34 protein-coding genes and 1 riboswitch are annotated in these 41,324 nt (G+C 46.8%); of the genes, 18 read left to right on the forward strand and 16 right to left on the reverse strand.

The genetic code is table 11. The features are described from left to right. Positions 1–60 precede the first annotated feature (60 nt). From pseB to ACYVGO_RS09550, 4 genes are all read right to left on the reverse strand, one after another. Complete coding sequence (gene pseB, locus ACYVGO_RS09535) at positions 61–1,077, reverse strand: UDP-N-acetylglucosamine 4,6-dehydratase (inverting) (RefSeq protein WP_460969055.1); 1,017 nt, start codon at positions 1,075–1,077, stop codon at positions 61–63. Positions 1,078–1,122: 45 nt separating this feature from the next. Beyond that, positions 1,123–2,643, reverse strand: a complete 1,521-nt coding sequence (locus tag ACYVGO_RS09540; protein ID WP_460969056.1) for a sulfatase family protein — start codon at positions 2,641–2,643, stop codon at positions 1,123–1,125. Between the two features lie 17 nt (positions 2,644–2,660). Beyond that, a complete protein-coding gene (locus ACYVGO_RS09545; protein ID WP_460969057.1) occupies positions 2,661–3,563 on the reverse strand; it encodes a hypothetical protein in 903 nt (300 codons plus the stop codon). Positions 3,564–3,716: 153 nt separating this feature from the next. Then, a complete protein-coding gene (locus ACYVGO_RS09550) occupies positions 3,717–4,667 on the reverse strand; it encodes a GNAT family N-acetyltransferase (RefSeq protein WP_460969058.1) in 951 nt (316 codons plus the stop codon). 145 nt (positions 4,668–4,812) lie between these two features. Between ACYVGO_RS09550 and ACYVGO_RS09555 the strand changes: the two genes are divergently transcribed. Further along, a complete protein-coding gene (locus ACYVGO_RS09555; RefSeq protein WP_460969059.1) occupies positions 4,813–5,664 on the forward strand; it encodes a hypothetical protein in 852 nt (283 codons plus the stop codon). A 128-nt stretch (positions 5,665–5,792) separates the two neighbouring features. Here the strand turns inward: ACYVGO_RS09555 and ACYVGO_RS09560 are convergent, their stop codons facing one another. Beyond that, positions 5,793–7,160, reverse strand: a complete 1,368-nt coding sequence (locus tag ACYVGO_RS09560) for a sensor histidine kinase (RefSeq protein WP_460969060.1) — start codon at positions 7,158–7,160, stop codon at positions 5,793–5,795. Positions 7,161–7,360: 200 nt separating this feature from the next. Next, positions 7,361–8,248 carry a Ppx/GppA phosphatase family protein gene (locus ACYVGO_RS09565; RefSeq protein ID WP_460969061.1) on the reverse strand — a complete coding sequence of 296 codons (888 nt, stop codon included), beginning with the start codon at positions 8,246–8,248 and terminating at the stop codon, positions 7,361–7,363. Between the two features lie 233 nt (positions 8,249–8,481). Here ACYVGO_RS09565 and ACYVGO_RS09570 point away from each other — a divergent pair, with 233 nt between their 5' ends. The 5 genes from ACYVGO_RS09570 (at position 8,482) to metH (ending at position 16,174) form a co-directional block, all read left to right on the forward strand. Continuing rightward, positions 8,482–10,344: a carbamoyltransferase family protein gene (locus ACYVGO_RS09570; protein WP_460969062.1), complete on the forward strand. Its 1,863-nt coding sequence runs from the start codon at positions 8,482–8,484 to the stop codon at positions 10,342–10,344. Positions 10,345–10,374: 30 nt separating this feature from the next. Next, positions 10,375–11,538 (forward strand): SGNH/GDSL hydrolase family protein, encoded by a 1,164-nt coding sequence (locus tag ACYVGO_RS09575; RefSeq protein WP_460969063.1) that lies wholly within the window; start codon positions 10,375–10,377, stop codon positions 11,536–11,538. Positions 11,539–11,546: 8 nt separating this feature from the next. Next, positions 11,547–11,696, forward strand: coding sequence for a DUF5989 family protein (locus tag ACYVGO_RS09580; protein ID WP_012928744.1), 150 nt, complete (start codon positions 11,547–11,549; stop codon positions 11,694–11,696). Positions 11,697–11,699: 3 nt separating this feature from the next. Then, a complete protein-coding gene (locus ACYVGO_RS09585; protein ID WP_142774846.1) occupies positions 11,700–12,062 on the forward strand; it encodes an SxtJ family membrane protein in 363 nt (120 codons plus the stop codon). A gap of 108 nt (positions 12,063–12,170) precedes the next feature. After that, positions 12,171–12,278: riboswitch (SAM riboswitch) on the forward strand. Between the two features lie 104 nt (positions 12,279–12,382). Then, a complete protein-coding gene (gene metH / locus ACYVGO_RS09590; RefSeq protein ID WP_460969064.1) occupies positions 12,383–16,174 on the forward strand; it encodes a methionine synthase in 3,792 nt (1,263 codons plus the stop codon). A gap of 80 nt (positions 16,175–16,254) precedes the next feature. Here metH and ACYVGO_RS09595 read toward each other — a convergent pair whose 3' ends face one another. Next, positions 16,255–16,806, reverse strand: coding sequence for a fasciclin domain-containing protein (locus ACYVGO_RS09595; RefSeq protein ID WP_460969065.1), 552 nt, complete (start codon positions 16,804–16,806; stop codon positions 16,255–16,257). A 515-nt stretch (positions 16,807–17,321) separates the two neighbouring features. Here ACYVGO_RS09595 and ACYVGO_RS09600 point away from each other — a divergent pair. The 9 genes from ACYVGO_RS09600 to ACYVGO_RS09640 all read left to right on the forward strand — a co-directional run bounded on the left by ACYVGO_RS09600 (position 17,322) and on the right by ACYVGO_RS09640 (position 25,221). Further along, positions 17,322–17,642 carry a hypothetical protein gene (locus tag ACYVGO_RS09600; RefSeq protein ID WP_460969066.1) on the forward strand — a complete coding sequence of 107 codons (321 nt, stop codon included), beginning with the start codon at positions 17,322–17,324 and terminating at the stop codon, positions 17,640–17,642. Between the two features lie 680 nt (positions 17,643–18,322). Then, positions 18,323–19,132 carry a sensor histidine kinase gene (locus ACYVGO_RS09605; protein ID WP_460969067.1) on the forward strand — a complete coding sequence of 270 codons (810 nt, stop codon included), beginning with the start codon at positions 18,323–18,325 and terminating at the stop codon, positions 19,130–19,132. Between the two features lie 106 nt (positions 19,133–19,238). Beyond that, a complete protein-coding gene (locus ACYVGO_RS09610) occupies positions 19,239–19,889 on the forward strand; it encodes a response regulator (RefSeq protein ID WP_460969068.1) in 651 nt (216 codons plus the stop codon). 349 nt (positions 19,890–20,238) lie between these two features. Continuing rightward, positions 20,239–20,805, forward strand: a complete 567-nt coding sequence (locus ACYVGO_RS09615; protein ID WP_460969069.1) for a hypothetical protein — start codon at positions 20,239–20,241, stop codon at positions 20,803–20,805. Positions 20,806–20,931: 126 nt separating this feature from the next. Then, the gene (locus tag ACYVGO_RS09620) at positions 20,932–21,462 is read left to right on the forward strand and encodes a hypothetical protein (RefSeq protein WP_460969070.1); all 531 of its coding nucleotides are present in this window, start codon (positions 20,932–20,934) and stop codon (positions 21,460–21,462) included. Between the two features lie 12 nt (positions 21,463–21,474). After that, the gene (locus ACYVGO_RS09625) at positions 21,475–22,284 is read left to right on the forward strand and encodes a sensor histidine kinase (RefSeq protein ID WP_460969071.1); all 810 of its coding nucleotides are present in this window, start codon (positions 21,475–21,477) and stop codon (positions 22,282–22,284) included. A gap of 82 nt (positions 22,285–22,366) precedes the next feature. Next, positions 22,367–23,014 carry a response regulator gene (locus tag ACYVGO_RS09630; RefSeq protein ID WP_460969072.1) on the forward strand — a complete coding sequence of 216 codons (648 nt, stop codon included), beginning with the start codon at positions 22,367–22,369 and terminating at the stop codon, positions 23,012–23,014. Between the two features lie 117 nt (positions 23,015–23,131). Next, on the forward strand, positions 23,132–24,154 hold the full coding sequence (locus tag ACYVGO_RS09635; protein ID WP_460969073.1) for a dipeptide epimerase: 1,023 nt from the start codon (positions 23,132–23,134) through the stop codon (positions 24,152–24,154). Next, positions 24,151–25,221 (forward strand): aminotransferase class I/II-fold pyridoxal phosphate-dependent enzyme, encoded by a 1,071-nt coding sequence (locus ACYVGO_RS09640; RefSeq protein ID WP_460969074.1) that lies wholly within the window; start codon positions 24,151–24,153, stop codon positions 25,219–25,221. Before ACYVGO_RS09635 ends, ACYVGO_RS09640 begins: the two co-directional genes overlap by 4 nt. Before the next feature lie 78 nt (positions 25,222–25,299). On the opposite strand, the gene ACYVGO_RS09645 is transcribed toward ACYVGO_RS09640, so the two are convergent. The 3 genes from ACYVGO_RS09645 to ACYVGO_RS09655 all read right to left on the reverse strand — a co-directional run bounded on the left by ACYVGO_RS09645 (position 25,300) and on the right by ACYVGO_RS09655 (position 27,957). Beyond that, complete coding sequence (locus ACYVGO_RS09645) at positions 25,300–26,139, reverse strand: sugar phosphate isomerase/epimerase family protein (RefSeq protein ID WP_460969075.1); 840 nt, start codon at positions 26,137–26,139, stop codon at positions 25,300–25,302. 47 nt (positions 26,140–26,186) lie between these two features. After that, positions 26,187–27,092 (reverse strand): 2-oxoadipate dioxygenase/decarboxylase family protein, encoded by a 906-nt coding sequence (locus tag ACYVGO_RS09650; RefSeq protein ID WP_460969076.1) that lies wholly within the window; start codon positions 27,090–27,092, stop codon positions 26,187–26,189. Positions 27,093–27,198: 106 nt separating this feature from the next. Beyond that, entirely contained in the window at positions 27,199–27,957 is a 759-nt protein-coding gene (locus tag ACYVGO_RS09655; RefSeq protein WP_460969077.1) for an acyl-[acyl-carrier-protein] thioesterase, read from the reverse strand. Between the two features lie 205 nt (positions 27,958–28,162). Between ACYVGO_RS09655 and ACYVGO_RS09660 the strand changes: the two genes are divergently transcribed. Continuing rightward, positions 28,163–28,609 carry a hypothetical protein gene (locus ACYVGO_RS09660; protein ID WP_460969078.1) on the forward strand — a complete coding sequence of 149 codons (447 nt, stop codon included), beginning with the start codon at positions 28,163–28,165 and terminating at the stop codon, positions 28,607–28,609. Positions 28,610–28,769: 160 nt separating this feature from the next. On the opposite strand, the gene ACYVGO_RS09665 is transcribed toward ACYVGO_RS09660, so the two are convergent. The 6 genes from ACYVGO_RS09665 to ACYVGO_RS09690 all read right to left on the reverse strand — a co-directional run bounded on the left by ACYVGO_RS09665 (position 28,770) and on the right by ACYVGO_RS09690 (position 37,229). Beyond that, the gene (locus tag ACYVGO_RS09665; RefSeq protein WP_460969079.1) at positions 28,770–31,901 is read right to left on the reverse strand and encodes an efflux RND transporter permease subunit; all 3,132 of its coding nucleotides are present in this window, start codon (positions 31,899–31,901) and stop codon (positions 28,770–28,772) included. Between the two features lie 129 nt (positions 31,902–32,030). Beyond that, the gene (locus ACYVGO_RS09670) at positions 32,031–33,110 is read right to left on the reverse strand and encodes an efflux RND transporter periplasmic adaptor subunit (protein WP_460969080.1); all 1,080 of its coding nucleotides are present in this window, start codon (positions 33,108–33,110) and stop codon (positions 32,031–32,033) included. Positions 33,111–33,193: 83 nt separating this feature from the next. Then, positions 33,194–34,456: a TolC family protein gene (locus ACYVGO_RS09675; RefSeq protein WP_460969081.1), complete on the reverse strand. Its 1,263-nt coding sequence runs from the start codon at positions 34,454–34,456 to the stop codon at positions 33,194–33,196. A 187-nt stretch (positions 34,457–34,643) separates the two neighbouring features. Continuing rightward, positions 34,644–36,011: a sensor histidine kinase gene (locus ACYVGO_RS09680; RefSeq protein WP_460969082.1), complete on the reverse strand. Its 1,368-nt coding sequence runs from the start codon at positions 36,009–36,011 to the stop codon at positions 34,644–34,646. 108 nt (positions 36,012–36,119) lie between these two features. After that, positions 36,120–36,806 carry a response regulator gene (locus ACYVGO_RS09685; protein WP_142774828.1) on the reverse strand — a complete coding sequence of 229 codons (687 nt, stop codon included), beginning with the start codon at positions 36,804–36,806 and terminating at the stop codon, positions 36,120–36,122. A 153-nt stretch (positions 36,807–36,959) separates the two neighbouring features. Beyond that, the gene (locus tag ACYVGO_RS09690; RefSeq protein ID WP_111348381.1) at positions 36,960–37,229 is read right to left on the reverse strand and encodes a type B 50S ribosomal protein L31; all 270 of its coding nucleotides are present in this window, start codon (positions 37,227–37,229) and stop codon (positions 36,960–36,962) included. A 610-nt stretch (positions 37,230–37,839) separates the two neighbouring features. Between ACYVGO_RS09690 and ACYVGO_RS09695 the strand changes: the two genes are divergently transcribed. Next, positions 37,840–40,320, forward strand: coding sequence for a ribonucleoside-diphosphate reductase subunit alpha (locus ACYVGO_RS09695; protein WP_460969083.1), 2,481 nt, complete (start codon positions 37,840–37,842; stop codon positions 40,318–40,320). 263 nt (positions 40,321–40,583) lie between these two features. Then, a complete protein-coding gene (locus ACYVGO_RS09700) occupies positions 40,584–41,234 on the forward strand; it encodes a hypothetical protein (protein ID WP_460969084.1) in 651 nt (216 codons plus the stop codon). Positions 41,235–41,324 lie beyond the last annotated feature (90 nt).

Consider the following 41,324-nt stretch of genomic DNA (forward strand, 5'->3'; position numbering starts at 1 on the left):
TAATTTTTGTTAAATTTAATCAGTAGGCTGTCAATCTAAGGATGGCCTGCGTAACATCAGTTATTCATTAAAATTAGGATCCACGTGTTCCCGAATCTGCTCGCGTAGCTGCTCGACGTTGAGCCAATCGGTGTTGGTGCCGGAGTTGTATTTAAAGCCCATCTCAACCTGCCGCCCGTTGAAGGCCTGCATATAGTCATCAATGCTCCAGGTAGGCGTTGAGGGGGTAATGACGTAGTATTTATCCGTCTCGACCGTGTTGAGCGAATCGGTTTCGGTAATCATTTCCTCGTGCAGTTTCTCCCCCGGACGGATACCAACCAATTTCTGTTCGCAGTTGGGACCTATGGCCGTGGCTACGTCTGTGATGCGGTAGGATGGAATTTTGGGCACAAAAATCTCACCGCCCCAGGCATGTTCCAGAGCGTGAAACACCATTTCTACACCTTCTTCGAGGGAGATATTGAAACGGGTCATATCGGGGTGAGTAATGGGCAAAACACCATCTTTCCGCTTTTCCAGGAAGAACGGCACGACCGAACCCCGCGAGCCAATTACATTACCATAACGCACAACCGAGAACCGAAGGTCGCGGCTGCCTTTCATGTTGTTGGCGGCTACGAATAGCTTATCGGAGCAAAGTTTGGTAGCTCCGTAGAGATTGATAGGGGCGGCAGCTTTGTCGGTCGAAAGAGCAACCACACGTTTTACGCCGTTATCTAAAGCCGCGTTGATCACATTTTCGGCCCCAAATACATTTGTTTTGATGCATTCCATCGGGTTGTACTCAGCCGCTGGTACCTGTTTCAGCGCGGCTGCGTGCACAATGATGTCGATGCCTTCACAGGCCCGTTTGAGCCGTTCGCCATCCCTCACATCGCCAATGAAAAACCGGATGGACTTGTACTTGGGCTGGGGATAATACTGCGCCATCTCGAACTGTTTCAGTTCGTCGCGGGAGTAAATGACCACACGTTTAACATCCGGGTGACGTTGATATACCATCTCGACAAATTTCTTGCCGAAGGAGCCGGTGCCGCCCGTAATCAAAATGGATTTATTCGATAAATCAAGCATTGGTTGTAGGTACTGAGTGGACCGTTGGTCCGTGTAAAAAGCTGTCTATTTCGTATCTTGTTTGTCTCGGACGGCCTGTAACAACGTGGCTAGTTCGGCGACAATCTGAGGGTATTTCTCGGCCAGATTCTTCGTTTCGCCCAGATCGGCTTTTAAATCAAATAGTTGCGGCTTTGGCAAGTAACCTGTTTCAATATTGGTATCAGTATTAAGTGTCGGTCCGTTGGATGGTTCAATGTATTTCCAGTTACCTCTTATCAATGAAAGCGTACCATTTATGGCATGTTCTATAACGTACTCCCGGCCTTTTTTAGCTTGTCCCAGAAATGTATCCAGTGTATTGAAGCTATCGGCGGCTTCTCCCTTCGCCAATGGCTGACCAACTAGTGTCGCAAATGACGCGGCCAAATCTACCTGACTGACCAAGGCGTCTGATTTCCCCGGCTTTATTTTTCCAGGCCAGCGCACGATAAAAGGAACCCGGGTTCCAGCATCGAACGCACTGTATTTCCCTCCGCGAAGGGGACCCGCGGGTTTATGCCCATTCAATTTTTCAACGGCCTGGTCCTGGTAGCCGTCATCAACAACAGGGCCATTATCACTGCTGACGATAACCATTGTGTTCTCTTTTAATCCAAGTCGATCCAGCGTTTTCATGACTTCGCCTACGCACCAGTCTAACTGGAGAATGGCATCGCCACGCGGTCCCATACCGCTTTTACCCAAAAAACGGGAATTGGGTAAACGAGGAACGTGTATGTCGTGCGTAGAGAAATAAACAAAAAAAGGCCCGCCTTTACTGGTTTCGATAAACTGATTTACCTTTCCAGTCAGTACATCGGCCATGTCTTCATCAACCCACCGCGCCGACTTGCCACCACTCATGTAGCCAATCCGACTAACGCCATTAATAATGGTCTGATCATGCCCGTGCGAGTACTTCATCTTGAGTAATTCAGGATGATCTTTTCCAGTTGGCTCATTGCCAATCGGACCTTTATAGCTCACCTGAATGGGATCGGCGGGATCTAAGCCAACGATACGCTGATTTTCTACATATACACAGGGTACGCGGTCGCCGGTGGCCGGGAGAAGAAATGAATAGGTGAAGCCAATTTCCCGTGGACCCGGTTTGATTTCACCGTTCCAGTCGGGGCCACCTTTAGGGCCTAGTCCTAAATGCCACTTACCTATAACGCCCGTTTTATAACCGGCCCGTTGAAGAATACCGGGTAGCGTAACCCGATCGGTTGGAATAAGCAAAGCCGCATCGCCGGGAGCAATGCCCGTTCCTGTTTTCCGCCAGGCATACGAACCGGTCAGCAGCGAATAGCGCGAGGGCGTGCAGGTTGAGGAGGAGGCATGGGCATTGGTAAACTGTAATCCTTCCTTAGCAATCTGGTCAATATTCGGTGTACGGACTTTTGTGGCACCATTGCAACTTATGTCGCCATACCCTAAATCATCGGCATAAATCAGTACAATATTGGGCTTTTGTTGCGCAACAGCAACCGGTTTGCCAAGCAGACAACTACCAAGAAGCAGGAAAAGGAACTTCGTTTGCATAGGTGTTTAGGACGTATTTATTGGCTTATCGACTGACTAACTGGTTCCCGTTCAAACGCGTCGATATAACTTTTAGCACTGGCATTTATGATCCGAACGCCCCGATGGTCGGCGTAATCACGCACTACTTCGTACCCTCGAAATACTTTGTGAAAGGACAGAAACTGCGACGCCATCGAAAAGGTGCGTTGCCGGTGTGCATCTGAATACACGGGCTGGTGCGATACGTCTTTAGGTTTGTCGTAAAAATGTATCTGCTTGATTAATAGTTGATTTTTGTCGTTCAGTCGGATTTCCTCGTGCCAGGATGTATCGGCTCCGAAGAGGTAAATGGCATCGAACTTCCGGTTGATCATCAGCGCCAGAGCAGCAATAATAACCGTTTGAGCCTGTGGCATGCCCAGTCCTTTCGCGTAGAGCCAATAAACCAGCCATTGGAAACCACGAACAACCGTATAGTTAAAATAGACGACCTTAATGAGTGGATTGCCCTGCTCAATCTTGCCCAGCAGGTAAGAGCCTTTGGCAAAGTGTGGGACATACAAAAGCATGGGCCACTCTACTTTCTCCAGGAAAACAGATAACGTCCGGCGAATGTCGTCGCGGTCGGTGGTTTGTTCTGTGAAAACGAAGTAGTTGGGGTCTGAAATGACGTAGTCCTGCGGCCGTAGGCGGGTGAAAATATCGGCGTGCGCGAAGTTGTTTACGCAAACAATTTCGGTTTGACTAATAAAGGCGAACTGATCAACCAGGGATTCCTTTAAAGATGGACCATTACCTAGCACCGAGCAAATGGGCCGTTGCCGATCCGGTAACCGGGTAGTATGACGGCCACGAATCGCCACCTTCAGTAGCGATACCAGCGATGCAAACAACTCACTCAGGAATTGATTAACCGAATTAAACCCAGCTTCAATCATGCAGTAGGCTCCTACTAAGGCAGCCTTTTTTTTACAAAATAACGAAGAAAATAGCAGACCGGAGTTAGATACGACTGGGCAGGATTACAGGATTAAGCAGGTTCGATTCCTGAAAATCCCGTTAATCCTGTGATCCTGTTGAAAATAATCCTGTCAAAACAGCTTCTCGAAAACCAGTTTGGGGGATTCCTGGGCACCCAGGTTCCGTTTGAAACGTATCAGACTGGGTTTAGGCTGGTGGTTATCATCGAGTGACACCCCTAAGTCAAGTAGTTTGATTTTTTGTTTTTGACAATAGGCGAACAGCTCACTTATGAGCATAACCATAGGGCTAAATGTGTGATAAGCGGGATGCGAGGCTGGCAGGAAGTTGTACACTATATCCTCCCGAACGCGCACCGCTACTGTTAAGGCAATGGGTTTAACGCCATCATTTACCGTAAAAACAGAAACGTGATTTGGGAAACCTCGTAGTAGGTTGGTTAGCTTTTCTGGCGCTATAGTGAGTGGGTAACCTTTCTGATAGCGAGTTCCCTGTAAAAATTCAACCACCTCACTGATGTCTGGAGTTTTCCAATGCATAAACTGGAAGTCAGCTTCCCTGCATTTATGCAATCGTCGGCGTTCAGCGGGGGTAATCGTCTGTTCAAACGGATTGGCGGTAATGGGTAAAAAGAACGTTTGACTTGTTTCTCGTATGCGAAAACCATGATTGATCAAATGGGTAGTCAAAAGACTGGCTTGTTCAGGTGCATAACAGTTCGGGTAATTAACGATCCGCAAACTAGCAACGCCGACTGTGCGAGCAGTTTCGACAAGCAAATCCAGGAAATTAACTAAAACTGGCTCTGGGAGTGTTTTAGAAAATTCGATAGAGCCAAATGGTGCTGCCTGAGGGCTAACAGCCTCATTGGAACGAATAAAAAAAGCACATCGGGCATCGGCTCGTCGAGTGGTTTTGTTCAGGGCTGTCAGTAAATAAAGGTAGCCTTCGTCTTGTTGCCGAAGATGATTGTAGTCATTAAATAGAAAACCACATTGGTGAAATTCAGGAACATCAGCTGGTTTTGGGTTTTGTTGGAGTAGGATAGTATATTCGTTCATGTTAATATGTTGTATCACTTGTTGCGACGATACTAGCATGCAAGAAGTAACGGCAAGTCCTTGATTGTGACGGCCGGTTTAACAGTTAATAACGGTCTTTGTGGTTTAACCCATAACGCAGAGTAACCGTAATGAAGCGAAATGTATGAAGCAGCTAACCGCAGTAGCGCTTAATTTCAGGCGATATACAGGGAGTAATCAGTCCTCATCTGAAGTAGGAAAATCAACTCCCTTTACTAAATCACTAATCAGCACCATAGGTATAGGTATCTGGCTGGTGCTGTTTTCGTTCTTAACTCCTCTCACTACGCTAGCGCAGGCGGCTGATTGTCCAACAATTGCCAACACGGATCAGACTTCGGTAACAGCTTGTACCGGCTACATCATTGATAGCTTACAGGTTAAGACCAGCGTTTTCTGGCCGGATAAGATCGAGTTAGTACGATTTGATAGCCCGCAAACGAATCCCTATGATCGCACGGATGGAACGTCTCTTGGCGAACTGATTTCATCAAATGGCATCGCTACTATGCGAACCATTGCTTTCCCCCCAACTACATTAACTACAGACAGAGTATATTATGTCTATGGTCTGGTAAAGCCCCTACCTACCGATGCCAATTGCCGACCATTTGCCTTAGTTACAGTTACAATTAAAGCAAACGCAACGGCTACTATTAAGGCGCAGGAAGCAACCTGTACTGGATCGGAGTCGGCGGCTGATGGGTGGGTGGGCATTGTTGGCTTTGAGCCAACGGATCGGTATGAAGTCGCAAACAATGGATTATTTTCTGGCGAAAGCCACCCAATACCCAGTGATGGGATTATTGTTCGTAATCTTACGCGTACGGGTAAACCGGAGACGTATGGAGTGAGAATATACAGCGCCTTCGGCTGCTTTGTCGAACGGTCGGTAACGCTGGCAAACATATCCTGCGCCTGCCCGCCTGTTCGGTGCGTACCCATCGTTATTCAGAAACTAACGAGAGTACGTTGATTCTTTAGTTTCTATTGATTCTATGGATGCTTCTGTTCTGGAAGCTGTTTAACCGTTTGTCATTTCAGCGAAAACGAGTGCGCTTTTACCTGTAGTACCGACCGGGACGGTCTATTACTTGAGTACAGTTAGTTTAGGACGTCCTGTGTTGGTAAGTAGACACTGAATGTGGCTCCTTTACCGGGTTGGCTCATTGCCATGATGTATCCCCGGTGATTTTCTGCAATCTTTTTGGCAATAGCCAGGCCAATGCCAGTACCGGGATATTTGCCCTGTCCATGCAGTCGCTGGAATGTACCAAATATACGTTCTGCCTGATGGGCATCGAATCCGATTCCATTATCACAGATGTCTATCTGGCAGTATTCGGTCTGGGTAGCTATCGGCAAAAATGCTGCCGGGAGTTCTGTGCTACTGACCCGCCGACTCTTAATCTGAATATGGGGCACAGTACCAGGTTTCATAAATTTGATTGCGTTGGAAAGCAGGTTCTGAAATAACTGGATAAGTTGACTGGCATCGCCAGGTATTGTATCCAGTTTGCCTACCTGGATCAGCGCCCCCGTATCCTGAATGCTAATTTCCAATTCGCTTACTACAACACCCATTAGTGCCGCTAAGGGCTGAGGTCCCCAGCTATCGGAGCGAAGCGTGAGCCGGGAGTAATCGAGTAAGTCTTTGATAAGCATCGACATGCGCTTGGCTGCCAGAACCATTCGGTCAACAATATCTGTCCCTTCTTCGTCTAATTTGGGGGCATAGCTTGTCTTCAGCCGATCGCCAAAGGCCTGAATTTTACGCAATGGCTCCTGCAAATCGTGCGAAGCGACATAACTGAATGAGGCCAATTCGGCATTTCGGTGTATGAGTTCCTGATTTTTTTCTAACAGGGTCTGATTGATTTCTTTCAGTTCTGTTTCGTAGCGAATGCGTTCAAGTTCAAATTCGGCTCGTTTGGCTACAATTTTTAAAAGCGAGGCAATGTACTCTGGTTCGTTAATAGGCGATTGGTGCATGACGGTCAGTATCCCGAACGCATGGCCTTTCGTGTCGTATAATGGATAGCCAATATAGCCTTCCACATTGAACTGAACCAGGGTTTGGTTTTTAGGAAAGAGTCGCCGGCATTGGCTGGGGTAGGTAGATAGCTTACCCTGAATAACCTGCTCACAGGGACCATCGGGAAGGTCGTACTGGATGTTGCCAACTGTCTGGCCATTAGCGGTAAGGGCATACGTACGAATGGCAAATGCACCCGGCGACGGTTCAACCAACTCGCCCAGAAATACATAGTCAAGCTTTGTTTGCTCGGTAATGTAGCTAACGAGTGAGTGAAAGAACTCATCACCAACCTTGTACGTGGCAAATCGGTCTGAGAACTCCAGGAGAAAGCGCTGATTGATTCCCTGCTGGTCAATCTGAGACTTCAATAAGGTATTTTCAAGCGCCAGGGCATCAAGTCGCTGCTGTAAATGAGCAGTTGGCAGTACATCCATGTTACGGTAGTTAATAATTACTTCTTTTGTCGGGCTAATCCGCAATATATAGCCGGAAATAAAAGATTAACCAAATTTAATGCGCTCGTGAAAAAGTCAGCCTACCAGTTACTTTATTTTTTGAATTAAGTTAGTGGTAGGCTGACTTTTTTTACAGCACGAATGTATCATTTCCATCGTATTCCAACTGGAATAACCTTTCAGGGCATAGACTTCCGTTTACCCCGTTGCGCGTACACTTGTTGAATAATTCCATCTTTTAAACCCAAATCTGGCACAATAATTCTGTTGGCACCAGCCCACTTCATCACTGAAATATAAATGTCGGCGGCTGGTACAATCACATCGGCCCGGTCGGCATTCAGGCGAAGCTTGTTGATACGATCTTCCTGACTGAAGCTCGCAATGTAATCCCGAATGCGTTCAATCTCGGTTCGGGTTGTTTCCAGTTCTGAGGTTTTGGAGGCCAGATTAAACAATTTGCTGATATTACCTCCTGTACCAACTGCCGTAATTTCGCGGGTTGCGTCAACATTATCCTCGACCCAATCCTCAATTTTACGCCAAGCTCCTTTATGTTCTTTTCCTTCCAGTAATCGAACGGAGCCTATTTTAAACGACTTGGAATTTATTTTTTTTCGGTTTTCGTAAACGTTTAGCTCTGTACTTCCTCCGCCAACATCAATGTGCAGATATTGTTGATCGTCAAGGGCCTGAACCACTACATTGTTGATGAGTTCTGCCTCTTTACTGCCGTCTATAATGTGGATTTTAATGCCTGTAGCGGCTTCAATACGGTCGGCTATTTCGTGGCCGTTCGATGATTCACGCATGGCCGATGTAGCACAGGCCATGTAGCCCTCTACCTCATGCAACTCCATGAGCAGTTTATAGGCTTGCAGAAGTTTAGTGGTACGCGCTTCACTTTCCGGCGTCAGTGCGCCAAAATTGAACACATCATGTCCCAACCGGAGCGGAAAGCGTACATACTCGACACGCTTAAAGCTGACCAGACTATCGTTGTGCAAGACTGTTGAGATTTGCAGACGAGCTGCGTTGGAACCGATATCAATGGCTGCCAGTTTCATTATTAATCAATTAGTGAATTAGTGAATGAGCGAATTAGTGAATGGTTGGTAGCTTCTATTCGCTCATTCACTAATTCGCTCATTCACTCATTAATTTGGGCCAAAGATACTCTTTTTTGCCTCCCTAAAGTCTAATTCCTCGTTAGTGGCTGGTTTACCGTAGAGTAAGTCATATGGTATGTTTGCCAAAAAAATCAGTTACTTTTGGCGCTGTTTGTCCAGTATCATAGTACATGACTATATTAGGTATTTCTGCTTTTTATCACGATTCGGCAGCTGCATTGATTGAAGATGGTCGTATCGTTGCCGCTGCTCAGGAAGAGCGATTTACCCGTAAAAAGCACGATCCGGGTTTTCCTGCTCAGGCTATTAAATACTGTCTTCAGTATGGCGGGGCCGATCTCAATAAACTAGACGCCATTGTTTTTTACGATAAGCCACTGCTCAAATTTGAGCGGCTGCTTGAAACCTATTACGCCTTTGCTCCCCAGGGAATTCGGTCTTTTTTGCTATCGATTCCGGTTTGGTTGAAAGAAAAATTATTTCTTAAGCGGCTCATTCGGGAGGAGTTAGAGAAGCTAGGATACGACTCATCTAAAAAAGTAAAACTGCTTTTTCCTGAGCATCACCTCTCGCATGGAGCCAGCGCTTTTTATCCATCTCCATTCGAGCGGGCGGCTATTCTGACCGTCGATGGCGTTGGCGAATGGGCAACGGCTTCCATAGGTTTAGGGGAGGGTAAAAACATTTCTATCCTGAAAGAAATGCGGTTCCCACACTCGCTGGGGCTGTTATATTCGGCATTCACCTATTTTCTGGGCTTTCGGGTAAATTCCGGCGAGTATAAATTGATGGGTCTGGCACCTTATGGTGATCCAAATTCACCTGATGTAGCCCGGTATATGGCCATCATCAAAGAAAAATTAGTTGACCTTCGCCCCGATGGGTCCATTTGGCTCAATCAGGAGTATTTCGATTATGCTACTGGCCTAACCATGGTGAAAGAGGCCAAATGGGCAGAGCTGTTTGGGTTTCCGCAACGCCAGCCTGAAGATGAGCTGAAAGATTATCACTGTAATCTGGGGTTGGCTATTCAGTATCTGACCGAAGAAGTGGTGCTAAATATGGCTCGTGAAGCCAAACGCCTGACTAATGCCGATGCACTGGTTATGGCAGGTGGTGTAGCGCTCAACTGTGTATCAAACGGGAAACTGCAAGCTGCTGGCCTGTTCAAAGACATCTTTATTCAGCCAGCCGCCGGTGATGCGGGTGGCGCGTTAGGAGCAGCCCTGGCAGCTTACCACATCTATTTTGGTAAAGAACGTATAGTTACCACCGAGCGCGATGCCATGCGGGGCTCTTATCTGGGACCAACGTTTTCGGATCTGGATGTTGAGTTGATGGCTGTTAAGTATAAAGCTGTTTCAACTCATTTTACGGATTTTGCTGAGTTAAGTACCGAAGCGGCCCGTTTATTAGCTGAAGGCAATGTAGTTGGCTGGGTACAGGGGCGGATGGAGTTTGGTCCAAGAGCCTTGGGGGGACGCAGTATTCTGGGTGATCCACGGAACGCCGAAATGCAGAAAAAACTGAATCTGAAGATCAAATACCGCGAGTCCTTCCGGCCGTTTGCTCCCTCGGTTCTGGCCGAAGATTGTGCCGAGTATTTTGATTATGACGGCATTTCTCCCTATATGCTGCTGGTGCACCCGGTAGCCGAAAGTCGCCGGACACCCGTTCCTGCCGACTATGCCAGTTTCCCACTGCGCGAAAAGCTGTACTATCAGCGCTCCGATTTACCTTCCATTACGCACATCGACTACTCTGCCCGGATTCAAACGGTTCATAAAGATACTAACCCGCGCTACTATCAGTTGATCGACTCGTTTAAGAAACTTACGGGCTATGGCGTCATTGTTAACACCAGTTTCAACGTACGGGGCGAGCCTATTGTTTCTACGCCGGATGATGCCTACCGTTGCTTCATGCGTACCGAAATGGATTATTTGGTGGTCGGTAATTTCCTGTTCGATAAGCGCCAGCAACCTGAGTGGCAGGAGAAAGATAACTGGAAAGAAGAATTTGTTTTAGACTAGCCAAACACACTCGCCGAACGATCTGTCCTGATGGGATCAAAACTTGTATCCAGTGCCGTCCGTCTGCTTTTGCTCGGATTCCTGGCCTTTATTTTGTATTACGGTGATCGACTGCATGTTACGTTCGATTACCCACACAAAGGTTTGTTTGATAACGTATATGTTCGACTGGCAAAAGGGTGTATCCTGGTGCTGATCGTTATTGAACTGCTTCGCTGCTACTATTATGGCGTTGTCAAAAATCCGAAGCCACCGAAGTTTCTTGGTAATTTAGCCACCCTGTTTGTTCCACTTGTTGGGCTGTTGGTTTTTGTTGAGATCATCTTTATGTGCATTTCCCAAAGCCAGGAAGGAGGTCTTACACTGGCATCGCATATCTGGTTTGAACGCTACTGGCCTCCTATGGTCGGCGATTATCGGGATACGCCAAAAGTTGATACAGTAGGTAAAAAGAACGTTTTGGTGGTGGGCGACTCGTTTACGTCGGGTCACGGTCTCAAATCAGCTGACGAACGGTACGGGAATGTTCTTAGCGAAAAATTAGGTACCAAAGAGTATGTAACATACAACCTCGGTATATCAGGCTCCGATACGCGTGATGAATACGCTCGGCTGGTAAAGTTTGGCAAAACGCCTGACGTGTTGGTTTTGCAGTATTTTCCGAACGACATTGAAAAGGTAGCCCGCGATCATGGGTTAGTTCCTGCTGGATTTGAGCCGTATTCGGATATGCCCCGCGCTGTACAGTCGCTGTTTATTAAGTCGTATTTGCTCAATTATTTATACTGGCAGTTTCCACACGGTAATTTTGCGCCTTTTGATACATACGCCCGCACTGCCTACGGCACACCGGCCATTATTAACGACCACTTAAGCGACCTTAACAAATTCATAACCTACGCACAGGAGCATAATTCCCGCTTTTACGTTGTTATGTTTCCGTTCTCGCACAATATTGAAAAAACAGCTGTGTACGTTAAACCTGTAGTTGACTTCTTTCAACGCAGTAACGTACCCATTCTGGATGTTGGTAAACTCATGGGCGATATTGCCCCGAATGATCGGGTTGTAGGCCGTAATGATGGCCATGCCAGTGCTCTGGTGAATCAGCGTGTGGGCGATGCTTTGTTTCGACTTATGCAGTCGAATCCGGGTACTGTTCAGGCGCCATCTGTTAACAAGCAAATAAACTAAAAGTAGACATGGAATTTTTGCAGGACATTTTCAAATTCATGAAGCAGCGCAAAAAATGGTGGCTGGCTCCGATGATTATTTTACTGTTACTCATCGGTGTTCTAATTGTTATTGGTGGCGGTTCTGCCGTTGCTCCATTTATCTATACGTTGTTTTAAGGCATGGATGTTACCGAAAAAGTAAAGGCCCAGCTGGTCATCGTGACTGGTCTGGTTGTGTTATATTTTGTGTTTAAATCACCCTGGTGGCTTTATGCAGCAGCAGCCGTTGGCTTGTTGAGCCTGGCTATTCCGGTAGTTGGTGATTTGATTGTGAAGGCCTGGTTCAAAGTGGCTGAAATACTGGGAAATATCAATGGCAAGATCATTTTGTCGATCCTGTTTTTTGTGTTTTTATGGCCAATTGCGTTGCTGTATCGCCTGACGTCGAAAAATCCGCTGGATATTAAACGGACGAACGAAAAGTCGTTTTACAACGAGCGGAATCACCAGTACACGAAAGAGGATTTGGAACAGACCTGGTAGCTATTGTTGATGCGACTAGATTGGCTGTAACTATCATAGAATCAATAGAATCTTAAAAATAGGGTATGCTGCGTGTCGGCGTACCCTATTTTTGTCTATTTTTGTTGTAGCTTATCCAGAAAGACGGAGGGAACGGACCCGATGATGTCTTGGCAACCAACCAACTCCAGGAACTGGTGCCAATTTCCTCCCGCTTAGTAGCGGGATAGATAAGTAGCCTTCTGCTATCTGTCTTTCTGTAAGTCATTTTATCTTTTTGGACTTTTTTAAGTGTGCTGGTTGTTAGTAGCCCTAATAACCAAGCCTTCTATAACTCGCTTTTGAAAACGATATACGAACTCCTCCACGAACGCATCCTCGTCCTTGATGGTGCGATGGGTACGATGATCCAACGGTATAACCTGACTGATGCGGATTACCGGGGTGAACGATTTAAGGATTGGCCACATGATCTGAAGGGTAACAACGATTTGTTATCGTTGACGAAACCGGATATAATCAAGGCGATCCATAAGCAATATCTGGAAGCAGGTGCCGACATTATTGAAACCAATACTTTCAGTGGTACAACCATTGCCATGGCCGATTACCACATGGAGGAACTGGCTTATGAACTCAACTATGAATCGGCCCGGATTGCCAAAGAGGTAGCTGAAGAAATTACACGTCAGAATCCGGATAAACCGCGCTTTGTCGCCGGTGCTATGGGACCAACGAACCGTACAGCTTCCCTGTCGCCGGATGTGAACAATCCCGCCTATAGAGCTGTCACGTTCGATGATTTGGTTAATGCGTATTATGAGCAGGTGAGTGGTTTAGTGGATGGTGGCTCAGATGTGCTGCTAGTCGAAACAATCTTTGATACCCTCAATGCGAAGGCAGCTATGTTTGCCATCGACAAATATTTCAATTTAAATCCGCAAAAGACAGTTCTGCCCATTATGATCTCAGGCACCATAACCGATGCCAGTGGTCGTACATTATCGGGGCAGACGACCGAAGCGTTTTTGTACTCGGTTTCCCATTTGCCCCTGCTCAGTGTAGGCTTAAATTGTGCACTTGGTGCTGCCTTAATGCGGCCTTACATTCAGACACTCGCAAAAGAAGCACCATTTTTTACGTCAGCCTACCCGAATGCGGGCTTGCCTAATGAATTTGGTGAGTATGATGAAACGCCGGATATGATGGCGGCTCAAATCGAAGATTTTATTAAAAGTAGTTTCGTCAATATTGTTGGCGGCTGCTGTGGCTCAACACCTGATCACATACGTGCTATTGCGGATGTGGCGGCTAAATATCCGCCCCGGCAATTGCCGGAAGCTGAGCCTTATCAAAAGCTGAGCGGCCTGGAACCCCTGAAAATTACGGAGCAAACCAACTTCCTGAATGTTGGTGAACGGACGAACGTAACGGGGTCAAAGAAATTTGCCCGGCTCATTAAAGAAGGGAATTTCGATGAAGCCCTAAGTATTGCCCGTGGTCAGGTTGAAGGGGGCGCGCAGGTGATCGACATCAACATGGATGAAGGCATGCTGGATTCGGTGGAGGCCATGAAAACCTTCCTGAACCTGATTGCTGCCGAGCCCGATATTGCCCGTGTCCCTATCATGGTCGATTCCTCAAAGTGGGAAGTGATCGAGGCTGGCCTGAAATGCGTCCAGGGAAAAGCTATTGTGAACTCCATCTCCCTAAAAGAAGGCGAAGAGGCATTCATTGAACGGGCACAACTCGTTAAACGCTATGGTGCGGCTGCGGTGGTAATGGCGTTCGACGAAACCGGTCAGGCTGACTCCTACGAACGGCGCATTCAAATCTGCGAACGGGCGTACCGGATTCTGGTCGATAAAGTCAAATTTGCTCCACAGGATATCATTTTCGATCCCAATATCCTGACTGTAGCAACGGGTATTGAAGAGCACAACAACTACGCCGTTGACTTCATCAACGCAACGCGCTGGATCAAGCAAAACCTGCCGCTAGCCAAAGTGAGTGGGGGCGTATCGAATATCTCGTTTAGTTTCCGGGGTAACGATGTTGTACGGGAAGCGATGCACTCGGCCTTTCTGTATCACGCCATTCGGGCCGGTATGGACATGGGTATCGTAAATGCCGGGCAACTGGAAGTGTATGATAGCATTCCAAAAGAGTTGCTGGAACGTTGCGAAGACGTTCTGCTTAATCGTCGGGACGACGCCACCGAACGCCTGGTTGATTTTGCCGAAACGGTGAAAGCGAAAGGGAAAGTCATTGTTCAGGATGAAAGCTGGCGGCTCGAACCTGTTCGTGAACGTCTCAAGCACGCCCTTATCAAAGGCATTACCGATTATATTGACCAGGACGTTGAAGAAATCCGGCAGCAGGTAGAACGACCGTTGCACGTCATTGAAGGTCCATTGATGGACGGTATGAATGTGGTGGGTGATCTGTTTGGCGCGGGTAAAATGTTTCTGCCTCAGGTAGTTAAATCAGCGCGGGTAATGAAAAAAGCGGTGGCCTATTTAACCCCGTTTATTGAAGCCGAGAAACTTATTGGGGGAGATACATCCCAGAATGCCGGAAAAATCCTGCTGGCAACGGTTAAAGGCGACGTTCACGATATTGGCAAAAACATTGTTGGTGTGGTGCTGGGTTGCAATAACTACGAGATTATTGACCTTGGAGTGATGGTGCCGACCCAAAAAATTCTGGACGCTGCCCGCGAACATAACGTAGACATTATCGGATTGAGTGGGTTGATTACGCCTTCGCTTGATGAAATGGTAGGCGTAGCAAAAGAAATGGAGCGGCAGGGCTTTACCATGCCGTTGCTGATTGGGGGCGCAACCACCTCACGGATGCATACGGCGGTTAAGATCGATCCACACTATTCAGGGCCGGTAGTTCACGTGCTGGATGCCAGTCGGAGCGTTCCGGTTGCCGGAAAACTGGTTAGTGATACAGACGGTACGCGGGATAAAATCTTCACAGAGATTAAAGCTGAGTACGTTAAACTTCGGGATGATCACGCTAGGCGGCAAAAAGAAAAAGCCAGCCTGAGTATTGCCAAGGCGCGCGATAACCGGACAAAAATAGACTGGAGTTCGTTTGAGCCTACCAAGCCAATGTTTCTGGGCAACCGGTACTTCGAGGATTATGATATTGCCGAACTCGCAAAGTACATCGACTGGACACCATTCTTCCAGACCTGGCAATTGCACGGCAAGTACCCGGCCATTTTCGAAGATGCGGTTGTTGGACAGGAAGCTAAAAAGTTGTTCGATGATGCGAACCAGCTTTTGCAGGAAATTATTGATAACAAACTCCTGAAAGCAAAGGCCGTTGTTGGATTCTTCCCTGCTAATTCGGCTGATGATGACGTGTTGCTCCACGATTTTGAAGAACACACTCGGGAGATTCCCTGTGAGCGTCACGGCTCCCATCAGCACATTGAATACAAAATCAGCAAAGCGCAGTCGCAAACGGCGGTGAGTTCAGCAGGTGAGTTGATCTACGATACCAGGACCGTATTGCATTTCCTGCGTCAGCAGAATCAGAAGGCACCCGGCTTACCAAACTTCTGTTTATCGGACTTCATTGCGCCATTGGAAAGCGGCCGGGAAGATTACATTGGTGGATTTGCTGTAACGGCCGGTATTGGCATTGAAGCGTTGATCGAAAAATATGATCGCGACCACGACGATTACAACAGCATTATGGTGAAAGCGCTTGCCGATCGCCTGGCCGAAGCGTTTGCAGAACGGATGCACGAGCGTGTTCGGAAGGAATTCTGGCCGTATGCCGTCGACGAAAATCTACCAAATGAGCAATTGATTAAAGAGGCTTACCAGGGAATTCGGCCCGCACCGGGTTATCCGGCCTGCCCCGACCATACCGAGAAGGCAACCTTGTTTAATCTGCTGGATGCCACTAAGATCGATATTGAATTAACCGAAAGTTATGCCATGTATCCGGCGTCATCGGTGAGTGGTTTTTACTTTTCGCACCCGGAATCCAAGTATTTCCCCGTCGGGAAAATCAATAAAGATCAGGTTCTGGATTACGCTCTCCGGAAGGATATGCCCGTTGACGAGGTTGAAAAATGGCTGAGCCCGGTGTTGAGTTATGATGTGTAGATCGTAACCTCAAGTATATTTTAATAAAAAATCCCCAGAGCTATCTCCGGGGATTTTTTATGATCTAGTAACCCAATTCCTTATGGCATCAAGACCGTATCAATTACGTGAATCACGCCATTGGACTGATTTACGTCGGCAATCGTAACTGTTGAAACACCACCTTTAGCATCCGTCAATTCAATCTTTTTGCCTTTTTGCATAGCCGTTAGCGTACCACCTGATACCGTTGTCAGCGTAGCTTTACCACCGCCATCCGCAATTGCTTTCATCAGATCGGCAGCACTCATTTTACCTGATACTACGTGGTAGGTCAGAATTTTCGTAAGCGTTTCCTTACTTTCTGGTTTTACCAGCGTTTCAACCGTGCCTTTAGGTAGTTTGTCGAAGGCTTTATTGGTAGGCGCAAATACTGTGAATGGGCCTGGGCCAGATAACGTTTCAACAAGACCAGCGGCTTTAACTGCGGCTACAAGCGTAGTGTGGTCTTTCGAATTTACAGCATTCTCAATGATATTTTTGGACGGATACATGGGCGCACCGCCAACAGTTACCGTTTTTTCCTGGGCAAACGAAACCTGGCTAATAGCCAGTAAACTAAGTATGGCAAAGGTGAATTTGAGCGTCTTCATTGTCGTTGTTTTTGAAATTAGTTGAAATGTGTACTGAATGTGTTACTGTGTGTCGATCAACGGGAAGACTTACGGGAGTACTGTACGGTTTGGATTTAAACTAGGGTAAACTATTTTTTAAGTATCTGATTAGTAGTGATTTTGCTTGCCAAGGTAGAGGGGGCAGGCAGGGTTGTAAAAGCAAACCGCCGAACATAGGTCCGGCGGAAATGCGAAATAGGGAAGATAGTAGGAGTGGAGAGGAGTGGAGAGCTAGCGTTATAAATTCTGGATAGAAGATATAATCAAAATAGGTGGTATTTGCTCAAAATGAAAAGGGGAAATAGACGGTTTTTGTAGGGGTGATTTCCCGTATTTTGACTGGAATCCCCTTGTTAACTTACTATTTCTACTGTTAAGTATTTGATTTTCAGTGGTTTGTACTTGTGGTGTTTATTAGGTTATCTATAAGATGGTATTGTTTATAAGTAAATGGGGGCTTAGGTTTGGCTAAACCAAAAAACTACTGATACATAATGGATGAATTTCCTACTGACCCCGTTAAGCTCAAGGAGGCTTGTGAGCGCTATGAAAAATTACTGACTGACTTGAAGTTGACTAACTTCTTTAGAAGAGACTTCTTTGATGTGGCTGACCTTAAAAAGATACTTGAGGCTAATCAATCAGAGCATGTTAAAGTATATTATGGCATTGACGAGCAGAACAGGCATTTTTTGTTTCTTGCGCCAACCCAGGAAGATGGCCGTGCCCGGGATGATATAAATACAACCGCAGCCCTATGTTGCTGTCAACGTCCCCCATGTCCTTTGGAGAAAAGTGATCGTTACGCAGATTAATCTGTTATTTTAATCCGTATTATGTGGGATACGTTTCTGTACATTACCTTAATGGGCGTAAGTACTTATTTGTATACAATAAATTACCGGGTACTTACGCCCCCTCTTCGATTACTAACTATCAATATAACAGCAACATTTGCTGCCACGATCTATGCAATCTATCTATTGCGGATCGCGCAAAAAGATAATATATATATATACCACATTTTACCAATCATACAGTACACATTATATGGCTTACTATTTAGTCAATTAGTGGAGTCAGTTTCTGGTAAACGACTCATCTGGCTGTCCATAGGCTTATTTGCTAGTATCTCCTTAATTTTATCATTGACGGTTCAATCCTGGAACCAGTATAATTCCTATGAAAGTACATTATTTAATGTGTTAATAGTCTGCTTGTCAGGAAATTATCTCTGGAGGGTTTTTGTTGATGTTAAGGTTTCAGCTTTAGAGCAAGAGGCTTTATTTTGGGTTGCGGCAGGTTTGTTTTTTACGTCGTTGGGTAATTTTTTTGTGCAGGGATTAATGGATTACTTAATCACAAATTCGGTATCCAATACCTTAACTGTTTATTGGATTCATGAATTGATGGATTTTGTATTGTTTGGTATTTTTTTATTGGCGTTATACGTATACCTACGATATTCGCTAAACAGTAATAGGCATTAAGTACTATGTCAACCCAGACACCTGATGTTATCTTAATTATATCAATAGGTACATTGCTTTTTCTTTCGTTAGCAGGTTTTATTACGTTATTACTCGTCCTTTATAAACAGCGATACAAAGCGCATCAGCAACAATTAATTACGCTTGAGGAAGTCTATCAGCGTGAACTTCTCCAGTCTCAGCTCGAAATTCAAAATCAGACCCTCCAGCAAATTGCGCACGACCTGCATGACAATATAGGTCAATTGCTTACTGTGGTCGTGATGCGACTAAATACCCTCGACAATGAAACAACTGAACCCGATACCCAACAGTCGGTTCGGCAAACCCGCGATTTAGTGAGGACGGTCATTGCTGATGTTAGGATGCTTTCCAAAACCCTGGATTATGATACGTTAGGCCGCTTTGGCCTACTGTCCAGCTTAAGCCTTGAACTGGAGCGTATTCAGCGAGCAGGTAGTATACAGGCGGAACTAGTCACACTTGGCGACCCTTATTTACTGGGAGAGAAAATTGAAATGGTACTCCTGCGTATGACGCAGGAGTCGCTCAATAATGCACTTAAACACGCAGAGGCCCAGAAGCTTACAGTTACAACTGATTACAAGGCCGACGCCTTTTGTCTAACTATTTCCGACGATGGCCGGGGTTTTTCGGTCCCGGATGCTGCGGCTCGTACGCTCGATAAAGCCGGGGCTGGCTTGGGCAACCTACACCGCCGGGCTGGCCTTTTGGGTGGTACTTGTAGCGTTGTGAGTCAACCGGGTGCTGGAACACGTATAGAAATTCAGATTCCCCGTAACCAATCTATCTAAACCATAAATGTGTAGGAGATAAAAATAACTGGATTCAGGTATTGGATTCATTGGTTTAAGGCTCTACTTTTCAGGGAGTAACAAGGAACCCATCCTTACGTAAGCCATGCCTGTCTCCATTGCTATTGTTGATGACCATTACCTGGTGGCCGAAGCGCTGTCTAACTTGATCCAGAAATTTGATAATTATGAAATCTTGCTGATAGCCGCTAATGGCCGCAATTTTCTCGATCAATTGCAACGAGGTAATCAACTTCCTGACATTACGTTGCTCGATCTGAACATGCCCATTATGGATGGCTTTGAGACAGCGCTGCAACTTCGACAGCGGTATCCATCGGTACGTGTGCTAGCTTTATCAATGACTGACCGGGAAGATCATATCGTTCGTATGGTCCGTAATGGGGCCAGGGGTTATCTGCTTAAAGATTGTCGCCCGGAGGAGCTTCACCAGGCTTTGGATGATGTAATGGCGAAAGGATTCTACTATTCCGATTTTCTGACTTCCCAACTTGTTCGTAATCTGAATGCACCCCTAGGAAACGGCTCGATTTCCTCCTTTAACCTAAATGAGCGCGAGTACGAGTTTCTGAAAGTTGCCTGTAGCGAACTGACCTATAATGATATCGCCGATAAAATGTGCGTAAGCCCACGCACTATAGATGGTTACCGGGAAGCCGTATTCCAGAAAATGAATGTTCGAACCCGCGTAGGTATGGTGATCGAGGCCGTACGACACGGATTGATCGAATTGTAAGAAGTGTGTGCCGTACTGAATATAAAAACAGACCGCCGGACTTAGGCCCGGCGGAACTGACATCAGGAAGTTGTGGCGGATAAAAATGACGCTATAAAATTGGGAAGTATATAGAGCATAGAGTAGGAGAGATTAGCCGTAAATAAGGTGCTGAAATAGACGGTGTCGGATACGGGAAATTTCCCGTATTTGCAGAAGAATATTAAATTTAATGTTACGTTAATTGTCTGATTTTTAGGTGATTAATAGGGGTGTTTTTTCTGTGGGATTGTTTATAGTTTTGCGATATGGTGTATTGACTATAAGTTGCCTACGAATACATATTCATCCATTTTAAATCATTATTCTTATGCGCTTAACTATATTATTATTACTGTTGACTGCAATAGTCACAGTGGGATGTAAAAATTCTCAGAACTTTTCGGAGCTTTCGAAAGACGATAAGAATGCCATTGTGGAGCAACTTATACATATGCCTACGGGAGTTTTATCCGCAACGTTGACTGCCCCTGCAGCTAGAACAATGACAACTGCCTATCGTGATGCTTTAAATAGGATGGTGACCATTGAAGGTTTGACATTGCCAGATGGTAGTACTGGAAACATTAGAATGCCACTTATTGAGTTTCTACATCATGGAACTCCAAAAGACGGATATCCAAGCTATCGGATTGAAGCAGATTCTATACGCAATATACTTGGACAGTCTAAAAAGGTTGATTACCTACTTATATATCCAGCTATGAAGCCTGTAAAAGATCCAGCTACTTCAAAAGATGTACCTACTTTTACGCTGGTACTTCTAGGGGCAGATTCTGCTAAAAACCCTGTGCTTGGGGGAGGACCTGGAGGTAAAGATATTTTATATGAGTATATAGATCCGTGCCCACCACCTATAGGATGCCGGAATTTTTAATAAATAACCAGATAGAATATGCCGATATATTTGATCTCGTACTACATAATTATTCTTCTTGGATTACTTATTGGTTTATTTCGATTCAATAAATTAGCCAACAGCAACAAACTAATTGTGTTGCTGTTGGCTGCAACGCTTATTGATGAAATTATAGCTTTATGGCTAAGAAAGATAGCTGGAAATGATGCAATTATATATGTTTTTTTTCAACCAGTTGAATATGCATTAATTACAGGATCGTATTTTCTTGAATTGAAGAAAAAATGGTTATTATGGACTGTTTTAGGTTATATTATAATCGCCATTGTAAATACATTATTCTTGCAAAATATACATTTTGATTTTGGGTCTAATATGGTTTTATTAACTATGTTTCTGACCAGTACATGGGCATTATTATACTTGAAAACTTTATTGCAATATCCTACACAGAATAGGCTGATAGATTTTACTTTGTTCTGGACTAGCTTTGGATTATTACTATTCAATACTTCATGTATATTGGTATATGGAACGTATAATTTTATTGGCGATAATATGTACGATTTAGTAGCTAACCCGTTTCGTGTTATACGAGTAACGGCTAATCATTTGCTCTATATTATGATTTTATTATCTTTTTTAAATAAGCAGAAAAACCTGCGCCCTGATTAAAGTTATTGATACATGGGCCGACATTATGAGGAGTTTATTTTTAGCTTTATAGTAGCGACACTGCTATTAGTGTTACTCGTTATATTCATCATCGGCTTCGCCTTTCTCTTCCAGCGTCGTCAGGCTCAATTTCGCCAAGAGCGTGAAGTCATGCGCGAAACCTATCAGCGCGAACTTCTTCAATCGCAACTCGAAACTCAGAACCAAACCCTCGAATACATCGGTCAGGAATTACATGATAACATTGGGCAAATGCTCTCGGTAGCCATGTTACACCTGAATGGGCTGGAGGAAGAACTTATGCAATCGTCGCATCAGTCAGCAGTGAGCCGGATGGTGCAAACTATTGAAGGCACGATTCTGGCGGTCCGACAATTAGCTAAAACGCTGGATAGTGGTACTGTTCAACGATTCGGGTTGCGGGAAAGCTTAGGTTTGGAACTGGAGCGTATTAATCAGACAGGACGCTACCAGACTCATTTGCAGATAACGGGTGAGCCTTACGAACTCGGTAATGAAGCCGAGATTATTTTGTTTCGTATGGCTCAGGAATCCCTTAACAATGCCATTAAACACGCCGGTGCTAAAACGCTTACAATTACCGTTGATTACCAGTCCACTACCCTTATTCTTACCATTGCTGACGACGGGCGGGGCTTTGAGTTGAGCGAGACGACAAACCGACAGGTAGGTGCATCGGGGTCAGGCATGCGCAACCTGCATCAGCGTGCCCAACTGTTAGGAGGCACTTGCCTGGTTGATACACAACCAGGGTTAGGAACTCGTATTGAAATTAAACTACCAACAAATTTATCAACTTAGAAAATACTTAATTCAACATAGTGTAGAAAACGGGCTAACGGGTTAACTTTCAGGCATAAAGCTAATCTCCCTCTTACGCCAAATGTCCACAACCGTTGCTATTGCTGACGATCATAATCTGCTCGCTCAGGCACTCTCTGAGCTAATCCAAAAATATGATGGGTATGACATGCTGTTTGTCGCCGAAAACGGCCGCGAACTAATTAGTTATCTCAAGCGCAAGCAGATTCCTGATATTCTTCTGCTGGATCTGAAAATGCCTGAAATGGATGGTTTTGAGACGGCAAAGTACCTTCAACAGAACCATCCTGACGTGAAAGTGATTGCGCTCTCTATGTTCGATAAGGAGGAACAGGTGGCGAAAATGGTCAGATTGGGCGTTCGGGCGTACTTATTGAAAGGGTGCCGTCCGTCGGAATTACGGCTGGCGCTGGATGAGGTTAGTAAGAAAGGATACTACTATTCAGAATTCCTGACGAATAAACTCATCCGAAACTTAAAGCCAGGTGAGTCAGGCAATAGTCCAGCTATACCTCAGCTAAATGAGCGCGAACTTAAATTCCTCAAACTAGCATCCAGTGATTTAACCTATGTTGAAATTGCCGATATAATGTGCCTGGCTCCCCGAACAATAGATGGTTATCGGGAAGTGTTGTTCCAGAAATTGAACGTTAAAAGTCGGGTGGGTATGGTGCTTGAGGCATTACGAATGGCATTGATTGAATTGTAGTTGAGTGTAGTACGTGAAATAGTGGAGTAAGTTAACACGATGTTACACGCTATACCTATTCCACTCATTTCACGTACTACACCGACTATCCCTATCTTTGCGGAAAGTCTCAGACCTATGCAGTTGTTTTTTCATCCGGTTCATCTACGCCTGAACCATACGTTTACCATTGCTCATGATAGTCGCGATGTGCAGCCAACGCTGATTGTTGAACTGCGCGATGGTGCGTATAGAGGGTTTGGTGAGGCTACCGCTACGCGCTATTATGGAATCACCATCGAGGGTATGATAGCCGCACTCGAAGCCATTCGGGATCGTATCGAAACCCATACGCTAGCAGATCCCGAACAGTTTTGGGCCGATATGCATCCCTATCTGGAGCAAAACCCATTTGCCCTCTGTGCGCTTGACCAGGCTGCCTGGGACGTATGGGCTAAACGACAGGGCAAACCACTTTACCAAATCTGGAATCTTGATCCCACCAATTCGCCCCTGACCGATTACACAATCGGGCTTGATACACCAGCCCGAATGGTTGAAAAAATGCAGGAACGCCCCTGGCCGCTGTATAAAATTAAATTGGGTCGGCCTGAGGAAGACATAAGTCTGGTTCAGGCATTACGCCAGCATACCGATGCCGTGTTTCGGGTTGACGCGAATTGTGGCTGGTCGGCGGCAGATGCGATTACAAAGTCGAAGTTACTGCGCGATCTGGGGGTTGAGTTTGTTGAACAACCGCTTCCTGCCGCTGACTGGGCAGGAGCCAAACTGGTTTACGAACAGAGTGCCCTGCCCATCATTGCCGACGAAAGCTGTATTGTTGAGGCCGATGTTGACCGCTGTGCGGGTTATTTCCACGGAGTAAATATTAAGCTGACCAAGTGTGGCGGCATAACACCCGCCCGACGAATGATTGCCCGTGCCCGCGAATTAGGTCTACAGGTAATGGTAGGTTGCATGACCGAGTCGAGCGTGGGTATTTCGGCCATTGCCCAATTGCTTCCCTTGCTCGATTATGCCGATTTAGATGGAGCCATGCTGATTGCCAACGACCCAGCTACCGGTGTTACCTTCGATTACGGCAAAGTCGTTTATGCCGATGAGAATGGCACAGGAACGAAGTTATTATTACCTGAATGAGTGACTTTTTTGACATAAATCAGCTTCCGAACCGAACGATCAGCCATAATGGACAAACGTATCGGTTTTTTAGTGGTACCGCTTACTTAGGGTTGCCTCAACACCCGTCTTTTCAGTACTTAATGACGGAGGCCATTGGTCGGTACGGTACCGTTTTTGGTAGTTCGCGTAATGGGAATGTACGCCTGGGTATTTATGAACAAGCCGAAGCTAAGATGGCTTCGGTCGTTGGGGCCGAGGCTGCACTAACGGTCTCATCGGGAATGATGGCTGGGCAGGTCGTTATTAACTGGCTACGTGGTCAGGCTGGCACGTTTGTGTATGCACCAACAGCGCACCCGGCGCTTTGGCACGAGCCAATGGTTACGTTGCCTTCGACGTCGTTTGCCGATTGGACTGTGCAACTACCCAATCAACTTCAAACCGTTGCGCCAGGACCGATTGCGATTTTGACCAATGCGCTCGATGCCGTTCGTTCAGACTACTATGACTTTGATTGGGTCCAGAATCTGCCTGACGATCGACCTATTACGCTTGTTGTCGATGATTCGCATGGATTGGCTGTACTTAATCAGGGGCGGGGTATCTGGCCTCAGATCAGCCATAAACCCAATGTGCAACTGATTGTTACGGCTTCATTGGCAAAGGCGATGGGCATGCCGGGAGGGGTAATTTTTAGTAATGCCGATACACTAACCAGCATCCGCCGAACGGCATTTTTTGGGGCTTGTTCACCAATGCCTCCTGCGAATTTGGCTGCCTATCTTAAGGCTGACGCGTTGTATGCCGAAGGATATGAGCAACTTCAGCGAAACATCCTGCTGGCTGAGAAACTGTTACTGCCAACGGGCTTATTTCGGCATGCGACGGGCTATCCGGTTTTCTTCACCGAACACGATGAGTTGTACGCTTACCTGCTCGAACACGAAATTCTGGTTTACTCATTCGCTTACCCCACAGCCGCGGATCGGGCGAATACCCGAATTGTGATCAGCGCATTTCATACGTTAGAAGACATTCAGGAAATAGCAGAGATAGTAAATAGGTTTAACCGCAAAGGTCGCTAAGGGTAGCGCAAAGAACGCAGAGAAAACTATCTTTGTGACCTTTGCGCTACCCTTAGCGACCTTTGCGGTTAAAACCTTCTACTTCAACCCTTCTAAAAACGCCAGACTGCCCGGCATTTGCTCCATGGAGCGCGATGATTCGTCTTCGATAAAATAGTGCTTCACGCCCGATTTTTTCGCTTGTTTCATAATGGCCGCAATGCCCACATCACCCTGACCAAGAACAACATTTGATTCGACATCGGAGTGGCCCGTCTGACTGTCGGGCGTGCCGGGTTTGCGATCCTTGAGGTGCATGAGCAGGAAGCGTTTAGGGTACTTCTGCAACAGCGCGACCGGATCATAACCGGGCGATTTTACCCAGAATACATCCATCTCAAAATGGACTGATTTGGGGTCAAGATTTTCGGCCAGATAATCGAAAAATGTGCCGTCTTTGTACGTTTGAAATTCATAGCCGTGGTTGTGGTAACACAAGGTGAGGTCGTTACCAGCCAATAATTTTCCGGCGGTGTTAAATACATCGACAGCCCGGTCGGCATCCTGTATCGTAAATGCATCACCAGCGTGAGGAATCCAGGTGCAGACGATATATTTTACGCCCAGGGCTTTAGCTTCCGCTACAATTTTCGGTACGTTCGAGTCCAAATCCTCAAAACTGGCTCCCGTACTAATTGCTTTAATGCCATTCTGATCCAGTAGCTTCCGGAAATCGGGTAAGCTAAGTCCGTACGTTCCGGCAATTTCCGCTTCCCGAAATCCCATTTCTTTCACTTTGGCCATCGTACCCGGAACATCTTTCGCAAACTGATTACGAAAGCTATACAGTTGCAAACCGACCGGCGCGGGTTTCTGCGCCATTACGACCAGAGTACATAAAAGTAGTCCGGCGAATAGAAAAGTAGAAGTAGCTTTCATGGATGCAGGGCTTAGTGATGGTTTCAAGTGAAACGTTAAACCGTAAACTATCTACCTGTTTGGGTCGTAAACGTACTTTCAAAAATCTTGTCGGCATTGCCGGTTTCGAAACCTTCGCGCCGATGCTCGCGGGTAATTTGATCGGCAGGTAAATCGCGAAACGGGGGAAGTACACGTCGTTCGGCGAATTCTACGTAGGAACCCGCAATGCGGAAAATATCCCCACCCGCAAATTCGGCATCAATCATTTGTGCTACAGTGGAGGCCTGCCGCAAATCACCATCCGGGCTAACTTTAATCGTACCACCTGCTGAATTGAGCTTGAATCCACTAGTTTCCAGAAAGGCAACAAACTCGTCGATGGTATTATAGCCCGGCTTCAGGTTATGCACGCTAATCGTAAAATGATTCAGGTAATAGCGGTTGTAGATCACCCAGGCCGCATATTCACTTTCAGCCAATAAGGTTTGATAATCGGCAAGTGTTGGCGTTTGCCAGAGTGGCTGGTGTAGAAACTGATCAACAGCGTTGGCATCATCTAAATCCAGCGAATCGACCGGATCACTAGTTACTGTATCGGTGTAGCGATGGATGATTTGCTGAGCTTCCTCCGAGAGTTCATGAACGCGTAGCTCACTGGCGAAAATGCGTGGGTACTGTGGTTCCGGTGGACTGTACCAGTAAGCCGTTAGTTTCTTTCCCGTGAAATTAAACTCATCCCGTTTTTCATACCCGTAGTGAAGGAAAATTTTCTCGAACGACGCGATTCCAAGATTCGGTACACCCATTGTCCGGAAGGCAATGTGGTCATTTTCAATTTCGTCCGGCGATTGAATGATGCCCGCATCGAGCATGGCGTTAATAACGTTCTGCACATCGGGAACACGCTCACTGTATCGGCGCATCAGCCCGCCCAGTACGCCATCAAGAGTTTGAGTTGGTGAAGTAGTCATAGTTTTTTTGTCATGCTGACGAAGGAAGCATCTTCGTCGATTGCCGTTACCATAGCTGGAATACATTGCGGTTAACGAAGATGCTTCCTTCGTCAGCATGACAAAATTAACTCCAAATGCTGCGCGCTAGCAGCACATCCTTACCAGATTCGGGGTGAATGATCCGGTGCAGAAATGCCTGCGGGCTTTCAACGACCGATTGAATCTGCAATTGATCGCGCCAGTGGCTTTCGGTTCGGTAAACTAAATCAATTTCGGCTAATTTCCGCGTTTGCAGGGTCTCACTATCGACAGCTTCGAGTAGCCATTCAACATAAGCCACGTTGTTAACGTGCTGATTCTGGTCGATACTGAGCCAACCGACTTCCATAGTTTTGGTGTGGGTTGGTTCAAAGTCTGCCGACTGAAAAATAGGTCTGGATGATAATTTTGCCAGCAGAGCAACCGCCGTTTTCGGAATGTCGGTGGGCGGGCTTAGGCTGCGGATAAAGTCGGGCAGGGATACCATGGCCCGTTTCTCCATGCTGAACACAAGCCACGTACTGGTGGCATCGGCCAGCAAAGTGCCATCTTCGGCCAATACCTGAAACTCACGATAAATGAAATACTTCTCGACTTCGGTGGGGTAGGTCAACAGTCGAATGGTCTGGCCATAACGCGGGTACTCGTGCATTCTGAGTCGGAAGCGCATCAGCATCCAGCCAAATCCCCGTTCGGCCAAATCAGAAATGCCAATACCGTATTCAATTGCATTTCGATTGGCTGATTCCTGCATCAGGTTCATCAGGGCCGGAATGCTCATTCGCCCGAACGCATCGCACTCATAACCGCGCAATGTAAAGGTATCTGTCTGGATAAATGCCATGCCTCAAAGGTACGACGAAGCATGAATCACCATCAATTTGTTGCAACTTGATGTAAGGGGTATTTATTACCATGAAGCCCCGTAGCATCTACTCAACAGTACAAACGAACACAATTTTCGACCAGTAATATATTCGCGAAGCCAATCGACATAAATTCTCCCCTCACATTACTGATCATTCTAAATTAGAGTAAAAAATCTATCTATGAGTTTATTGGAATGGGTCTTTGAACCACTTAATCCAGGCCCAGTAGGTAAGTTAGAGGTGAATCCGCCGGAGCCAGACGATGATGATGACCCGCCCAAGAAATGGCTCATTTGGTTGTCTATTATAATCGGTCTGCTTTTGTTGGGTATTGGCCTATATTGGGTGTTTTACAATCTGTTTTATGTAGGGGCCAGGCTAGTACTCTTCAAACTATGTTTTTTAGTTCTTTATGTACTGATAAGCCATTCTGTTACCGCCACACCTGATTATACCAATGTTGGCTGGTTGGGGGGGCTTGTGGATAACCCATTTCGCATATCGGATGATTACAATAGATGGCTCGTGTTCATACAGGTTATTTTACTCCCAGGCAAGTTAATCGCTTACAGTCTAGCGATGAGTTGGTTGCTAGGCAAGTATCTCTATAAAAAACTCAAAAAGTAGTTTTGCGAGCTGGATTATGTTTCCCCTGTTCGGCGTAGTGAATACTACGCCGTTGCGTTATCCAGTCTCTGACCGGTCTAAATAAACAACGCTTCTAACATACCGGTCAAAGACCGGGTAACACCAGGAGGTAGTGAATACTACGCCCAACTCCCAACGATCAAGCCTCTACAACCGCCAAAGGACTTCTGGGTGTGTGCGTTACATTCTGGCGGTAAAACATGCGGTAAATAATCGGGAAAACCAGCAGGGTTAAGATGGTGGCGGTAATCAGTCCACCAATCACCACGATGGCCAGCGGCTTCTGGGTTTCGGAGCCAATACCGGTAGAGACAGCGGCTGGTAGCAGACCGATGGCGGCCATGAGCGCCGTCATGATGACGGGTCGGATACGCGTTTGAACGCCCTCCCGAATGGCGGTGTCGATGGGCATTTTGTTCCGGCGGTTGGTGTTGAATACCGAAATCAGGATAACGCCATTCTGCACACAAATCCCGAACAGGGCAATAAAGCCAACCCCCGCCGATATCCCGAAGTTCATGCCTGTTACGTGCAACGCCAGAATACCACCAATCAGCGCAAAAGGCACGTTGATCAATACTAATCCCGCATCTTTCACATTGCCAAACAAAACAAATAGTATCACGAAAATTGCCGCCAGACTCAGTGGAACCACCTGCCCCAGTCGTTTGGTAGCCCGAACCTGATTCTCGAACTCACCCGTCCAGTTGATGGAGTATCCCTTGGGTAAGTTCTTTAGGGCTGCATTAACCCGTTTCTGAGCGTCGGCGATGGTGCTGCCTAAATCGCGCTCCCGTACCGAAAACTTGACGCCAATGAATCGCTTGTTGTTGTCGCGGTACACAAACGCAGGACCGGTTACCTCACGAATGGTGGCAATTTCGCGCAACGGAATCTTGCTTCCCCGTAGCGTGGGGACCATCAGTCGCATAATGTCTTCTTCGGTTTTACGGTAGCTTTCGCCGTAACGGAGCCGGATATCGAACTTGCGCTCCCCTTCATAGAGAATCGAGGCTGTTTTGCCGCCAATGGCCATTTCGATAACGGCTTGCGCATCAGCGGTGGATACCCCATAAAGTGCCATTTTCTGATCATGGAACAACACACTGATTTCGGGCTGACCAATGTTACGCAGAATCCCCACGTCTTTCACGCCCGGCACATCGCGGATAGACGCGATAACCGTATTGGCTAATTTATTTAGTTCATTAAGATCGTCGCCAAAGATTTTAACCGCGTTACTGGCGTTCATACCCGCCACGGCCTCTGCTACATTGTCGATGATTGGTTGCGAGTAGTTATAGTTGATTCCCTGAAACTGCTTCAATCGGCCATCCATTTCCTCGATCAACTGGTCGGTGGTGATTTTACGCTTCCATTCGTCTTTGGGCTTGAGGTTCACCTGCATCTGCACGTAATAAAAGCCCGATGGGTCGGTGCCGTCGTTGGAGCGGCCCGTTTGCGATAACACACCGTTTACCTCCGGAAAATCCATTAGTTTTTGCCGAAGTATTCGTACCATGCCCACAGTCTGATTCAGCGAGCTACTCATAGGCAGTTTGGCCTCTACCCATAACGCCCCCTCATTGAGTGTCGGCAGGAATTCCGTACCGAGCAGGGTAGAGGACAGGAACGTAACTGCCATAAAAGCTACGGCTGCCAGCAGACTTAGTTTCCGGTTAGCGTAGCACTTGGTAAAACCCGCCATCACAATCCGGTCGAAGAAATTGACCAAGGGGTTGTTGCGTTCTCGTACATTCTTCTTCAACAGAATAGAACACAGCAACGGCACCAGCGTGAGGGTAAATAGCAAAGCACCGAGTAAGGCAAAACCCAGTGTCCAGGCCAGGGGCGAAAACATCTTGCCTTCCACTTTCTGGAAGGAGAAAATAGGTAATAAGGCCGTGATAATGATCAGTTTGGAGAAGAAAACGGCTTTGCCTAACTCGCCACCCGTTTTCTTGATCATCCCTAGTTTCGCCATTTTGTTGAACTTGGGCATACCCACCTTAAGGGCCAAATGATCGAGCGAAACGAATATCCCCTCGACCATGACGACAGCACCGTCGATGATGATACCGAAATCCACCGCACCCATCGACAGCAGGTTGGCCGACATACCACGCAGTTTCAGACACATGAACGCAAACAGCAGCGCCAACGGGATAATCATTGAAACGATAATGGTTGTGCGCCAATCGGCCATGAACAGAAAGACGATCACCGTAACCAGAATGATCCCTTCGGTGAGGTTGTGCAGAACGGTTTTCGTACAGAAACTGATTAGGTTGTCGCGATCGTAGAAGGTCACCATCTTTACGTCGGATGGGAGAATGCGGGTGTTTAACTCCGCAATTTTATCCTTGACGCGCGCCAGGACCTCGCTGGGATTTTCGTTCTTCCGCATCACCACGATGCCTTCCACCACATCGTCGTTGTCATTCAGCCCCACTTGACCCACGCGCGGCAAGTTCGATTCCGCTACTTCGGCTACGTTTTTAACCAATACGGGGTTGCCATCCAAATCTTCCACAATCAGGTTTTCAATATCCTGAATAGACGTGAGTAGCCCAATACCACGCACCACATAGGCCTGCCCGTTTCGCTCGATCACATCGCCCCCTACGTTAATGTTACTTCGGGTAACGGCCTGATACACTTCCAGTGGCGTAATGTCGTATTTAGCTAATTGCGTCGGGTTCACCCGGATTTCGTAGCTCTTTTCGCGGCCGCCAAACGCCACTACATCAGCCACACCCGACACCGAACGTAACTGGCGGTCAATAACCCAGTTATGTAGTGTGAGGAGTTCGCGGCTGTCGCGGGAGGGGGATTTGAGCGTAAAACGAAAAATCTCGCCCGTTGGCCCATAAGGAGGTTGCACATCGGGTTCAACGCCATCGGGTAGCGATACCGTTCTGAGCTGGTTGTTGACCTGCTGGCGGGCAAAAAAGTCTTCAACATCATCTTCAAAAATGATTTTGATAATGCTCAGCCCAAACATGGTGATGGAGCGAACATTGGTTTTGCGTTGCACCGCACTCATCGATATTTCGATCGGTACAGTTACGAATCGCTCGATTTCCTCCGCAGAACGACCATTCCATTCCGTTACAACAATGATCTGCGTATTGGTTACGTCAGGGAAAGCCTCAAGCGGTACGTTGAGATAACTGACTACTCCGGCTGCTATCAGCCCAATAGTCATGAAAAAGATGAAAAAGCGGTTTTTTAGGGAGAAACCGACGACATCACGGATGAATTTGTTCATGGAAAAGGGGGAGAGTGGGAGGAGAGGGAGGAAGGAGGAAGGGGAGGAAATGGAATAGGAATAGTTACTTAATTAGTGTCACCTTCCTTACTTCCTTTTCCCTTTCCTCCTTCCTCCCTCTCCTCCTTTTTAATCATTGATGGCGTCGTAGACCAGGAGTTGATTTTTAGAGATGATGCGTTCGCCCGGTTTCAGGCCCGTTTTGATATAGGCGATGTCGCCAACAGTTTTGAGAACATTCACCTCACGGGTGTCGATGTCGGAGCGGCCCCGGAAGACCATGACGTAATGTTTTGATTGGTCGAAAATGACTGAGCCCGCAGGTACCGTAGCTAGTTGACCACCGTCTTCGTAGCGTAAGGTAACGGTCGCATGCATTTCGGGACGGAGTTTCATCGCCTTGTTATTCAGGCGAATTCGTACCGTCATGGCTTTGGTGCCGGGGTCCAGTACCGTATAAATTTTATCGACCTGGCCATGAAAGAGATCGTCAGGATAGCTTAGCGTTTGAATGGAGGCATCCATTCCCATCCGTACCCGCCCAATGTCGCTTTCGTTGACATTGGCTAATACCCAAACCTCACTGATCTGACCAATTGTAAACAGGTTGCCCGCGTTATCAGAGCGAAGTTGCGTACCCCGGTTCACATTCTTCTCGATCACGTAACCGTCGATGGGGGCTTTTACGGTATACATTGACGTTTTGCCAAGGCCGTAAATTTTAGAGACTTCGGCTACCCGATTCGATTCGGCCTGAGCTTTCTCCACCTCTTTCTGAGCCGCTACCACTTCGCGCTGCGAGGTAAGCTTGGTTTCGAACAGGTCCTGAGCTACCCGCAGATTTTTCTCGGCCAGCAGCAAGTCTGACCGGGCCTGAATGCTTTGCCGTTCTATATCGGCCACTTCGCCCGAACGAATGGAGGCTAACGTCTGGCCTTTATGGACGTAATCACCTAGTTCAACCTTCACATCTTCTACATTACCGCCTACCAGTGGGTACACTTTAATGACGCGGTTCTCGTCGGCCATGACTTTACCCACCAGCGTCAGTTCACTTCGAACGGGCTGCATAACCACACTATCGAGGTGAATCCGGTGCATCATCGTATCGGATAGCATAAATGCTTTTTCCTCTTCCGGTGCTGGTTTAGGGCCACAGGAGAAGAAAAAGGTCAGGCAACTGAGCAGCAAAAAAACAGTGATTTTCATCGTAGTACCGGGCATCTCGTCCGGTCATGTAAGTAAGGGTAATTTGACTAAGTGCTTATTTCGTCCGGACAAGACGCCCGGTACTACCTAAATAATTCTTCACCGACGAGGTAATTCAGTTCTTCGTAGGCGCTAATCCGGTCGGCTTTCAGGCGGTTGAGCTGGCGAACACTATCGTTGTAGGCTTCAATCAGATCGACAAATTCAATGAGTGTCAGATTGCCTTTCTGGAAGCTGATAATAACGCCCCGGTTTAGCTCGTCGAATTGATCGGTAAACGAGCGTTCAATAGACTGAACCCGCCGTTCGACTTCCCGAACTTTTTGCAGCGACGTTGCCACTTCGTTACCCACCTGAATGGCTTTCTGGCGTTGTAACTGACTCTGGTAATTAATCTGGCTACGAGCGGCCCGAATAGCTCCCTGATTGCGGTTGAAAACCGGAATGTCGGCCGATACTGACAGGCCAACATAGTTCTGAATATAGCTGCCTGCCTGGTCGTAGGTGCCGCCTACGCGTAAATCTGGTACGGCCAGCGCCTTCTGTAAATTATAATTCAGTTCAGCCTGCCGAATGAGCGATTCCGATGCTTTCAGATCGGGCCGATTTCGAAGCGCCATTTGCTGGAGCGTATCGTCGGGCTGGGTTGGCAGGTGATAGCGGGGGAGCGTTGCATCCCGAACGCGTGGCTGAATGGGTTGATCTACAGACAAGAGCGTCCGTAAAGCCCGCTGATCGTCGGCCAACTGGAATACGATCTCCGTTCGGTCGTTGTTGAGTTGAAACAACAGCGCTTTGAGTCGAAGCAATTCACGAAGCGAAATGTTATTTCGTTCGTACTGCTTTTCATAGGCCGACACCGTAGTTTCAAGCGTAGCAATCTGCTGATTAAATCGATTCAGCGTCAGCTGTTGAAAATAAATGGAGTAGAACCGACTCCGTAGATCAAAGCGCAGGCCGCGCAGTAAATCGAGCAATTCTAATTCGGTCAGGCGGGCCGCTTCCGACGCGAGGGCAATGCGTTTATTCCGTTTTCCGGCGGTATAAAGCAATTGTTGCACCGAGATGATTTTCTCACCTTGCCTTCCTACGTCCAGCACCCGCCGGGTTTCGCTATTGAACGAGCTAACCTCCAGCGTTACGTTTGGGTTATCGTATAAACTGGCTTGTAGTACCTGCGCCTGACTGGCATCGATCCGAAATCGCTCGGCCAATAACAGCAGATTGTTTTTCAGAAACAGGCTATCGGCTTGCCGAAGGCTTATGTGAAGGGAATCCTGCGCCAGGGCAGACTTGGTATTCTGGAAAAAAAAGAAACTAAAGAAGACGATCAGCAGCAGCCGCATGAGTTGACATGAATAGGGCTACAAAGGTCTTTAATTTGTATTAAAGGGAGCTTAAATTGACATTAAAGGGAGTTTATAAAAAGATTAGAAAATTATTAGAGACTCTTATTAAGGCTTGATTTTAACCGTATAAGTGTGTTAAGGCTGATTTAATCAGCGGAATGTGAGGTTTAATATGTAAGTACCCTCACACATGCGGCAGCGAAACGGTAAACGTACTGCCCTCGCCCAGGTTGCTATTAACTGATAAGGTTCCCATGTGGAGTTCAATGAGTTTCGCACAAATGGATAAGCCGATGCCAAATCCCTGATAGTCGAGAACGTTAGTTGATCTGTAGAATGGTTCGAAAATATGCGCCTGGTCGTGTGCTGACATACCAATACCCTTATCCTGAACCGTGATCCGGCAATACTGACTATCTGTGCTGATGCGTACTTGGGCAGTATGGTCCGGTGAGTATTTGCAGGCGTTATCGAACAGGTTGAGAAACACTTGTTTCAACAGTTCCTCATTTGCTTTAACAAGTGTTTCGGTTTCAGTTTCCGGCAAATTGCTGTAGTCAACTGCAATTCGGTACGTAGTCTTGGCACTTACCAGTTCATCTTTAGCCAGAAAAACAACATCATCGGCGCGAACAGTCCGAAACGATACCTGGTTGCTTGTTTCCAGCGTTCGGGCCAGCAGCAGTAAACTATTGGTCAAGCCAATGAGCCGATCGGTATCTGAAAGTAAGTTGATCAGAATCTCTTTGTGTTCAGCTACGGTTAGCGGTCGGCGTAAACCCAGTTGGATCTCTGACTTCAGCGCGGCCAGGGGTGTTCTGAGTTCATGTGATGCATGCGATACAAAACTTCGCTGTTGTTCAAAGGCCTGGTGCAGCCGGTGCAGTACGTCGTTGAAGTTCATGGCCAGTCGGGCAATCTCATCCTGCCGATTGCCTTCGTCCAGTCGTTGCTGAAGATTGAGCGCTGTAATGGTCGATACCTGCTGATTGATTTGGCTGATGGGGCGTAAGGATTGACCGGCAAAGAAAATACCCAGTCCAATGGTAATGCTCAGGCCCGCCAGCAATCCCCAGCCTAAGGTTAATCGCAGATTTTCCAGCTTACTCTTCCCAAACTGATCGTAGGCGGAAGCTAACACGACCAGGTCCCGACCGTTCTGCTGGTAGAGCAACCCGACCAGTTCATTGTGCTCACTAAACGTTTCAATTTCTTTCTTTTGCCGAACCTCGTCCAGTAGAGTTGTCTGGAAATGAATGACCTGATCATCGACACTCGAATAGATCAGACGATTCCTGGCATCGAAAATCAGAACTTTCTCATCGATCAGGGCCGTGAGCGTATTACGATCAATGATTTTAAGCAACTCCCGATCCACTTCTTTCACTTCAATTAAAAAGCGAACGGTAGTACGGGCTTTATTTTTGAGCCGCTCGTAAAACTCCTCCCGCCGGTACGTAGCCGACACCAGATAAATCAGCACCGAAAAAACGATCAGAATCGTAGCGACAATGAGTGAGAACTGTAGGGCTATACGGTTGCGGATGGTCATGGTGAGAGGGAGGAAAGGGGGGAGGGGGAGGAAGGGAAGAGAGGGAGGATGGAGGAGAGGGAGAAACGAAATTAAGCATCCCCTTTCTCCCTCTCCTCCATCCTCCCTTTACTCCTCCTTCAACACATAACCCATACCCGGCCGGGTATGGATCAGTTTCGGCTCAAAATCGCGGTCGATTTTTTTGCGCAGGTAATTTACATACACCTCCACGACATTCGTACCCGGATCGAAGTTGAGATTCCAGACGGTTTCGGCAATATCCATTTTCGAGAGAACCCGGCCTTTGTGGCGAATCAGGTATTCCAGCAGGGCAAATTCGCGGGCGGTCAGGTCAATGAGTGTATTGTCTCGCCGAACCTCCTTAAGGCTCAAATTGACCGTCAGATTGGCTACCTGACAGATGTCTTCTGTAATTGGATCGTTAATGAACGATGAACGCCGGAAGCAGGTAGCTACCCGTGCCACCAACTCGCGGAAATCGAATGGTTTCACAAGGTAATCATCAGCTCCTAGACCCAGGCCTTCTATTTTGTCTTCAATTTCTCCCAGTGCCGTGAGCATAATGATAGGCAACTGTGGTTTCTCGGCCCGCACACTCCTACAGACTTCAAAGCCACTTAAACCGGGTAGGTTGATATCCAGGATCAGTAAATCGACACCGGGTTGCAGCGCCATCTGTCGTCCGTTCAGACCCTCATAGACGACCTCCGTGGCATAGCCTTCTTCCAGTAACCCCCGGCTGATATTCTGGGCTATACGCCGGTCATCTTCTATGATCAGTATTTTCTTCATATCGTGAGCGTTGAGTTGGTTATTAGGTTATTAAGTCAACGGTCAACTTAATAACCAATAAGCAACTAAAATTTACCATAAAAAAACTCCCTCGTTACAGATATCCGTAACGAGGGAGTTTTGTGATCGTTAAAAAGAGAAACGATGACCAGCTTACGACTGCGAAGTCGGGGTTGCGTTTTCTTTTGTACCGTACCGTTTGCGGAACTTGTCCACACGGCCGGCTGTATCGAGCAGTACGTTTTTGCCCGTATAGAACGGGTGCGACTGCGAACTAACCTCGATCTTAACGAGCGGATAGGTTTTGCCTTCGAACTCAATGCTGTCTCTGGTTTGAACCGTTGAGCGGGTCAGAAATTTATAATCGCTCGACAGGTCGTGGAATACCACTTCGCGGTAATCCGGGTGAATGCCCTTTTTCATGATTAATCTCAGTTTCTTGTCATCTTCTCGGTTTCCGACCGAAAAGGACTGCAAAGGTACGGTTTTTATCAGGATTGCCAAGCCTTTTTGTGGGTTCTTTTTCAGGCTGATAACGAACTGGTTAAACTGGAACCGTTGCCTAATAATGCGGTAATAAACAGTTGGTCCTCTGCGTCTTTTTTCATACATTTCCGAACCGTACGCTTTCTCCACGGAATAGTGCTCGCCAGAGTTTGGCCCCACATTCCGATCAATAAAAATCGCTTTATTAATTTCTAAGAATAGCTCTCCACTGGGGTATTGATAAGTCGCTAACGCTGACGACTTAACAATTTCTTAACCTGCCTGAAGAGTTGAACGTTTCAAGGATTTATCAAAACACCCGAACCTTCCGGGTTGCTTTTCCGTCTTTTTCAAAGGAACTTTAGAACGCCATCCGCTACACCTTTGGGTAACTACTGAGGTTCAGTTTTTTGGTTACTTTTTTTCCTTTCTCGTCTGAATAGATGACACTATACTACCTCTTATAATTAACCATCATATACATTCAATCTCAACCGTAACCTGTATGCAGTCAACATTTTTCCATACTTAACTAGCCGAAATACGTATGTACGTTATCAAACGCGACGGGCGCCGGGAGTCCGTCAAGTTCGACAAAATCACCGCTCGAATCGAGAAGCTGTGTTATGGTCTTGACCCAGCTTATGTGCAGCCTGTTGAAGTGGCTGTAAAAGTTGTCAGTGGTCTGTACGATGGGGTAAAAACCACCGAACTCGACAATCTGGCCGCTGAAACCGCAGCTTCCATGACGACCAAGCACCCCGACTACGCCATCCTGGCCGCTCGGATTGCCATCTCAAACCTGCACAAGGAGACGAACAAATCGTTCTCCGGTACCATCAAGAAATTGTATCAGTATGAAGACCCGAAAACGGGCGAAAACGCGTCATTAATCTCGAAAGAGGTGTATGATGTGGTTCGTCAGCATGCGGCTCTGCTGGATTCAACCATTATTTATGATCGGGATTATGGCTATGATTACTTCGGCTATAAGACCCTCGAAAAATCGTATCTGCTAAAACTGGACGGCCGCATTGCCGAACGTCCTCAGCATATGCTGATGCGGGTAGCCGTTGGTATTCACATGGAAGATGTGGATGCGGCTATCGAAACCTATAATCTGCTTTCCGAAAAGTGGTTTACGCACGCTACGCCGACGTTGTTCAATGCCGGTACACCGAAACCACAGATGTCGAGTTGCTTCCTGCTGACCATGAAGGACGACTCCATCGACGGAATTTATGATACATTGAAACAAACCGCCAAAATCTCGCAATCGGCGGGTGGTATTGGCCTGAGTATCCATAACGTTCGGGCAACGGGAACCTATATTAAAGGCACCAACGGAACCAGCAACGGGATTGTACCAATGTTGCGTGTATTTAACGATACAGCCCGTTATGTGGATCAGGGTGGCGGGAAGCGGAAAGGCTCCTTCGCCATTTATCTGGAACCCTGGCATGCCGATGTGTTTGACTTCCTGGATCTGAAAAAGAACTCCGGTAAGGAAGAAGGCCGCGCCCGCGATTTATTCTACGCCCTCTGGACGCCCGATCTGTTCATGAAGCGGGTGGAAGCCGACGATGTTTGGTCGTTGTTCTGCCCACACGAGTGCCCAGGTCTGGCCGATTGTTATGGTGATGAGTTTGAAGCCTTGTACGAGCGCTACGAGCGCGAAGGTCGTGCCCGCCGGACGATAAAAGCGCAGGAATTGTGGTTCAAAATTCTGGAATCGCAAACCGAAACGGGTACGCCTTATATGCTGTATAAGGATGCGGCTAACAAGAAATCGAACCAGAAGAACCTCGGTACCATCAAGTCGAGTAACCTCTGCACCGAAATCATCGAGTACACCGCTCCCGACGAAATTGCGGTGTGTAACCTGGCATCGCTTGCCCTGCCGAAGTTCATCACACGCGGCAAGGACGGTATCATGCGGTTCGATCACCAGAAGTTGTATGAAGTGACCAAAACGGCCACCCGCAACTTGAACAAGATCATCGACATCAACTATTACCCAGTTGAAGAGGCTCGCCGGAGCAACATGCGTCACCGGCCAATTGGTATAGGTGTGCAGGGACTGGCCGATGCCTTCATCATGCTGCGGATGCCGTTTGAGTCGGACGAAGCGCGTCGCCTGAACGAAGATATCTTCGAGACGATTTACTTTGGTGCCATGACTTCGTCGATGGAGCAGGCCAAAGAATATGGTCCGTACGAAACCTGGAAAGGCTCGCCAATTTCGGAAGGCGTGTTCCAGTTCGATATGTGGGGTGTTAAACCTAAGTCGAATCGTTGGGATTGGGAAAGTCTGCGGAAAGACGTTGTTGAACATGGTGTGCGAAACTCGCTGCTGCTGGCACCAATGCCAACGGCATCGACCTCGCAGATTCTGGGTAATAACGAGTGCTTCGAGCCGTACACGAGTAACATCTACACCCGTCGCGTATTGTCGGGCGAGTTCGTGGTGGTGAACAAGCACCTGCTCAAAGACCTCGTGAAGCTGGGTCTATGGAACGATGCCATGAAGAACAACCTGATTCTGGCTAACGGCTCGGTACAGGCGATTCCGAACATTCCGCAGAACATCAAAGACCTCTACAAAACGGTTTGGGAGATTAAGCAGAAGCACATCATCGACATGGCCGCCGATCGGGGCGCGTACATCTGCCAGTCGCAGTCGCTGAACATCCACATTCAGGATTCGAACTTCGGCAAGCTGACGTCCATGCACTTCTACGCCTGGAAAGCGGGTCTGAAAACGGGTATGTATTACCTCCGTACGAAGGCCGCTGCCGATGCCGTGAAGTTCACCGTGGTACAGCCACAGGCCGAGCCTCAACTGGAAGCCGTCCTAACCGAAGCCGTTACGGTAGAAAAACCCCTCGATTACGTACAGTACGCCAAGGAGCACGCCCAAAACACGACGCCCCAGCCTGTACCGATGGTAACGGACCTCGAACAACAATATGCCGCCATGACCTGCTCACTCGATGACCCAGAAGGTTGCGAGATGTGTGGAAGTTAGATTTGTATAATATTGATAGCCAAAGCTTTGCCTTTAAAAGTAAAGCTTTGGCTATTTAAAGATATAACCAAAATAGAATGTAGTTTCAACAATATATAGATCAGGCAATATTAAGTTATTATACAACAATCATTGATCAAAATAGATAATACATAATACACATATAAAGTTTTTTCTGAATCAATAAAATATCTACAATATATTCGCAATTTCCTTGCTTATAAATCCTTGCAAGCTTATCTTTGGTTATGTAATTGCTTGCTATGGCTGATACACGAAAACTTGAACTTGACGTAGAGCTTATTAATAAGCTAATACCTCAATTAGAGGCTGATTTAGAGCTTTCTAAGCGAGAGGTAGAAACTGCACGTATTCAATATGAAATAGCTAAATCTAAATATGAAAAAGCACTTGATCATATACGACAAATGCGTGGTGAGTCGAGTATTGTAGAATTAGCAAAAGACATTGATGCTAAGCAAGCAATAGTAGAAGTCGGTTCAAGCAATAAATCATATGGCGAGCAAGCAGATTCGTATAATCAAGGAGAGTACCATTCTGCAAGCAGTAAAGGGACAATAATTGATGAATCGAATGAAGATGAGACTCTATTCTGGAAAACTAAAGGATTTCAATGGAGGCAGTTTCTGCCAAATTTTATCGGAAAAGAAAACCGATTTATGAATATAGGCGATGTATTAAGTGCTCTAAACTTAGCGGAAAAACATAGAAGACAAATTTATCCCACAATATCATCAGCCTTGTCGGTTCTAGCAAAGGATAAAAAGAGACTTGTTTCATTTACAATACCAGATGTTAAAGGACAGTTATATGGGCTTCCATCTTTTTTTGAAGAAGGAGGTAAAGTCAAGCATGAGTACGTGGATGATTTATTGAAAAGACGTTTTAAGTAAAAGTTATCAGACGGCCAATAAGGCTTTAATGGATCAAGTCTAAAAGTTGTGGAGTAACTTGGATTAAGCATATAACTGAGTGAGCCGATA

Source organism: Spirosoma migulaei, from assembly GCF_054776855.1.

Bases quoted from the DNA above. Each gene is read 5' to 3' on its own strand.
- pseB (WP_460969055.1), bottom strand. From the start codon at position 1,077: ATGCTTGATTTATCGAATAAATCCATTTTGATTACGGGCGGCACCGGC.
- ACYVGO_RS09540 (WP_460969056.1), bottom strand. From the start codon at position 2,643: ATGCAAACGAAGTTCCTTTTCCTGCTTCTTGGTAGTTGTCTGCTTGGC.
- ACYVGO_RS09545 (WP_460969057.1), bottom strand. From the start codon at position 3,563: ATGATTGAAGCTGGGTTTAATTCGGTTAATCAATTCCTGAGTGAGTTG.
- ACYVGO_RS09550 (WP_460969058.1), bottom strand. From the start codon at position 4,667: ATGAACGAATATACTATCCTACTCCAACAAAACCCAAAACCAGCTGAT.
- ACYVGO_RS09555 (WP_460969059.1), top strand. From the start codon at position 4,813: ATGAAGCAGCTAACCGCAGTAGCGCTTAATTTCAGGCGATATACAGGG.
- ACYVGO_RS09560 (WP_460969060.1), bottom strand. From the start codon at position 7,160: ATGGATGTACTGCCAACTGCTCATTTACAGCAGCGACTTGATGCCCTG.
- ACYVGO_RS09565 (WP_460969061.1), bottom strand. From the start codon at position 8,248: ATGAAACTGGCAGCCATTGATATCGGTTCCAACGCAGCTCGTCTGCAA.
- ACYVGO_RS09570 (WP_460969062.1), top strand. From the start codon at position 8,482: ATGACTATATTAGGTATTTCTGCTTTTTATCACGATTCGGCAGCTGCA.
- ACYVGO_RS09575 (WP_460969063.1), top strand. From the start codon at position 10,375: ATGGGATCAAAACTTGTATCCAGTGCCGTCCGTCTGCTTTTGCTCGGA.
- ACYVGO_RS09580 (WP_012928744.1), top strand. From the start codon at position 11,547: ATGGAATTTTTGCAGGACATTTTCAAATTCATGAAGCAGCGCAAAAAA.
- ACYVGO_RS09585 (WP_142774846.1), top strand. From the start codon at position 11,700: ATGGATGTTACCGAAAAAGTAAAGGCCCAGCTGGTCATCGTGACTGGT.
- ACYVGO_RS09595 (WP_460969065.1), bottom strand. From the start codon at position 16,806: ATGAAGACGCTCAAATTCACCTTTGCCATACTTAGTTTACTGGCTATT.
- ACYVGO_RS09600 (WP_460969066.1), top strand. From the start codon at position 17,322: ATGGATGAATTTCCTACTGACCCCGTTAAGCTCAAGGAGGCTTGTGAG.
- ACYVGO_RS09605 (WP_460969067.1), top strand. From the start codon at position 18,323: ATGTCAACCCAGACACCTGATGTTATCTTAATTATATCAATAGGTACA.
- ACYVGO_RS09610 (WP_460969068.1), top strand. From the start codon at position 19,239: ATGCCTGTCTCCATTGCTATTGTTGATGACCATTACCTGGTGGCCGAA.
- ACYVGO_RS09615 (WP_460969069.1), top strand. From the start codon at position 20,239: ATGCGCTTAACTATATTATTATTACTGTTGACTGCAATAGTCACAGTG.
- ACYVGO_RS09625 (WP_460969071.1), top strand. From the start codon at position 21,475: ATGGGCCGACATTATGAGGAGTTTATTTTTAGCTTTATAGTAGCGACA.
- ACYVGO_RS09630 (WP_460969072.1), top strand. From the start codon at position 22,367: ATGTCCACAACCGTTGCTATTGCTGACGATCATAATCTGCTCGCTCAG.
- ACYVGO_RS09635 (WP_460969073.1), top strand. From the start codon at position 23,132: ATGCAGTTGTTTTTTCATCCGGTTCATCTACGCCTGAACCATACGTTT.
- ACYVGO_RS09640 (WP_460969074.1), top strand. From the start codon at position 24,151: ATGAGTGACTTTTTTGACATAAATCAGCTTCCGAACCGAACGATCAGC.
- ACYVGO_RS09645 (WP_460969075.1), bottom strand. From the start codon at position 26,139: ATGAAAGCTACTTCTACTTTTCTATTCGCCGGACTACTTTTATGTACT.
- ACYVGO_RS09650 (WP_460969076.1), bottom strand. From the start codon at position 27,092: ATGACTACTTCACCAACTCAAACTCTTGATGGCGTACTGGGCGGGCTG.
- ACYVGO_RS09655 (WP_460969077.1), bottom strand. From the start codon at position 27,957: ATGGCATTTATCCAGACAGATACCTTTACATTGCGCGGTTATGAGTGC.
- ACYVGO_RS09660 (WP_460969078.1), top strand. From the start codon at position 28,163: ATGAGTTTATTGGAATGGGTCTTTGAACCACTTAATCCAGGCCCAGTA.
- ACYVGO_RS09665 (WP_460969079.1), bottom strand. From the start codon at position 31,901: ATGAACAAATTCATCCGTGATGTCGTCGGTTTCTCCCTAAAAAACCGC.
- ACYVGO_RS09670 (WP_460969080.1), bottom strand. From the start codon at position 33,110: ATGAAAATCACTGTTTTTTTGCTGCTCAGTTGCCTGACCTTTTTCTTC.
- ACYVGO_RS09675 (WP_460969081.1), bottom strand. From the start codon at position 34,456: ATGCGGCTGCTGCTGATCGTCTTCTTTAGTTTCTTTTTTTTCCAGAAT.
- ACYVGO_RS09680 (WP_460969082.1), bottom strand. From the start codon at position 36,011: ATGACCATCCGCAACCGTATAGCCCTACAGTTCTCACTCATTGTCGCT.
- ACYVGO_RS09685 (WP_142774828.1), bottom strand. From the start codon at position 36,806: ATGAAGAAAATACTGATCATAGAAGATGACCGGCGTATAGCCCAGAAT.
- ACYVGO_RS09690 (WP_111348381.1), bottom strand. From the start codon at position 37,229: ATGAAAAAGGGCATTCACCCGGATTACCGCGAAGTGGTATTCCACGAC.
- ACYVGO_RS09695 (WP_460969083.1), top strand. From the start codon at position 37,840: ATGTACGTTATCAAACGCGACGGGCGCCGGGAGTCCGTCAAGTTCGAC.
- ACYVGO_RS09700 (WP_460969084.1), top strand. From the start codon at position 40,584: ATGGCTGATACACGAAAACTTGAACTTGACGTAGAGCTTATTAATAAG.